Source organism: Methylobacterium sp. J-077, from assembly GCF_022829365.1.
GTDB lineage: Bacteria > Pseudomonadota > Alphaproteobacteria > Rhizobiales > Beijerinckiaceae > Methylobacterium.
Genome location: NZ_JAKSYJ010000052.1, coordinates 1 through 55,003, shown reverse-complemented (window position 1 = coordinate 55,003; position 55,003 = coordinate 1). Strand labels below are relative to the sequence as shown.

At 69.8% G+C, this 55,003-nt stretch carries 57 protein-coding genes and 1 tRNA gene (1 of these 58 cut by a window edge); 29 read left to right on the top strand and 29 right to left on the bottom strand.

Annotated elements, in window-relative coordinates; all coding sequences use genetic code 11:
- From MKL11_RS03160 to greA, 4 genes are all read left to right on the top strand, one after another.
- A protein-coding gene (locus MKL11_RS03160) for a cell wall hydrolase (RefSeq protein WP_243940233.1) crosses the window boundary here: on the top strand, window positions 1-1,096 show its 3' portion. It extends 5 nt beyond the left edge of the window; the window shows 1,096 of its 1,101 coding nt (coding positions 6-1,101); its start codon lies off the left edge, out of view; it ends in the stop codon at window positions 1,094-1,096.
- Between the two features lie 426 nt (window positions 1,097-1,522).
- A complete protein-coding gene (locus tag MKL11_RS03155) occupies window positions 1,523-2,110 on the top strand; it encodes a hypothetical protein (protein WP_243940209.1) in 588 nt (195 codons plus the stop codon).
- Between the two features lie 62 nt (window positions 2,111-2,172).
- A complete protein-coding gene (locus MKL11_RS03150; protein WP_243940207.1) occupies window positions 2,173-3,159 on the top strand; it encodes an MDR family oxidoreductase in 987 nt (328 codons plus the stop codon).
- Window positions 3,160-3,205: 46 nt separating this feature from the next.
- On the top strand, window positions 3,206-3,682 hold the full coding sequence (gene greA / locus MKL11_RS03145; protein WP_243940205.1) for a transcription elongation factor GreA: 477 nt from the start codon (window positions 3,206-3,208) through the stop codon (window positions 3,680-3,682).
- A 6-nt stretch (window positions 3,683-3,688) separates the two neighbouring features.
- Here greA and MKL11_RS03140 read toward each other — a convergent pair whose 3' ends face one another.
- A complete protein-coding gene (locus MKL11_RS03140) occupies window positions 3,689-4,558 on the bottom strand; it encodes a LysR family transcriptional regulator (RefSeq protein WP_313900727.1) in 870 nt (289 codons plus the stop codon).
- A 142-nt stretch (window positions 4,559-4,700) separates the two neighbouring features.
- Here MKL11_RS03140 and wrbA point away from each other — a divergent pair, with 142 nt between their 5' ends.
- Window positions 4,701-5,297, top strand: a complete 597-nt coding sequence (wrbA, locus tag MKL11_RS03135) for an NAD(P)H:quinone oxidoreductase (protein ID WP_243940231.1) — start codon at window positions 4,701-4,703, stop codon at window positions 5,295-5,297.
- A 140-nt stretch (window positions 5,298-5,437) separates the two neighbouring features.
- On the opposite strand, the gene MKL11_RS03130 is transcribed toward wrbA, so the two are convergent.
- Window positions 5,438-6,436 carry an L-threonylcarbamoyladenylate synthase gene (locus tag MKL11_RS03130; protein WP_243940201.1) on the bottom strand — a complete coding sequence of 333 codons (999 nt, stop codon included), beginning with the start codon at window positions 6,434-6,436 and terminating at the stop codon, window positions 5,438-5,440.
- A 138-nt stretch (window positions 6,437-6,574) separates the two neighbouring features.
- On the opposite strand from MKL11_RS03130, the gene MKL11_RS03125 reads away from it, so the two are divergent.
- The 6 genes from MKL11_RS03125 (at window position 6,575) to MKL11_RS03100 (ending at window position 12,695) form a co-directional block, all read left to right on the top strand.
- Window positions 6,575-8,314, top strand: a complete 1,740-nt coding sequence (locus tag MKL11_RS03125; protein WP_243940199.1) for an acyl-CoA dehydrogenase — start codon at window positions 6,575-6,577, stop codon at window positions 8,312-8,314.
- 54 nt (window positions 8,315-8,368) lie between these two features.
- Window positions 8,369-8,893, top strand: coding sequence for a hypothetical protein (locus MKL11_RS03120; protein WP_243940197.1), 525 nt, complete (start codon window positions 8,369-8,371; stop codon window positions 8,891-8,893).
- Window positions 8,890-9,246: a hypothetical protein gene (locus MKL11_RS03115; RefSeq protein ID WP_243940195.1), complete on the top strand. Its 357-nt coding sequence runs from the start codon at window positions 8,890-8,892 to the stop codon at window positions 9,244-9,246. Before MKL11_RS03120 ends, MKL11_RS03115 begins: the two co-directional genes overlap by 4 nt.
- 21 nt (window positions 9,247-9,267) lie before the next feature.
- Window positions 9,268-10,032, top strand: a complete 765-nt coding sequence (locus MKL11_RS03110) for an enoyl-CoA hydratase-related protein (RefSeq protein ID WP_243940193.1) — start codon at window positions 9,268-9,270, stop codon at window positions 10,030-10,032.
- Window positions 10,033-10,064: 32 nt separating this feature from the next.
- Window positions 10,065-10,871 (top strand): SDR family NAD(P)-dependent oxidoreductase, encoded by an 807-nt coding sequence (locus tag MKL11_RS03105; RefSeq protein WP_243940229.1) that lies wholly within the window; start codon window positions 10,065-10,067, stop codon window positions 10,869-10,871.
- 135 nt (window positions 10,872-11,006) lie between these two features.
- Window positions 11,007-12,695: a B12-binding domain-containing radical SAM protein gene (locus MKL11_RS03100; RefSeq protein WP_243940191.1), complete on the top strand. Its 1,689-nt coding sequence runs from the start codon at window positions 11,007-11,009 to the stop codon at window positions 12,693-12,695.
- Window positions 12,696-12,707: 12 nt separating this feature from the next.
- Here MKL11_RS03100 and MKL11_RS03095 read toward each other — a convergent pair whose 3' ends face one another.
- The 5 genes from MKL11_RS03095 to MKL11_RS03075 all read right to left on the bottom strand — a co-directional run bounded on the left by MKL11_RS03095 (window position 12,708) and on the right by MKL11_RS03075 (window position 18,014).
- Window positions 12,708-14,393, bottom strand: a complete 1,686-nt coding sequence (locus MKL11_RS03095; RefSeq protein ID WP_243940189.1) for a methyl-accepting chemotaxis protein — start codon at window positions 14,391-14,393, stop codon at window positions 12,708-12,710.
- A 95-nt stretch (window positions 14,394-14,488) separates the two neighbouring features.
- Entirely contained in the window at window positions 14,489-15,493 is a 1,005-nt protein-coding gene (locus tag MKL11_RS03090; protein WP_243940188.1) for a magnesium transporter CorA family protein, read from the bottom strand.
- A gap of 164 nt (window positions 15,494-15,657) precedes the next feature.
- Window positions 15,658-15,930 carry a hypothetical protein gene (locus tag MKL11_RS03085; protein ID WP_243940186.1) on the bottom strand — a complete coding sequence of 91 codons (273 nt, stop codon included), beginning with the start codon at window positions 15,928-15,930 and terminating at the stop codon, window positions 15,658-15,660.
- A 66-nt stretch (window positions 15,931-15,996) separates the two neighbouring features.
- A complete protein-coding gene (locus MKL11_RS03080) occupies window positions 15,997-17,235 on the bottom strand; it encodes a class I SAM-dependent RNA methyltransferase (RefSeq protein WP_243940183.1) in 1,239 nt (412 codons plus the stop codon).
- Entirely contained in the window at window positions 17,232-18,014 is a 783-nt protein-coding gene (locus MKL11_RS03075; RefSeq protein WP_243940181.1) for a TlyA family RNA methyltransferase, read from the bottom strand. The genes MKL11_RS03080 and MKL11_RS03075 overlap by 4 nt, the downstream gene beginning before the upstream one ends.
- A gap of 110 nt (window positions 18,015-18,124) precedes the next feature.
- Here MKL11_RS03075 and MKL11_RS03070 point away from each other — a divergent pair, with 110 nt between their 5' ends.
- Complete coding sequence (locus MKL11_RS03070; protein ID WP_243940179.1) at window positions 18,125-18,658, top strand: superoxide dismutase family protein; 534 nt, start codon at window positions 18,125-18,127, stop codon at window positions 18,656-18,658.
- Between the two features lie 6 nt (window positions 18,659-18,664).
- Here MKL11_RS03070 and MKL11_RS03065 read toward each other — a convergent pair whose 3' ends face one another.
- The 7 genes from MKL11_RS03065 to MKL11_RS03040 all read right to left on the bottom strand — a co-directional run bounded on the left by MKL11_RS03065 (window position 18,665) and on the right by MKL11_RS03040 (window position 24,100).
- Entirely contained in the window at window positions 18,665-19,117 is a 453-nt protein-coding gene (locus MKL11_RS03065) for an acyl-CoA thioesterase (protein ID WP_409565801.1), read from the bottom strand.
- A 28-nt stretch (window positions 19,118-19,145) separates the two neighbouring features.
- On the bottom strand, window positions 19,146-19,283 hold the full coding sequence (locus MKL11_RS03060) for a hypothetical protein (RefSeq protein ID WP_243940177.1): 138 nt from the start codon (window positions 19,281-19,283) through the stop codon (window positions 19,146-19,148).
- A 149-nt stretch (window positions 19,284-19,432) separates the two neighbouring features.
- A complete protein-coding gene (locus MKL11_RS03055) occupies window positions 19,433-19,702 on the bottom strand; it encodes a hypothetical protein (protein WP_243940175.1) in 270 nt (89 codons plus the stop codon).
- A 241-nt stretch (window positions 19,703-19,943) separates the two neighbouring features.
- Window positions 19,944-20,129, bottom strand: coding sequence for a YegP family protein (locus tag MKL11_RS03050; RefSeq protein ID WP_026605317.1), 186 nt, complete (start codon window positions 20,127-20,129; stop codon window positions 19,944-19,946).
- Between the two features lie 104 nt (window positions 20,130-20,233).
- Complete coding sequence (locus tag MKL11_RS03045; RefSeq protein WP_243940173.1) at window positions 20,234-21,781, bottom strand: DEAD/DEAH box helicase; 1,548 nt, start codon at window positions 21,779-21,781, stop codon at window positions 20,234-20,236.
- 372 nt (window positions 21,782-22,153) lie between these two features.
- Window positions 22,154-22,285: a hypothetical protein gene (locus tag MKL11_RS32995; RefSeq protein ID WP_279600224.1), complete on the bottom strand. Its 132-nt coding sequence runs from the start codon at window positions 22,283-22,285 to the stop codon at window positions 22,154-22,156.
- Window positions 22,286-22,312: 27 nt separating this feature from the next.
- A complete protein-coding gene (locus MKL11_RS03040) occupies window positions 22,313-24,100 on the bottom strand; it encodes an OPT family oligopeptide transporter (protein WP_243940171.1) in 1,788 nt (595 codons plus the stop codon).
- A 277-nt stretch (window positions 24,101-24,377) separates the two neighbouring features.
- Between MKL11_RS03040 and MKL11_RS03035 the strand changes: the two genes are divergently transcribed.
- Complete coding sequence (locus tag MKL11_RS03035; protein WP_243940169.1) at window positions 24,378-24,608, top strand: DUF6429 family protein; 231 nt, start codon at window positions 24,378-24,380, stop codon at window positions 24,606-24,608.
- A gap of 143 nt (window positions 24,609-24,751) precedes the next feature.
- On the opposite strand, the gene MKL11_RS03030 is transcribed toward MKL11_RS03035, so the two are convergent.
- Together MKL11_RS03030 and MKL11_RS03025 are read right to left on the bottom strand one after the other, a co-directional pair.
- Window positions 24,752-24,836: transfer RNA gene (locus MKL11_RS03030), tRNA-Leu, on the bottom strand.
- A 122-nt stretch (window positions 24,837-24,958) separates the two neighbouring features.
- Window positions 24,959-25,264, bottom strand: a complete 306-nt coding sequence (locus MKL11_RS03025) for a FliM/FliN family flagellar motor switch protein (protein WP_243940167.1) — start codon at window positions 25,262-25,264, stop codon at window positions 24,959-24,961.
- 103 nt (window positions 25,265-25,367) lie between these two features.
- Here MKL11_RS03025 and lipB point away from each other — a divergent pair, with 103 nt between their 5' ends.
- Window positions 25,368-26,099, top strand: coding sequence for a lipoyl(octanoyl) transferase LipB (gene lipB / locus MKL11_RS03020; RefSeq protein ID WP_243940165.1), 732 nt, complete (start codon window positions 25,368-25,370; stop codon window positions 26,097-26,099).
- 175 nt (window positions 26,100-26,274) lie between these two features.
- Here the strand turns inward: lipB and MKL11_RS03015 are convergent, their stop codons facing one another.
- The gene (locus MKL11_RS03015) at window positions 26,275-28,398 is read right to left on the bottom strand and encodes a carbohydrate porin (protein WP_243940163.1); all 2,124 of its coding nucleotides are present in this window, start codon (window positions 28,396-28,398) and stop codon (window positions 26,275-26,277) included.
- 350 nt (window positions 28,399-28,748) lie between these two features.
- Between MKL11_RS03015 and MKL11_RS03010 the strand changes: the two genes are divergently transcribed.
- From MKL11_RS03010 to MKL11_RS02995, 4 genes are read left to right on the top strand one after another with little or no spacing between them, the layout of a single operon-like run.
- Window positions 28,749-29,312: an iron transporter gene (locus tag MKL11_RS03010; protein WP_243940225.1), complete on the top strand. Its 564-nt coding sequence runs from the start codon at window positions 28,749-28,751 to the stop codon at window positions 29,310-29,312.
- Between the two features lie 15 nt (window positions 29,313-29,327).
- Entirely contained in the window at window positions 29,328-29,675 is a 348-nt protein-coding gene (locus tag MKL11_RS03005) for a cupredoxin domain-containing protein (protein ID WP_243940161.1), read from the top strand.
- A 13-nt stretch (window positions 29,676-29,688) separates the two neighbouring features.
- Window positions 29,689-31,104 carry a 4Fe-4S binding protein gene (locus MKL11_RS03000; protein ID WP_243940160.1) on the top strand — a complete coding sequence of 472 codons (1,416 nt, stop codon included), beginning with the start codon at window positions 29,689-29,691 and terminating at the stop codon, window positions 31,102-31,104.
- Between the two features lie 29 nt (window positions 31,105-31,133).
- The gene (locus MKL11_RS02995; protein WP_243940158.1) at window positions 31,134-31,958 is read left to right on the top strand and encodes an FTR1 family protein; all 825 of its coding nucleotides are present in this window, start codon (window positions 31,134-31,136) and stop codon (window positions 31,956-31,958) included.
- Window positions 31,959-32,023: 65 nt separating this feature from the next.
- Here MKL11_RS02995 and sseA read toward each other — a convergent pair whose 3' ends face one another.
- Window positions 32,024-32,869, bottom strand: a complete 846-nt coding sequence (sseA, locus tag MKL11_RS02990) for a 3-mercaptopyruvate sulfurtransferase (protein ID WP_243940156.1) — start codon at window positions 32,867-32,869, stop codon at window positions 32,024-32,026.
- Between the two features lie 418 nt (window positions 32,870-33,287).
- On the opposite strand from sseA, the gene MKL11_RS02985 reads away from it, so the two are divergent.
- Window positions 33,288-33,521, top strand: coding sequence for a GcrA family cell cycle regulator (locus tag MKL11_RS02985; RefSeq protein WP_147856381.1), 234 nt, complete (start codon window positions 33,288-33,290; stop codon window positions 33,519-33,521).
- A 27-nt stretch (window positions 33,522-33,548) separates the two neighbouring features.
- Here the strand turns inward: MKL11_RS02985 and MKL11_RS02980 are convergent, their stop codons facing one another.
- From MKL11_RS02980 to cpaB, 7 genes are all read right to left on the bottom strand, one after another.
- A complete protein-coding gene (locus MKL11_RS02980) occupies window positions 33,549-34,529 on the bottom strand; it encodes a type II secretion system F family protein (RefSeq protein WP_243940154.1) in 981 nt (326 codons plus the stop codon).
- A gap of 26 nt (window positions 34,530-34,555) precedes the next feature.
- A complete protein-coding gene (locus MKL11_RS02975) occupies window positions 34,556-35,533 on the bottom strand; it encodes a type II secretion system F family protein (RefSeq protein WP_243940153.1) in 978 nt (325 codons plus the stop codon).
- A gap of 2 nt (window positions 35,534-35,535) precedes the next feature.
- Window positions 35,536-36,978 carry a CpaF family protein gene (locus MKL11_RS02970; protein WP_243940151.1) on the bottom strand — a complete coding sequence of 481 codons (1,443 nt, stop codon included), beginning with the start codon at window positions 36,976-36,978 and terminating at the stop codon, window positions 35,536-35,538.
- Window positions 36,979-37,032: 54 nt separating this feature from the next.
- Window positions 37,033-38,277, bottom strand: a complete 1,245-nt coding sequence (locus MKL11_RS02965; RefSeq protein ID WP_243940149.1) for a CpaE family protein — start codon at window positions 38,275-38,277, stop codon at window positions 37,033-37,035.
- Between the two features lie 68 nt (window positions 38,278-38,345).
- Window positions 38,346-39,077 (bottom strand): CpaD family pilus assembly protein, encoded by a 732-nt coding sequence (locus tag MKL11_RS02960; protein ID WP_243940147.1) that lies wholly within the window; start codon window positions 39,075-39,077, stop codon window positions 38,346-38,348.
- 24 nt (window positions 39,078-39,101) lie between these two features.
- Complete coding sequence (locus tag MKL11_RS02955; RefSeq protein ID WP_243940145.1) at window positions 39,102-40,646, bottom strand: type II and III secretion system protein family protein; 1,545 nt, start codon at window positions 40,644-40,646, stop codon at window positions 39,102-39,104.
- 5 nt (window positions 40,647-40,651) lie between these two features.
- Complete coding sequence (gene cpaB / locus MKL11_RS02950) at window positions 40,652-41,467, bottom strand: Flp pilus assembly protein CpaB (RefSeq protein WP_243940143.1); 816 nt, start codon at window positions 41,465-41,467, stop codon at window positions 40,652-40,654.
- 296 nt (window positions 41,468-41,763) lie between these two features.
- Between cpaB and MKL11_RS02945 the strand changes: the two genes are divergently transcribed.
- A complete protein-coding gene (locus tag MKL11_RS02945) occupies window positions 41,764-42,978 on the top strand; it encodes an ABC transporter substrate-binding protein (protein WP_409565802.1) in 1,215 nt (404 codons plus the stop codon).
- Between the two features lie 207 nt (window positions 42,979-43,185).
- On the opposite strand, the gene MKL11_RS02940 is transcribed toward MKL11_RS02945, so the two are convergent.
- The 4 genes from MKL11_RS02940 to MKL11_RS02925 form a co-directional block, all read right to left on the bottom strand.
- Window positions 43,186-43,467, bottom strand: a complete 282-nt coding sequence (locus tag MKL11_RS02940; RefSeq protein ID WP_243940139.1) for a type II toxin-antitoxin system YafQ family toxin — start codon at window positions 43,465-43,467, stop codon at window positions 43,186-43,188.
- Window positions 43,454-43,717 carry a type II toxin-antitoxin system RelB/DinJ family antitoxin gene (locus MKL11_RS02935; protein WP_243940137.1) on the bottom strand — a complete coding sequence of 88 codons (264 nt, stop codon included), beginning with the start codon at window positions 43,715-43,717 and terminating at the stop codon, window positions 43,454-43,456. Before MKL11_RS02935 ends, MKL11_RS02940 begins: the two co-directional genes overlap by 14 nt.
- Before the next feature lie 85 nt (window positions 43,718-43,802).
- Window positions 43,803-44,966 carry an iron-containing alcohol dehydrogenase gene (locus tag MKL11_RS02930; RefSeq protein ID WP_243940135.1) on the bottom strand — a complete coding sequence of 388 codons (1,164 nt, stop codon included), beginning with the start codon at window positions 44,964-44,966 and terminating at the stop codon, window positions 43,803-43,805.
- Between the two features lie 87 nt (window positions 44,967-45,053).
- Window positions 45,054-45,965 (bottom strand): LysR family transcriptional regulator, encoded by a 912-nt coding sequence (locus MKL11_RS02925; RefSeq protein ID WP_243940133.1) that lies wholly within the window; start codon window positions 45,963-45,965, stop codon window positions 45,054-45,056.
- Window positions 45,966-46,084: 119 nt separating this feature from the next.
- Between MKL11_RS02925 and MKL11_RS02920 the strand changes: the two genes are divergently transcribed.
- The 9 genes from MKL11_RS02920 to MKL11_RS02880 form a co-directional block, all read left to right on the top strand.
- The gene (locus MKL11_RS02920; RefSeq protein ID WP_243940131.1) at window positions 46,085-47,581 is read left to right on the top strand and encodes a CoA-acylating methylmalonate-semialdehyde dehydrogenase; all 1,497 of its coding nucleotides are present in this window, start codon (window positions 46,085-46,087) and stop codon (window positions 47,579-47,581) included.
- A 227-nt stretch (window positions 47,582-47,808) separates the two neighbouring features.
- Complete coding sequence (locus MKL11_RS02915; protein WP_243940129.1) at window positions 47,809-48,951, top strand: isobutyryl-CoA dehydrogenase; 1,143 nt, start codon at window positions 47,809-47,811, stop codon at window positions 48,949-48,951.
- Complete coding sequence (locus MKL11_RS02910; RefSeq protein ID WP_243940127.1) at window positions 48,951-50,012, top strand: enoyl-CoA hydratase/isomerase family protein; 1,062 nt, start codon at window positions 48,951-48,953, stop codon at window positions 50,010-50,012. Before MKL11_RS02915 ends, MKL11_RS02910 begins: the two co-directional genes overlap by 1 nt.
- A 237-nt stretch (window positions 50,013-50,249) precedes the next feature.
- The gene (gene mmsB / locus MKL11_RS02905; protein WP_243940125.1) at window positions 50,250-51,143 is read left to right on the top strand and encodes a 3-hydroxyisobutyrate dehydrogenase; all 894 of its coding nucleotides are present in this window, start codon (window positions 50,250-50,252) and stop codon (window positions 51,141-51,143) included.
- Window positions 51,143-51,919, top strand: a complete 777-nt coding sequence (locus tag MKL11_RS02900; protein ID WP_243940123.1) for an enoyl-CoA hydratase — start codon at window positions 51,143-51,145, stop codon at window positions 51,917-51,919. The genes mmsB and MKL11_RS02900 overlap by 1 nt, the downstream gene beginning before the upstream one ends.
- Window positions 51,920-51,934: 15 nt before the next feature.
- Window positions 51,935-52,372, top strand: a complete 438-nt coding sequence (locus MKL11_RS02895) for a hypothetical protein (RefSeq protein WP_243940121.1) — start codon at window positions 51,935-51,937, stop codon at window positions 52,370-52,372.
- 53 nt (window positions 52,373-52,425) lie between these two features.
- A complete protein-coding gene (locus tag MKL11_RS02890; RefSeq protein WP_243940119.1) occupies window positions 52,426-54,159 on the top strand; it encodes an AMP-binding protein in 1,734 nt (577 codons plus the stop codon).
- Window positions 54,160-54,285: 126 nt separating this feature from the next.
- The gene (locus MKL11_RS02885) at window positions 54,286-54,522 is read left to right on the top strand and encodes a hypothetical protein (protein ID WP_243940117.1); all 237 of its coding nucleotides are present in this window, start codon (window positions 54,286-54,288) and stop codon (window positions 54,520-54,522) included.
- Window positions 54,523-54,709: 187 nt separating this feature from the next.
- The coding region (locus MKL11_RS02880; RefSeq protein WP_243940115.1) for a transglutaminase-like cysteine peptidase at window positions 54,710-55,003 on the top strand (294 nt) is incomplete at its 3' end.

Below are 55,003 nucleotides of genomic sequence, written 5' to 3'. Positions count from 1 at the left end.
GGGGCTCGGCTTGCTGGTCTCGTTCACGGCCGATGCCGGGACCGAGAATGCGATCGGCTCGAGCCGGCTCGGGGCGATCGACGCCTTCACGGTCCCGGCCCTGCCGCCCGGCACGGCGCTGATCGGATCCGCCCAGCGGCGCAGCGCCGACGATCCGCTCCAGGCGGTGTTCAAGACCGGCGCGCACGTGTTCCCGGTGGTGCAGCGCCAGGCCAAGGGTGACCCGTCCCAGCCGCCGGCCGCGAGCTACGCGCGCCGGGCCGCCGCCCTGCGCGAGACCGGGGCCGCCCTGGTGTTCGGCGACGTCACCGGCAGCGTCAGCGGCGTGCTGAGCGCGGGCTCGGCGGTCTGGGATCCCGAGGCCGAGCCGGAGGCCGGCTTCGTGCCGGTGCCCGATCTCGGCCTGACCACCGGTTCCGGGAGCGCCGCCTCCACGGGGGAGGGCCGCGCCGACCTGACCGAGGATGGCGAAACCGAGCGCCGCTACGACGGCTCGACCCCGCCCGTGCCTCGGGCCGTGGCCCTGTCCTCGACCACGCCCGCCCCCGCCGACGCGATCCCGATCGAGGTGGCGGCCGCGAGCCTGGCGCTGCCCGATTTCGCGATCCGTCCCGATCGCTCGGAGGCCCTTCAATCGGTTCCGGAGGATGCGAGCCGGCGCTACGCCGACCTGATCGACCCCGAATCCCTCGACAAGGAGCAGCGCTGCCTGTCGGAGGCGGTCTATTTCGAGGCCCGCAGCGAATCCGAGGCGGGGCGGGCCGCCGTGGCCCAGGTGGTGCTCAACCGCGTGAAGAGCGGCCTCTATCCGAGCAGCGTCTGCGGCGTCGTCTACCAGAACCGGCACCATTACATGGGCTGCCAGTTCTCCTTCGCCTGCGAGGGCAAGTCCCTGCGCATCACCGATGCTGGCGCCTGGGAATCCGCGACCCGGATCGCCCGCTCGGTGATCGAGGGCCGGACCTACCTGGCCGAGGTCGGGGCCGCCACCCACTACCACGCCGATTACGTGCGGCCGGGCTGGGCAAGGCGCCTGCGCAAGATGGATGTCATCGGGCGGCATATTTTTTATCAGCTCAAGCCCGGGCAGACCTGAGCGGCCTGTTAGACCGATCTTTCCCATTCTCGCCCTCATCCTGAGGTGCCGAAGCGCAGCGGAGGCCTCGAAGGAGCCCTCCCGGGATTGCGGTGACCTCAGGAGGGCTCCTTCGAGGCCCGGCGATCTTCGATCCCCGGGCACCTCAGGATGAGGGGGGTGGGTTGGAGGGGGGCCGATCAGGACCCTCCGAGCGCCTGTCGGGCACCGAAGCGCCGCCTTCAAAAATGGCGCTAAGGAACGGTAACGCTCTTCGATAGAATCTTACCTAGGTAGTGGAGCGCTAAGCAGTCCAAACCGAGGGTTAATTTTACCTTCATTTTGAACTTTGCTTGCGAACCGCGCAACGACTCTGGACTGTAGTGCGTCGAGACGTGCGCCGCCTTTGCGCAGCATCTCGCCCGTACCGCGTACCAGAGGACTTCCATGACCGCGCCGGTCGCACGCTCAACCCTTCTCGCCGCCGCCTTCGGCGGCCTGCTGTTCACCGCCCCCGCGCAGGCGGGCGGCTGCTACGGCTCCGAATGCTACCGCCACGTCACGACGCCGCCGGTCTACGACACCGTGCAGGAGAACGTCCTTGTGCGGCCGCCGCGCACGGTCTACCGCACCACGCCGCCGGTCTACGACACGGTGTCCGAGCGCGTGATGGTCTCGCCCGGTGGCCGTTTCTGGCAGACGAGCCGCGGTCCCGGCGGCGAGCTGATCGGCTGCTGGGTGACCGCGCCGCCGCGCTTCGCCCTGCGCACCCGGACCGTGCTGGTGCGGGCCGCCCAGTCGATCCCCGAGACGATCCCGCCGGAATACACCACGGTCAGCCGCCGCGTCCTCGTGGCGCCGGCCCGCTCCGGCTGGGTGCCGCTCGGCGGCTATGGTGGCGGTTATCGCGCCGCCTCCTATGGCGGTCCGCTGGTCGGCTCGATCCCGGACGCCGTGGGCATCACCGGCGCCAGCTCGGCCGATGTCGGCGTCGGCCTCGGCTTCTCCACGGGCAGCCTTTACGACGGCTACTGATCCAGCCGTCTTGATTCCGGACGTCCCGGCGACACCTCTCCGCGGAAGCATGGGAGGCGGCGATGGGGACGTTCAAGGCCTGGGTGGTCGACAAGGGTGAGGCCGGGCAGAGCCTCGCCTACCGGGATTTCGACGAGGCCGACCTGATGGACGGCGACGTCACCGTCCGGGTCACGCACTCGACCCTGAACTACAAGGACGGGCTCGCGCTCACCGGCACGTCGCCGGTGGTGCGCCGCTTCCCGATGATCCCCGGCATCGATTTCTCCGGGATCGTCGAGACTTCGGACCACCCCGAATACAAGCCGGGCGATGCCGTCGTGCTCACCGGCTGGGGCGTCGGCGAGACGCATCTCGGCGCCTATGCCGAGCGAGCCCGGGTCAAGGGCGACTGGCTGGTGCCGCTGCCCCAGGGGCTCACGTCCGAGCAGGCCATGGCGATCGGCACCGCCGGCTACACCGCGATGCTGTGCCGGATAGCCCTCGACGCGCACGGGCTGACCCCGGATCATGGACCCGTGATCGTCACCGGCGCATCGGGCGGCGTCGGCTCGGTGGCGGTGGCGCTGCTGGCCCGGTCCGGCTGGCACGTGATCGCCTCCACGGGCCGGGACGGCGAGGCCGACTATCTCAAGGGCCTCGGCGCCGCCGAGATTCTGGACCGGGCTGAGCTGTCCAAGCCCGGCAAGCCGCTCGGCAAGGAGCGTTGGGCGGCGGGCGTCGACGCGGTCGGCTCGACCACCCTGGCCAACGTGCTGGCGCAGACCCGAGCCGACGGGGCGGTGGCCGCCTGCGGTCTCGCCCAGGGCATGGACCTACCGACCTCCGTGGCGCCGTTCATCCTGCGCGGCGTTTCCCTGCTCGGGATCAACAGCGTCACCACCCCGCAGACCAAGCGCCGCGAGGCCTGGGCGCGCCTCGCCCGGGAACTCGATCTCGAGAAGCTCGCCGCCATGACGACCCGAGTCCGGCTGGAGGAGGTCGGGCGGCTCGGCGCAGAGATCCTGGCCGGCCGGATCCGCGGCCGGACTGTGGTGGAGGTCGGCTGATGCATCGGGCCGGAACCGTTGCCGTTCCGGCCGCATTGCATCCCTTATGAGTGTCGCATTCGTCAAAGAGCCCGAAGGCGGGGAAGCCTTCGAGAACCTACCCGACCGCCCCATCTCGCCCCATACGAACTTCGTTACCCCCGAGGGGCTGGCGCAGATCGAGGGAGAGGTCGCGCGTCTGGAGCGGGAATTGTCCACCCTGGACCACGCCGACAAGGCGGAGGATTCCCGGATCGGGCGGGACCTGCGCTACTGGCTCGCGCGCAAGAACACCGCGCAGGTGGTCGAGCCGATCGATGGGCAGACGGTTCATTTCGGTGCCACCGTCACGATCCTGCGCGAGGATGAATCCGGCAAGGAGACCCGGCAGACCTTCCGCATCGTCGGTGAGGACGAGGCCGACCCGCACAAGGGCTCGATCTCCTACGTGGCTCCGCTGGCCCATGCGATCACCGGCAAGAGCGTCGGCGACGTGGTCGAGGTCAACGGTCATGAGGTCGAGGTGGTCGAGATTCGCGCCTGAATGTGGCTATCTGCCCTCGAAGCGCGGCCGCAGGGGCAGGATCGCCTCAGCGAAATGCTCCATGAAGACCCGGACCCGTGCGGCATGCCGCAGATCGGGATGGGTCAGCATCCAGAGGTCGGCCCCGATCTCCGAGTGGGGGCCTGAAAGCCGGCGCAGGGTCGGATCGGCATCGGCCTCGAAGCAGGGCAGCGGGCCGATGCCGAGCCCGGCCGCCACGGCGGCGGTCAAACCCGTTACCGTGTTGATCCGCAGCTTGACCTGCTCGGACGGAACCCGTGCCTCGAAGAAGGCCGTGAACAGGCCGGCCGCCACGGCCGAACCCGGGATGACCCAGTCCTCCGCTGCGAGATCGCCGTAATCCCGGTCGGCCCGCCCGTAGATCGCCCAGGCGAGTCCGGTCAGGCGTCGCCCGACCAGGGTCTCGCTTGGATTTCGGCTCGCGCGGATCGCTACGTCGGCGTCCCGGCGCGACAGGTTCAGGGCCTCCTCGGCCAGGATCAGGTCGAGGCGAATCTGCGGATAGCGCGCGCAGAACGTCGCCAGGATCGGCATGAGAAGCCCGGTTGCGATATTCACCGGGGCGGTCACGCGCAATTCGCCCGCGGGCGTTTGCCCTTGGCCGGCGACCGTCCGGGCGAATCCGGTCACGTCGGTCTCGATCCGGGCGGCGGCTTCGATCATCGCCAAGCCGGCCGGGGTCGGCACGTAGCCGGTGCGCAGACGCTCGAACAGGCGCATTTCGAGCCGCATCTCGATCGATCCGAGACGCCGGAACGCGGTGGAATGGTTGATTCCGAGCTGCGCCGCAGCCGCGGTCAGGCCGCCGCGTTCAGCCACCGTCTTCACGAAACGGAACTCGTCCCAATCGAGCAAGACGCCGGCCTCCTTGCATGGCTGCAAGCCCATTCTTGCGCGCAGGGGCATTTTTGCAAAACGCGAAACGCGCGATGGAGACGCCATCGTGCCGTCGGATGAGGCCGGCGGCATGCCGCAAACCGAGACGGGAGATCGCGCGATGGCCAAGGTTCTGGTGCTGTACTACTCGACCTACGGACATGTGGAGCAGATGGCCTACGCCGTCGCCGAGGGCGCCCGGGAGGCCGGGGCCGAGGTCGTGATCAAGCGCGTGCCGGAACTGGTGCCGGAGGAGGTCGCCCGGCAGAGCCATTTCAAGCTCGATCAGGCCGCGCCGATCGCCACCGTCGACGAACTCGCCGAATACGACGCGATCATCTTCGGCACGCCGACCCGCTACGGCAACATGGCCGCGCAGATGAAGCAGTTCATCGACCAGACCGGCGGCCTGTGGATGAAGGGCGCTCTGGTCGGCAAGGTCGGCTCGGTCTTCACATCCACTGCCTCCCAGCACGGCGGCCAGGAGACGACGCTGACGAGCTTCCACACGGTGCTGTTCCACCACGGCATGGTGGTGGTCGGCCTGCCCTATTCGTTCCCGGGTCAGGCGGGCGTCGAGGCGGTGAAGGGCAACACGCCCTACGGCGCCAGCACCATCGCGGATAACGATGGCTCGCGCCAGCCGAGCCCGGTCGAGCTGGACGGGGCCCGGTTCCAGGGCCGGCACGTCGCCGGAATCGCGGCCAAGCTGGCCTGAATCGACAAGACAAGAAAAAAGGCTCGGATTGCTCCGAGCCTTGAAGGAAAAAGGCCATTTGGGGGCTGAGAAGGCCTTCGTGATCAATGAACGGTCGACGGTCCGGTCTGTTCCGGGCCGTCGAGAAAATTACTTTCCCGTCAGCGGGGTGCGGCGGCCCGGGCCAGCCGGTCCCGGATCGCCTCGCCCAGTCCCTCCGCGGGGATCGGCGCGACCGCGATGGTGGCGGCTCCCGAGGCGTCGAGGTTGCGCAACGCCCCGAACAGCCGGGAGGCCGCTTCCGCCAGGTCCCCCGCCGGGCTCAGGTTCAGCACGGCGCGTGCCTGATCATGGCCTTCGGGGCGTTCGGCGCCGAACAGCAGTAGGGCCTCGCCCGGCTCCACCGATGCCGCGTTGAGGCGCACGCGCGCGCGGGGCGCGTAATGCGAGGCAAGCATGCCGGGGCCGGTCGGCCGGTCGGCATCCGCTGCCTCAGGGTCGGCCGGGTCGAAGCCCAGCACGGCGCGGAGCGCATCCCGGGTGATCCCGCCCGGCCGCAAGAGGCGCGGCTGGCCACCGAGGCAGGCGACAACCGTCGATTCGACCCCCACCGGCGTGTCCCCACCGTCGAGCAAGGCGGCGATCCGCGCGGCGAGGTCGTCGAGGACGTGGTCGGCCCGGGTCGGGCTGACGCGGCCCGAGCGGTTGGCCGAGGGCGCGGCCACCGGCCGGCCGACGGCCTCCAGAAGCGCACGGGCGATGGGGTGACCGGGCACCCGCAGGGCGACGCTGGACAAGCCGGCCCGGGCGAGGTCGCAGACGCGGGTGCCGGCATGGGCCGGCACGACCAGGGTCAGCGGCCCCGGCCAGAACGCTTCGGCCAGCCGCCTTGCCGACTCGTCGAAGCGGCCCTCGGCCAGGGCGGCATCCCTGTCGGCCAGGTGGGCGATCAGCGGGTTGAAGCGCGGCCGCTCCTTGGCGGCGAAGATCCGCGCCACGGCGGCGGGGTCGGTGGCGTCGGCGCCGAGCCCGTAGACCGTCTCGGTGGGGAAAGCCACGAGTTCGCCCGCGCACAGCAGCGCGGCGGCCTGCGCGAGGCCGGTCGCATCGGGATCGAGCCGCAGGGTCGCGGCCGGGACCGTTGACCCGGGATCGTTCATGCGGGAAGCCGTCATGCGAAGTGATGGCGGCACGCCCGTCGCGCGCCTATCCTGGGGCCGCCGTAGCCCCGGTGCCCGGGCGCGGTCAAACCCGCCCCGGGTATATCAAGCGGGCGGGCCGAGAGGAGCGACGACCCGATGAGCTACCGCGCCCCCGTTCCCGAGATGCTGTTCACCCTCCGGCACGTGACCGGGCTCGACGGGGTCGATCCGGAGGACGCCGAGGCGATCCTGACCGAGGCCGGGCGGATCGCCGGCCAGGTCATCGCGCCGCTGAACCGGGTTGGCGACCGGCACGGCAGCCCGTTCGCGGATGGGCGCGTCACCACGCCGCCCGGCTGGCGCGAGGCCTACCGCACCTTCACGGAAGGGGGCTGGAACGGCCTCTCCGCCGAGGCCGACCATGGCGGCCAGGGCCTGCCGAAGCTGGTCGAGGCCGCCTGCACCGAGATGTGGAACGGCGCCAACCTCGCCTTCGGCCTCTGCCCGCTGCTGACCCAGGGCGGCATCGAGGCGCTGGCGGCCCACGGCTCCGACGAACTGAAGGCGCGCTACCTCGAGAAACTCGTCACGGGCGAATGGCCCGCGACCATGAACCTGACCGAGCCGCAGGCGGGCTCTGACCTCGCGCTGCTGCGCACCCGCGCCGAGCGCGCCGGCGACGGCACCTACCGGATCACCGGATCCAAGATCTACATCACCTACGGCGAGCACGATCTTTCGGACAACATCGTCCACCTCGTGCTAGCGCGCCTGCCCGACGCACCGGCCGGCACCCGCGGCATCTCGTTGTTCCTGGTCCCGAAGGTGCTGCCAGACGGGGCCGCCAACGACCTGCGCTGCTCCGGCGTCGAGCACAAGCTCGGCATCCATGCCTCGCCGACCTGCTCGATGGCCTTCGGCGACAACGGCGGCGCGATCGGCTGGCTGATCGGGCAGGAGAACAAGGGCCTGGCCTGCATGTTCACGATGATGAACGCGGCCCGGCTCAATGTCGGCCTCCAGGGCGTCGGCGTCGCCGAGGCGGCGACCCAGCGGGCGCTCGCCTACGCCCAGGAACGCCGGCAGGGCCGGGCAATCGGAGCCGCCGAATCCACCAGCCCGATCGTCGCACATCCGGACGTGCAGCGCATGCTGCTGACCATGAAGGCCTATACGGCGGCCGCGCGCGGCATCTGCTACCTCACGGCCGCCGCCCTCGACGCGTCGCAGGGCCCGGAAGGGCAGGGCGCCCTCGACCGCGCCTCTCTTCTGACCCCGGTGGCCAAGGCGTTCTCCACCGATCTCGCCAACGAGGTGACCTCGCTCGGCGTGCAGGTCCATGGCGGCATGGGCTTCGTCGAGGAGACCGGCGCCGCCCAGCTGATGCGCGATGCCCGCATCCTCGGGATCTACGAGGGCACCAACGGCATCCAGGCCATCGACCTCACCGCCCGCAAGCTGCCGCTGAACGGCGGCGCCACCGCCCGCTCGCAGATCGCCTGGATGCGCCGGGCCGCGGAGGGCCTGCTAAAGGCATCCGACCCCGCCTTCGGCCACATGGCGGCGCGGCTGCGCGACGGGATCGGCAGCCTCGACCGGGCGACCAGCCATCAGCTCGCGGCGCTGACCTCCAACCGCCCGAACGCGGCCTTGGCCGGCGCGGCGCCGTATCTGCGCCTGTTCGGCTTGACGCTCGGCGGCGCCTGCCTGGCCCGCTCTGCGCTCGCGGCCTCGGCAGCCCTGAAGGCCGGCGAGACCGACCCGGCCCACGCCGCCCGGATCGCGCTGGCCCGGTTCTACGCGGAAAACCTGCTGCCGGCTGCAGGTGGCCTGGAGCAGGCGGTGGTGGAGGGCGGCGCATTCACGAACGATGCCGCGCTGGCGCTGGCGGTTTGAAGCGGCACCGAAGCCTGCTCCAATGTGACCACGATTCGCCTTCGGCTATGGACGATGTGGTCGACCTTCCTCCTGTGGCTGCGGGACAATCAGATCGGAGATCTGACCGGAGTCGTTGGGCTTGTCCTCTCTCTGTTCGGGTTCGCGGCAACGCTAATCGGTGTGTCCCGGTCGAAAACGGCAGCCGAGCGCGCGGAGCAGGCTGCACGCTCCACGCGAGAGAGCATCCGGCATTTCGAAACCGTCGTCGACTTCAGCGGGGTTATCGCGATGCTGGAGGACATCAAGCGCGGCCACCGACAGGAGCAGTGGCCGCAGCTTTTGGATCGATATGCCGCCATCCGGAAGGTGCTGGTCACGCTCAAGGCGACGAACGTTGATCTCAGCGCAGAACAGCAGAGCGTGATACAATTGGCCTTGACGAACATATCGGCCATCGAGTGTGACGTCGAAGCCGGACTGAAGGATCCTGAGAATCTCCGATCCGCGCAATTCAACCAGATTGTGTCTCAGGACATCGACCGGCTTCTGACTGTTCTCGTGCAGATAAAGAGCGCACAATCGGGAGAGCGGCTATGAATTACGAGAGGCAGAAGCGCCTCGTCGAGCGGTTGCTGGATAGGACGCGTGCAGGCGAGCTGTCTTGGCAAGAAAGTATCCGTCCAGACACCTTCCAGGTCGCCTTTCCGAACAATAGCGTTCTGATAAGATCAATCGATGATGGTCGGTTTACGGATTTTCACGTGTCCATAGCCGATTCCACTGGGCGCGTTGTCGATGGTTTCGGGAAGGACCAGCTCGACCGGGATGGCCCTCCCGGATCGGGATCGGGATCTTGGTCGCGGGTCTTGGGTGAACTGCATGCGTTGGCGCGGAGAAGTGCTCTGAGGGCTGACGAAGCGATCGACAACATCCTCGTTGAAATCGATTAGGGATCGGGGCCAAGCGCCGTCATGCAGAATGTAGCAATCACCGATCTCGAAGGCGGCGTCCGCCTCATCACCCTGAACCGTCCCGAGAAGAAGAACGCGCTCACCGGGGCGATGTACGACGCGATGCGCGCGGCCCTGGCGGAGGCCGATGCGTCCCAAAAGATCGGCGCCGTGGTGTTCGCCGGGCAGCCCGGGATGTTCAGCGCCGGCAACGACCTCGCCGATTTCATGGGGGGCGCCGCGGGCGGTTTCAGTGCCTCGCCGGCCCTGGCCTTCATCCGCCAGCTCGCCCGGACCCGCACCCCGATGGTGGCGGCGATCGACGGGATCGCGGTGGGCATCGGCGCGACGCTGAGCCTGCATTGCGACCTCGTCTATGCCAGCCCGGCGGCGCGGCTGCGCATGCCGTTCGTGGAGCTCGGCCTCGTGCCGGAGGCGGCCTCGAGCTACCTGCTGCCCCTGCGGGTCGGGCGGCTCAAGGCGACGGAGCTGCTGCTGCTGTCCCGCCCGCTCGAGGCCGACGAGGCGCTGGCGCTCGGCCTCGTCAACGCCGTGCTGCCGGCCGACATGCTGCTGGAGCAGGCCATCGCCCAGGCGGTCAAGCTCGCCGCCCTGCCGCAAGGCGCGCTGGCGGCGTCCCGCGCCCTGATCCGCGGCGACCAGGCCCAGGTCGAGGCGGCCCTGGAGGCGGAGGCGCGGGCGTTCGACGCGCAGCTGCGCTCGCCCGAGTCGCAGGAGCGTTTGGCCGCCTTCCTGTCGCGCGCCAAGCCCGCCTCAACGGCGTGAGCACGCCCGACCTGTCCCAAAAGATCTGCCTCGTGGCCGGCGCCTCCCGGGGCGTCGGGCGGGGTCTCGCCCGGGCGCTCGGCGAGGCCGGGGCGACCGTGATCGTCACCGCCCGCTCCAGCGAGACCGGTCCGCGCACCGAGATGCGGCCGGAATCGATCGAGGACACCGCCCGGCTGGTCGACGCGGCCGGCGGGCGCGGCCACCATTACCTGTGCGATCACCGCTCCGAGCGGGCCACGGACACGCTGGTGCATTGGGTGCTGCGCCGGTTCGGGCGGATCGATGTCGCCGCCTGCAGCGTCTGGGGCGGCAACGAGGGCTATGACGGGGAGCGCTACCCGGACGGGGCCGGCTGGGGCACGCCGTTCTGGCGCCGCTCGGCCGAGCCCTATCTCGGTTTCCTCCAGGCCGGGCCGCTGCCGGCGCTGCTGCTCGCCCGCGCGGTCGCCCCGTCCATGGTGGCAGCACGGAGCGGCTTGATCGCGCTGGTCTCGTTCGGGACCGAGGATTACCTCGGCGACGTGTTCTACGATTCGGCCAAGGCCGCCACCAACCGGCTGGCGCTGGCCTTCGGGCAGGACTTGGCGCCGTACGGCGTGACCGCGCTCGGCCTCTCGCCGGGCTTCGTCGCCACCGAGCGGGCGCGGGATCTCGGTCAGGACGCGCGCGCCACCGAAGGACCGCTCTACGCCGGCCGGGCGCTCGCCGCGCTGGCGGCCGATCCGGACATCGCCGCCCGGGCCGGTGCGGTGCTGCACGCGGGCGATCTCGCTCGGATCTACGGCTTCACCGATGCCGATGGCACCCAGCCGGAGCGCTTCCGCGTCGGGCCGTGACCGGGCGTCGAAACCGATCCGCCGCCGCGCGGCGGCGAAAAACGGCCTTAATTCTCCCGCACGTTAGACCGTAATCATGGGCGTGGCTCTGCGGTGTTTGAGCTGGCTCACTTCGGTGCGACGAGGACAACAAGCATGTCGGATGCGAATAGGGCCCCGCGCGTGCTGATGGTATTTCCGAAGTTCTACGAAAACTCGATGTGGAACTTCAAGGAGGCCATGGAGCTGCAGGGCGCCCGCGCACCCGCGCCGCCGCTGGGCCTGATCACCCTGGCCGCGATGCTGCCGCCGGCCTGGCAGGTGACTCTGGTCAACCGCAACTGCGAAGACCTCAGCGACGCGCAGATCCTCGCGGCCGACCTGGTGATGACCGGCGGCATGTTGCCCCAGGAGCCGGACTGCCTCGTCGTCATCGACAAGTGTGCGGCGCTCGGTGTCCCGGTCTGCGTCGGCGGCCCGGCGCCGACCTCGACCCCGGAGATCTACACTAAGGCCGACTTTTTGGTGCTGGGCGAGGCCGAGGGTATCTTGGCCACCTTCGTGGAGGCCTGGGAATCCGGTGCGCGAAGCGGCCGGTTCACGGCGGAAAAATTCAAGGCGGACGTCACGACCAGCCCGATCCCGCGCTTCGACCTCCTGACCTTCAGCCACTACCTGTATATCGGCGTCCAGTTCTCGCGCGGGTGCCCGTTCACGTGCGAGTTCTGCGACATCATCGAGCTCTACGGTCGCTCGCCGCGCACCAAGACCACGCCGCAGATGCTGGCCGAGCTCGACCGGCTCTACAGCCTCGGCCATCGCGGCCATGTCGATTTCGTGGACGATAACCTGATCGGCAACAAGAAGGCGATCAAGCTGTTCCTGCCGCACCTGATCAAGTGGCAGGAGGCGCACGGATACCCGTTCAAGTTCTCGACCGAGGCATCGCTGAATCTCGCCGACGACGACGAGCTGCTCGGGATGATGCGGGACGCGAACTTCTTCGCGCTGTTTACCGGGATCGAGACGCCCGACGAGGCGACGCTGATCCAGACCCAGAAGAAGCAGAACACCAAGCGCTCGATCGCCGACAGCGTGCACAAGCTCTACGAGCACGGCATGTTCGTCACCGCCGGGTTCATCGTCGGCTTCGACACCGAGAAGGACAGCATAGCCAAGGCGATGTCCCTGTGCATCAGCCAGACCGGCATCCCGATCGCGATGGTCGGCCTGCTCTACGCGATGCCGAACACGCAGCTCTCGCGTCGCCTGCGCAAGGAAGGCCGCCTGTTCGAGAACTTCGCCTACACCACCGCCGAGCAGGGTGACCATTGCACGCAAGGGCTCAACTTCGTGACCCTGCGCCCGCAGCAGGACGTGCTGGCCGATTACCGGGACGTGCTGGCGGAGATCTACGACCCGCCGAACTTCTTCGAACGCGTCCGGGAGATCTCCCGCCGGGTGAAGCGGCCCAAATTCGCCGCCCACAAGCTCGATTGGCGCCACGTCGCCCGTGATCTGGGGTCGCTGCTCCGGATCTGCTGGCGGATGACCGTGCGGCGGCCGGAGCTGGCCAAGCATTTCTGGAGCGTGTTCCTGCAGACCGCCCGCCATAACCCGGCGGCCCTGGAGGCGGTTGTCACCAACATGGTGATCTACCTGCACGTCTACCCGTTCTCGCGCTACGTGATCCGCGAGATCAACGGCCGGATCGCCGAGCTCGAGGCCGGCCGCTGGGTGTCGCCCCCGATCCTGGCCCCTGAGAAAGACAACGGCGGCAAGGCCGCGCCGGTCGGCAAGGTGGTCGCCCGCGCCGAGGTCAAGCACCTCGCCGCGGTGGCCTGACCGGCCTCGGGGTCAGGCAGCGCGGACCGTCTGCAGGAAATCGCCGATCTGTCGGCGCAGGGCCTCGGACTGCGCCGAGAGGCTCTCCGCCGAGGCGAGCATCTGGGTGGCGGCGGTGCCGGTCTCGTCGGCGGCCCGGGCAACTGCGTCGATCGTGCCGGTGACAGAACCGGTCCCGGCGGCCGCATCGGCGACGTTGCGGGCGATCTCCTGGGTCGCCGCGCCCTGCTGCTCGACGGCGGCCGCGATGGTGGCCGCCACTCCGTCGATCTCGCGGATCCGGCCAGTGATGCCGTCGATGGCGCCCACCGTCTGACCGGTCGCGCCCTGGATGCGGCCGACTTGGCCGGTGATCTCGTCGGTGGCCTTGGCAGTCTGCGCGGCGAGCGCCTTGACCTCGGAGGCCACCACGGCGAAGCCGCGGCCGGCCTCGCCGGCGCGGGCGGCCTCGATGGTGGCGTTGAGCGCCAGCAGGTTGGTCTGGCCGGCGATGTCGGAGATCAGCCGCACCACGTCGCCGATCCGGCCCGCGGCCTCGCTCAGCTCCTGAACCAGCCCCGCGGTCTGCCCGGCCTGGGCGACCGCGCCCCGGGCGAGGTCGGCGGAGCCGTCGACCTGACGGCCGATCTCCTGGACCGAGGCGCCGAGTTCCTCGGCCGCCACCGCCACCGTGCCGACATGGGCGGCGGCCTCCTGCGCGGCGCTCGCCACCGCGGCCGAGCGCTCGGCCGTGCGCGTCGCCGTGTTGGTCATGGCCTCGGCATTGGCCCGGAGGTCGAGGGCCGCCTCCGTCACCGCCGCCAGCACGCCGCCGATCGCGGCCTCGAATCCATCCGCCATCTCTTGGACGGCGCGCCGCCTCTGCGCCTCTGCGCCGGCCCGGGCCAGCGCCGTCTCCTGCTCCAGCGCGCGGGTGCGGATGAGGTTGTCCTTGAACACCTGCACGGCCGCCGCCATCGCGCCGATCTCGTCGCGGCGGCCGGTCCCGGGGATTTCCACGGTCGCGTCGCCCTCGGCCAGGCGACCCATGGCGCCGGTCATCCGCTGGATCGGGCGGGCGATGCCGAACAGCGCGAACAGCATCGCCGCTGCGGCGACCAGCAGGCCGAAGGCGGTGGCGACCAGGGCGGTGCGCTTGGCTGAGTTCGCGTTGTCGGCGGTGGCCGCGACGTTGGCGTCGGTCTGCGACCGGGCCAGCGCGATCGCCTCGGTGAGGCTGCCGACCGCCGCCTCGCTCTGGGCGCCGGTCTCCGGATCGAGGACCAGCTTGAGGGCGCCGATCGTGTCGCCCGCGATCATCAGCTCGACCACTTGAAGCTGGATGTTCTGGTAGGCGTTCCAGGCGCCGGTGAAGCGCTCGTAGGTCTCGCGCTCCCGGGGCGTCGACAGGCGGTCCTGATAGGCTTGGCGCAACTCGGAGAGCGCGCTGAGGCCGTCGGTGAGCGCCGTCTGGTTCTTGTCGAGGGTGGCGAAGTCCGGCGATCCCACGACCAGCTTGTAGAGCTTCAGCCGCACGTCGCGCACCGCCATGCCGATGGCCTCGGCCTGGTTCTGGGCGGGCAGCGAGACCTGCGAGACTTCCTTGGCGTCCTGCTCGATCTCGGACAGCCGGACGACGCTGACGACACCCTGGCCGGCGGCAGCGAGGGCGAGCAGGCCGATGGCGCCGCACAGGACCATCTTCAGGGAGAATCGCATCGGAGCTTCCGTCGTCGCGGCCGGGCGGCGCTTCAACCTCGATGATCTCTATGATATTTCTTAACAGTCTGCTGCGCGTAGACAGCTATTCGTGACTAGAGCCACTTCTTCCAGCGGAAGAAAACGTAGGGCAGGACCGCGGCGACGACCATCATGACTACCGCCATCGGGTAGCCGAACGAGAGTTCTAGTTCCGGCATGGACTTAAAATTCATGCCGTAGATCGACGCAATCAGCGTCGGCGGCATGAAGACGACGGCCATGACCGAGAACAGCTTGATGATGTTGTTCTGTTCCAGGTTAACCAAGCCGAGTGTCGCGTCGAGCAGAAATTGAATTTTTGTGGAGAGGAAGGTCGCGTGCTCTTCCAGCGATTGAAGATCGCGCAGGGTCGAGCGGACATCCTCTCGCAGGTCGCGGGGCGCCTTGTTGGTCCGATAGGTCGCCGACAGCGACAACAGAATTCGCTCCATCGAGACCAGGCTCTCGCGCTGTTTCGAGATCAGGTCGCCGAGTCGTCCGAGCGCGCGCAACGTATCCTGGAGCGCTGTGTTACGCGCCGAGGGATCGGCCTGCACTTCGAAGATCTTGCCCGACAGGCGATCGATGCGCTCGCCCTGGAGCTGGAGCACGTCGGCAGCCCGATCGATCACCGCCTCGATCAGCCCCGCCAGGATGGTCTCGCCGGAGAGCGCGGAGGTGTTGCCGTTGCCCATCGTGCGGCCGGCGCGCTGGGTATACATCCGGAAGGCCTGCGGCTCCTCGTAGCGCACGGTGACGAGGCGGCTGCCGCGCAGGATGAAGGTGATGCCGGCAAGCCCCGGCTCCTCGGAATCGCTCACCTTCGAAAGCACGCGCCCGGTCATGTAGCGGGCGCCCTCCTCGACATAGAGAAGCTCGGACGGCTCGATGTCCTTCATCTCCTCGCGGGTCGGAACCTCGATGCCGGCGAAGGCCTCGACCTTGAGCTCCTCCTCGCGGCTCGGGCGGATCAGGTCGAGCCAGACGGTGTCCTCGGGGATCGTGTCCTGAAGGTCGACGATTCGGCGCTCGAGCAGCGAGGATCCGGCGCCGATTGCGGGCTGGTGGATGAAAATCACGAATGGGTCTCGGGTGCGAAACGGTCACAGGTCGGCGCTAGGTCCGGTCCGCATCCGGCACGGCGGCTCCAAGCGCAAGCTGTGCCGCGGGTGTGGCGTTGTTTTCTGACGCTTCCGTGACATCGCGGGCCGCCGCTGCGGTTCCGCCCGGCCGGCTTCGAGGGTCAGTTGCAGCCTTCGCAGACGCTGTTGTCGATCTTGTCGGTCAGCGCGCGTTCGCGCCGTTCCTCCTGGCGCGACGGCACTTCACCGGGGCCCATCGACGTGCCCGGCGGCTTGGTCACACCCAAACGATTGGTGTTCGGCGCGGTGATCGTCGAGGTCGGGCCGCCGCCGGTGCCGGTCTGATCGGGCGCGCGGGGCTGCGCTGCCAGTGTCGTGGGCAGGGCGACGCTCAGCACGGCGAGGGCGAGCAGGCGGATCGAGGCTGCAGTCATGACACCTCCAGTCATCTGAAGAAGGTCAGATTCCACAGAAAGTTGCAAGCGTCCGAGCTTTAAGCCTCAGCGCCGGCGTGGGACCTCGCGCCGGAACACACCGACCATTTCGACATGGTCCGAATGCCGGAACTGGTCGACCGGCGTTACCGATTCGAGCCGGAACCCGCCTTCCGTCAGCGTCGCCGCATCCCGGGCGAAGGTGCCGGTATCGCAGGCCACGCCGATCGCCAGGGGCACCCGCGAGGCGGCGATCTGCCGGGCCTGGGCTTCGGCGCCGGCCCGGGGCGGGTCGAACACCACCGCGTCGAGACCGTCGAGTTCCGTGGGCAGCAGCGGCCGGCGGAACAGGTCCCGGCGCTCGGTGGTGACCTGGCGCAGGCCCGTGGCGGACCGGGCCGACCGGTCGAGCCCGGCGAGCGCGGCCGCATCCGCCTCGACGGCATGGACCGCGGCATTCCGGGCCATCGCCAGGGCGAGGGGGCCGCAGCCCGAGAACAGGTCGGCGACGCGCCGTGCGCGGCTTCCCAGGGCTGCGACGGTGAGATCCGTGAGCGTTGCCTGCCCGGCCCCGGTCGCCTGCAGGAACCCCCCGGGGGCCGGGTAGAGCCGGCTCTCGCTGTCCGTGACCGAGACGGGCTCGGCCTCCATCAGGCGCTCGCCGTGGAGCGACAGCCGGGCGAGGCCGAGTTCGCCCGCGATCCGCACCAGAGCGGAGGCGACGCCGCCGCTCACCGGCCCGTGGCCGCGCAGGTCGATGTCGAGGCCCTGGTCGGTAGCTGTCACGGCAACGTCGAGGGGCTTGCGGCCGTGCCCCAGCGGCGCCGCGAGGCGGCGCGCCACCGCGGGGGCCGGGTGCAAAGCCGGCACGGTGATCGGGCAATGGTCGATCGGCACCAGCGCGTGGCTGCGCGCCGCCATCAGCCCGGCCTCGCCCTGTCCGTCGATCTCCCGGACATGCAGGGTGATGCGGCGGCGCCCGGCCCCGTGCGCGTCGATGGCGGCCTCCGGCTCGATATCGAGCCGGGCCTGCGACAGCGCCTGCGCGACGAGGCCGCGCTTCCAGGACAACTCTGCCGCCGGCGCGAGGTGCTGCGTCCGGCAGCCGCCGCAACGCATGTAGTAGGGGCAGAAGGGTTCGATCCGGTCGGGCGAGGGCTGCTCGATGCCGAGTAGTTCGGCCCGCTTTCCCTCCCGGCGGATCGTCACGCGCTCCCCGGGCAGCGTGTAGGGCACGAGGATGCCGTCCTCCGCGATGCCGTCGCCGCGGGCGCCGAGCTCCCGAATCGTGACCGTTTCGCTCATGGTAAGGTTGCGCCGATCAAGAATTCGGAATTGCCGTCGCCACCCGGCACGGGCGAATCGATCAGGCCCAGGATCGTCGCGCCGAGCCCCTCCAGCACGCCGCGGACGGCCGCGCAGACCTCGGCGTGGACGGCCGGATCGCGCACGAGGCCGCCGCGCCCGACGCGCGCGCGCCCGGCCTCGAATTGCGGCTTGATCAGCGCGACGATCGCGGCACCCGGCGCCAACAAGGCCGGCAGGGCCGGGAGCACCAGACGCAGGCCGATGAAGCTGACATCGACGCTGGCCAGTGCAGGCCGCGGCACGAGCTGCGCCGGGTCGAGATTGCGGATGTCCGTCCCCTCCAGGCTGGTGACGCGGGGATCCTGGGCCAGCCGCGGATGCAACTGCCCCCGGCCGACATCGACCGCGTGGACATGGGCCGCACCCCGGGCGAGCAGCACGTCCGTGAAGCCGCCGGTCGAGGCGCCGACATCGAGGCAGGGCAGGCCCGCTGGGTCCATCCGGAACGCGTCGAGCGCCGCCGCGAGCTTGAGGCCGCCCCGGGAGGCGTAAGGGTGCTCGGGCGCGGCCTCGATCCGCGCCCCCGGCGGGATCGGCTCCGAGGCCCGCGCCAGGGGTCGGCCGTCGACCCGCACCAGCCCGGCCCGGATCGCGGCCTGCGCCCGCGCCCGGCTCTCGAAATGGCCGTGCTCCACCAGGAACAGGTCGGCCCGTTTCGGCGACGGATCAGGGCGCGCGGGCGCCGTGCGATCCGGTATGGGCCGATCTCCGGTCATCAAGGCTTTATGGGCTGGCCGCAGGGATACGGCGAAGGTTTCGGGGGCCGGCCCTGTCGAACGGGCGGCGCGTATCCTAACTAGACCGGGCTTGAGAGGAGAGCCACCGTATGACACGCATCCTGCCGCTGCTCGCGTTGCTGGGTCCCTTCGCGGCGAGCGGCGCCCTCGCACAGGAGCCGGCCGCCGCCAAGCCCACCGAGACATTCCAGGCGCCCGTGAAGAACGCCAAGGGCGATGCCATCGGCACGATCGCGATCCGCGACGGCGCCAACAGCCTGGTGCTGCGCGTCGCGATTCAGCCCGGCGGCCTCCCGCCCGGCTGGCACGGCATGCACTTCCACGCGGTGGGCGACTGTTCGGATCCGAAATTCCTGAATTCCAAGGCTCACGTGAACCACGATCAGAGCAAGCACGGCCTGCTCAACCCGGACGGGCCCGACGAGGGCGACCTGCCGAACCTCTACGTGGTTCCGGACGGCTCGGCCAATGCCGAGGTGACCAGCGAGACGCCGCTGACCGGCGAGGGCGGCCTCAAGGACGGCGACGGCTCGGCGCTGATCATCCACGCCAACGAGGACGACCACACCACCCAGCCGATCGGCGGTGCGGGCGACCGGGTCGCCTGCGCAGTGATCAAGTAGGGCGCGTCAGACCGCGTTGGGCGAGGGCACCAGGGGCGGGATCGGGCGCGGGCGCCCGGCCTCGTCGATGGCCACGAAGGTGAGGGTGGCCTGCGTCACCCGCTCGCGGACCTGGGTGCAGAACCGGCGCGCCCAGGCCTCGACCTCGATCTTCATCGAGGTCCGGCCGACATGCGAGACCCGGGTGTAGACGCACAGCACGTCGCCGACCCGGACCGGGCGGATGAAGGTCATCGCGTCGAGGGCCACGGTAACGACGCGGCCCTGCGCCCGGTCGACCCCCGCGATGCCGCCGGCCTGGTCCATCTGCGTGAGCACCCAGCCGCCGAAGATGTCGCCGTTGGCGTTGGTATCGGCCGGCATCGCGATGGTCCGGACCGTCAGGTCGCCGCGCGGCAGGTCCGTTTCCGGGGCCGGCATTGCCGCGCTCTCGCTCGCCGCGCGTTCGACGTGCCGCATGCCGTCCATCCGCCTGTCCCGCGCGCCGTCAGAGAAGGATGCCGGCGAGCTTCAGCCCGGCCGCCAGCAGAATGGCGGCTGCACCCAGGATGCATTCGAGCGGGATCGATTGCCAGAGGTCCGGCGTCGCGGCCGCAGGCTCGGCGCGCTGTGCGATATCGTTCATCGGGTTTCCTCCAGGACGGCCCGATCTGTCGCCGGCACGTCCGTTTCCTGCACTATACGGCATGGGGCCGCGGTGCGCATCCCGAATCACGGCATGAAAAAGCCCGGCGGCTCGTGTGAGCCGCCGGGCCGGTCAGGTCGGCGATCCGCTTAGTAGTAGAACCGGCGACGGTAATACGGACGACGGTAGAACGGGCGCGGGCCGTAATAGAACCGGCGGCGGTAGTAGGGACGGCGGTAGAACGGCCGCGGGCCGTAGAACCGACGGCGGTAGTAGTACTGGGCCTTCTGGGCCATGGCCGGCGCGGCGTCGGCCGGCAGGGCGATGCCCGGGCCGACCGGCGCAGCCGACGCGCCCTGGGGCGCAGCAGCCGCGAAGCCCAGCACCAGCAGGGCCGCGAGCAGGAATTTCCTCAGCACGGTCTCGACTCCCTTCGCGTGATTGCGTCTTCGACGACGAACCGCGCGAGGCACGAGAACCCTCCCGACGGTCCGAAACGCTGCAACGCACGGGTGAGGAGAAGCGTTGCAGCGTAACCGCTACGGAGAGTCGGACAGGGTTTATTTTTGACCGCCGCCGCTCGGATCGGTGACGGCACGTGTCAAATGAGCCGGTCGCACCCACACGTTCGGGATCCGGTCGCGTGGGTGCGGCCCGTGCTCAAGCGATCTTGGTGGTCATATCCTCAATGCGGGCTTCGGCGCTTTGACGGACCAGGGCGATGCCGTGCTCGCAATCCTCGCGGCGGACATAGCCCTCGCCGGAATCGGCGATCACCTCACCGTTGCGCGCGCGCAGGCGCCAGCGCCACTCGCCCTTCGCATCCCGATACAGTTCGAACCGCATGGTGCAGGCCCCTGATTCAACCATCCGATGAGATGGGACGCACCGCGCATAAAAAAAGCCGCCCCGGGGGCTTCCCCGGGGCGGCTTCGTGCTTGGATCGACGATCAGGAGCGGGGCGACCGCTCCAGCCAGCCGATGGTGCGGCCCTCGCCGCCGCCACCGGCGCTGCGCGGCCGGGCATCGGCCCGCTGAGGCCGGCTGTCCCGCGCCGGGCGCGCCTGCTGCTGGTTCGGGCGCTCGCCCTGCGGACGGGCGGGACGGTCCGACCGGGCGTCGCGTCCCTGCGGCGCGGAGCCGCGACCTTCGCCCCGACCCTCCTGCGGACGGCCCTGGCGGGGCGCGCCCTGGCCCTGACCGCCGCCGAAGCCGCGGCCACCTTCCGGGCGTCCCTGCTGGGGACGGCCCTGCTGCGGCCGGGACCGCTGGCCCGGACGGCCACCGGCCGGACGCTGCTGCTGGCGCTCGGGACGGCGCTCCTCCTCGCGGGCGATGTCGGCCGCCTCCTGACGAGACGGGGGCGTAAAGCCCTCGGGGAAGCCCGCCACCGGCACGCTCTGGCGGGTCAGCCGCTCGATGTCGCGCAGGTAGGCCCGCTCCTCGTCGTTGCAGAACGAGATCGCCAGACCGGTCGCCCCGGCGCGCGCGGTGCGGCCGATGCGGTGGACGTAGCTCTCCGGGACGTTCGGCAGGTCGAAATTGATCACGTGGCTGACGCCGTCGACATCGATGCCGCGGGCGGCGATGTCGGTGGCCACCAGCACCCGGCAATCGCCGTCGCGGAAGGCCTGGAGCGCCCGCTCGCGCTGGGGCTGGCTCTTGTTGCCGTGGATCGCGGCGCCGGCGATGCCGGCCTTGTCGAGGCCGCGCACCACCCGGTCCGCGCCATGCTTGGTGCGGGTGAAGACCAGGACGCGGTCGATGGCTGGGTCGCGCAGGATATGGGCGAGCAGGGCCTGCTTGGCGCCGGTATGGGCGAAGATGACCGTCTGCTCGACGCGCTCGGCCGTGGTCGCCACCGGGGTCACGGCGACCTGCACGGGATCCTTCAGGTACTGGCTGGCGAGGCCGGCGATGTTCTTCGGCATGGTCGCCGAGAAGAACAGGCTCTGGCGCTGGGCCGGCAGCATCTTCACGATGCGCTTGAGGGCGTGGATGAAGCCGAGGTCGAGCATCTGGTCGGCCTCGTCGAGGACCAGAATCTCGACGCCTTCGAGGGTCAGCGAGCGGCGCTCGATCAGGTCGATCAGCCGGCCCGGGGTGGCGACCAGGACGTCGACGCCGGGCGCCAGCGCCCGCTCTTGGCGGCTGATGGTGACGCCGCCGAACACCACCGTGGTGGTGTAGGACAAGTGGCGGCCGTAATCCGCGAAGGATTCGGCGATCTGGTTGGCGAGCTCGCGGGTTGGCGAGAGCACCAGCACCCGGCAGCCGCGGCGCGGGGCCCGGCGATCCGAAAGCGAGAGGCGATGCAGGATCGGCAGCGCGAAGGCCGCGGTCTTGCCGGTGCCGGTCTGGGCGATGCCGCAGAGGTCGCGGCCCTCCATGGCCGGCGGGATCGCCTGGGCCTGGATCGGGGTCGGCGTGACGTAGCCAGCCTCGCCGAGCGCCCGCAGAACGGGCTGGGCAAGGCCGAAATCGGTGAATTGGGTCAAAGAGATATCCGATGCAGCAGGGCCGGCCGGGCGCTTCGCGTCATAGGCGAGCAGCGCAGAATTCAGGTCGGTCCGTTGGCAGGGGGCAGCCCGCGTGATGGGGCGGCCCGGGTGCATGCACGTTATGAAGAGGGGGGCCGGATCACGCCGGGAGGCGCCCGATCCGTCACGCAGCCCCCTCAAGCGGACCATGACGGCCGCTGACGCTGCACCGCCGATATGCGGGTGTGCGGCTGCGAAGTCAATGCAAAGCTGTGCGCCGCACGACATGGCACCGATCGCGTGGGTGCACATCTCGGCACGGTATCGCGTACCGATACGGGCGCGATCGACCACCCAACTGCTCGTCCCGTCGGCTCGGATCGGCCCACGTCAGACTGCGGCCCGCCGCGTCTGGCGATAGAGGCCCGCCGCCAAGCCCACGAACAGCACCAGTCCGCCGATCAGCGCCGGGCCGCCGAAGCCGTCGCCCACCAGCGCCAGAGCGGCGTCGTTGCCGGACACGTAGACGATCAGCGCGAAGGCGACGCCTCAGAGGCTCTCGCCGACGATCAGGCCCGTCGCCGTCAGCGTGCCCAGCCGGACCGCCCGCTCCGGATCGGCCTGGCGGCGCGCCCACCGTTCGTACACCGCGCCGATCACCGCGCCGGCCACCAGGACCACGATCAGCTTCATGGGCAGGTAGATCCCGAGCGCGGTCGCCAGCGGCGGGAGGCGCAGGCGCTGCAGCCGGCCGAGAATCTCGTCCAGCACGATCAGCCCCATGCCGGTGGCCGCGCCCCAGCCCAGCATGCGCCAGTTGCCCGCGCCCGACAGCACGCCCTTGGCCAGGGTCGCGATCAGGCCGGCCTGGGGCGCGGCCAGCGCGTTCGGCCCGGCCCCGGGTGTTCCCACGAAACCGAAGCTCGTCGCCAGCACGTTGAGCACCGGCGGGATGATCACCGACCCGAACACCACGCCGACCACGAGGGCCGCTTGCTGCTTCCACGGCGTCGCGCCGACGAGCTGGCCGGTCTTGAGGTCCTGCAGGTTGTCGTTCGCGATCGTGCAGATGCTGAACACGATGCCGGTGGCGGTCAGCACGTAGGCGACGAGCGCCCCGCCACTCTCCGCGTCCGCATCGCGGCCGAGCAGGCCCAGCAGCATCGCCGCGCTGGCCAGCGCCGCCAGGATGCCGATCCCCGAAACCGGCGAGTTGGAGGCGCCGATCAGCCCGGCCATGTAGCCGGTCACGGCGGCGACCACGAGGCCGATCACCAGTACGAACAGCAGGCCGCCCGCAACCAGCAGCAGGCCGTGGCGTTCCAGGCTTGTGCCGGCGAGGACGTCCCACAGCAGCCAGCCGATCGGCAGGAGCAGGCTCAGCGAGACCAGGAGGACGACCGCGATCGGCAGGTCGCGCTCCTCGATCGCCAGCGCCGCGCCGGCCTGACGCGCCCGGCCGGCCGCGAAGGCCGAGCGGATGCCGCCCAGCACCGGGCGGGCGATGCGGATCAGGGTCCAGACCGCCGCGACGCCCATCACGCCGGCGCCGAAGAACCGCACCTCCTGCCGGAACAATGCGCCGACCCAAGCCTCGACGCTCGCGTCCGGCATTGGCTGCTGCGCGGTCAGGAGCGGGAGCAGCCCGGCCCAGGCGATCACCAGGCCGAGGGCCATCGCGGCCCCCACCGACAGGCCGACGAGATGGCCGACGCCGAGCAGCGCGAAGGACAGGTTAGCGGCGATTCCGCTCGCGCCGGCGCCGACGCGGAACCAGAGCCCGGCGTTGTCGAGTACCAGCCGGGTCTGCGCCAGGGCCGCGAACCCGGCCGAGGCCAGGCTGTTCCAGACGAGGATGCGCAGGCCCTGCGCGCTGTCGGCTGCCCCGGCGGCGCCCTGGGTGCCGAGCGCCAGCACCTCTGCGGCGGCGCGCCCCTCCGGGTAGGGCAGGTCCGAATCGACCACGAGGGCGCGGCGCAGGGGCACCGAGAACATCACGCCCAGGATCCCGCCGGTCGCGGTGATCCCCGCGGTGGTGAGCCAGGGGAAGCCGTGCCACCAGCCGATCATGACCAGGCCCGGCAGCACGAAGATGATCGCCGAGAGGGTGCCCGCCGCCGAGGCGACGGTCTGGACGATGTTGTTCTCCAGCACCGTGGCGCCGGGCAGCTGGCGCAGCACGGCCATGGAGATCACCGCGGCCGGGATCGATGTCGCGAAGGTGAGCCCGACCTTGAGGCCGAGATAGACGTTGGCCGCGGTGAACAGCAGCGTCAGCACGCCGCCGAGCAGGATGCCGCGCCAAGTCAGTTCGGCTGGATTGGCGCCACTGGGCATGCGAATCGGGCTCCGAGACCTAAGACCTCGAGTTTATCTTTAGGCGGCTGCAGAAGACAACAGGCTCGAACGCCACGTTTATCCTGCTGATAAAGCCTCTAGTCGATGTAAGTGTTCATATATTTGTCGATCTCGTGCTGTAAATATGAGCCTATATATTATATCAGAAATAGTATCGCTAAAAATTGTGGATCTCCCAGGTCGCCAGACCTGCATGCGTCTCCGTTCCCAGACGTGGCCGATGGGCTGCACGGGGTCGGTGTGCTAATCTCGGGGCATGCAGATCGACGAAGAGCGCATTGACGAGGCGGTGCTCGCCCTTCTGTGGCTGACGCTCCACAATGAATGTCGGGCCTGGAAAGGGTTCGACTGGGCGAGCCTCGGCCGCCTGCACGCGAAGGGGCTGATCGACGATCCGGTCGGGCGGGCCAAGTCCGTGGTGTTGACCGAGGAGGGCTTGCGCCAATCCGAGGCGCTGTTCGAAGCCCTGTTCACCCGCAAGGATTGAGCGTCCCAGCCATGCGACTGCGCAGAGGCATTCGCCGCCCTGGTCGCGCCCTTGCGAGCAACGGAAGATCGGGGACCGATGCGGCGGACCCGGCCTCTCGCCGAACGATCCGCCTTCGAAAGAAAAGCACCACATCAAACGTGTGGTGCGGCCAAGAGGACTCGAACCTCCACCCCTCGCGGGACTAGCACCTCAAGCTAGCGCGTCTACCAATTCCGCCATGGCCGCATCGGACGCGAAGATCCGCCCGTTCGCCCGAACGCTGCGACCTCCGGGAAACCCCTCGGGTCGCCGTCATCTCGGGCGGCGCAGCGGATAACAGATCGATCCGCCGCCGACAAGCGCCACGCTCAACCGGGCGCGTAGCTATCGTCCAGGAACGGCGTCGCGCTGTCGCCGATGGTGGTGCCGGGCTCGACGATCGCCGCCGCCTTGCGGATCAGTTCCGTGACCTCGACGGAGATGCGGTCGCCGGTCACCACGATCTGGCCGCGGGCGATCGGGTGGTCGTTGGCCAGGATCTCGACCATGTCGCTGTCACTGGCTTCCAGCTCGATCACGGCGCCGCGGCCCATGCGCAGCAGCATGTGCAGCGGCATCCGGGCCCGGCCCAGCACCACCGTCAGATCGACCTTCAGGGTCTCGAAGACCGCCACCGCCTGCCCATCCCGTCTCGCCGCCGACCCGGAGCATCAAAACCTTGCCACCGCCGGCCGCGGATGTTGAAGGCTTCGACCATCGACGCAGGATGGTGAACCCTTGGTAAACGCGCCCCGCCTCACGGTCTCGCCCCACGCCTTCCCGAAGCGGCCCGGCTCGGATCCGGTCGCCGGTCCGGTGTCCTGGCGCGTGAGCGACGCGCCGGTGGACTACGCGGAGGCGATCGCCTGGATGGAGGCGCGGGTCGAGGGGATCGCGCGCGGTGCGGCGCCGGAATGCGTCTGGCTGCTCGAGCACCCGCCGCTCTACACGGCCGGCACCTCGGCGCGGCCCGAGGACCTCGTGGTGCCCGATCGCTTCCCGGTCCACGCCACGGGGCGGGGCGGCCAGTACACCTATCACGGCCCGGGCCAGCGGGTCGCCTACGTGATGCTCGACCTCGACCGGCGCAGCCGCGACCTGCGCGCCTACGTGGCGAGCCTGGAGGGCTGGCTGATCGAGACGCTCGCGGCCTTCAACGTCCGGGCCGAGCGCCGGGAGGACCGAGTCGGCGTCTGGGTGCGCCGCCCGGAGAAGGGGCCCGGGGTGGAGGACAAGATCGCGGCCATCGGCATCCGGGTGCGCCGCTGGGTCAGCTTCCACGGGATCAGCCTGAACGTCGAGCCGGACCTGTCGCACTTTACCGGAATCGTGCCCTGCGGCGTGCGCGAGCACGGGGTGACGAGCCTGGTCGATCTCGGCCTGCCGGTGAGCTTGGCCGAAGTCGACATGCAGCTGCGGGCCGCCTTCGAGGATATTTTCGGCGCGACGGCGATCGAGGGGATGGACTGATACAGCGGCCGATTGCGGCATTCGGTTCAGGCGGGCCATCCGTCGTCACGCGCGTAGGAAGTGACCCAGGGCCGCATGACGCCGGCGATCGTGGCGCCGCCTGGATCGCTTCGCTCCGCTCGCGAGGACGGTTGGGCCACCGGTCCTTCCGCCGAAGACCGTATCACCGGCCCGCTCAGAAATCCGCGTGCAACCGCGAGGCGAAGAAGTGGGCCGGCCCGCGGTCGCGGTTGTAGCCGGGGTTGTCCACAAACTGGTAGTCGAAGGTCAGGGTCACGAACTTCGTGAGGTTCAGGGCGTAGTAGGTCTCCAGCGCCCGCTCGCTGCCGTAGTTGAGCCGCCCGTCACCGATCAGCAGCCCGTAGAAGCCGGCCGCGAAGGCGGCGCGGTGCGACGGCGAGAGCCGGTTCATCGCGGTGCCGATGCCGATCGTGTCGTCGGGCCGGTCCCAGGCCTTGCCCTTCAGCGACAGGCCGCCGGAGAAGCTCTGGTCGATATCGGTGAAGGAGATGTTCTCCGTGCGCCCGTCGTTCAGGCTGGCCCGGGCGAACAGCCCGAGTTCGGGGGTCAGCGCCTGCTCGAGGTTGACGTAGCCGCCGGTCTTGCGGCGGGGGCGCCGGGTCGCCGCCACGGCGTCGTTGATATCGTCGAACTGGCCGAGCTGCGTGAGGGTGACGACCTCGCGGTTGTTGGCCGAGACGCCGACATTCGAGAACAGCCCGATGCGGACCTTGCCGGGCTGCTCCAGCCACGGGAGCACGTGGCGCTCCTCAAACTCGGCGTTCAGCCCCGCGCGCCGGAACACCCGCGGGTCGAGCACGTCGCTCGACGGCTCCTTGGGCACCTGCGTGTAGGCGGCGCGGATCGCGAATTCCGGCCGGTTGTATTCGGCGTAGAGCCCTTGCGTGAAGCCCGGCAGGTTGGCCGGGAAGTCCCAGGCCGAGGCGCCCCAGAGCGACCAGTTGAAGAAGTCGACCCGCGGGTCGTGCGCGTAGACGTTGCCGTCGAAGAAGTCGCCCAGCGCGAACTTGCCGGCGATCAGGGTGATCCGCTCCGCGTCGTACCGGGTGGCGACCTGGTTCGGCCCGTCCGGCACCTCCACGGTCTCGCCGCCGAGCCCGATCGTCTGCTTCACGTAGTAGCGGTTCGAGCGCAGCTTCGGGAACGGGGCGCCGGCCTTCTGCGCCTCGCCGTTGACGAAGCCGGCGACGCCGAGCGTCCGCGAGAGGCCGAAGCCCTGGCTGAATTCGGGGTTGTAGTACAGCTCGGTGCTGTCGGTGACCTTGAACCCGAGGAAGATCGTGGCCGTGGTGGTCTGGCGCGCCTGGTGCGGGATCAGGCTCTGCGCGCCCTCGTAGGGCGAGCGGAAGCCCGGCACGCCCTGGGCGATCAGCGTCGTCTGCCCGTGCAGCGAGAAGCGCCCGGTATCACCGTTGTCGGGATCGTGCGGGGCGGTCTCGTCCGGATCGGCCGGGACTTTCAGTCCGCCCGGAAACCACATCAGCCGCGCGAACAGCTGGTTCGAGGTGAAGCTCGCCCGCGACGTGACCGGGCCGCCGTCGTCACCCGGGACGCTGCCCAGGGAGAAGCGCCGGCTGCCGCCGAGATCGACGTAGCGGTAGTCGATCCCGAGCGCGAGATTGTCGGTGATGGCGTACTGGACGCCCGCGCCGAGGGTGAAGCCGAGATAGCCGAGCTCGCGCCGCGCCGTGGTCTGGCCGCCCGCGTCGAGATCCGGATAGTTTGCCAGGAAGCGCGCATCGGCGCCGGCGAGCCCGAAGGTCCCGTAGACCAGGTAGCGGTCGAAGCTGTACCCGAGCCGGGCCCGGAGGGTGCCGTACAGGTCGGTCTTGGCGCGCACGATATTGAAGGTCGGGTCGGCATCCGCGTAGCCGAAGCCCGCGATGGTCGATGGCACCGGCCGCTTCAGGTTCGCCGCGTCGAGGGAGGCCTCGATCCCGTAGACCCAGGGACCCGCCTGCCAGTTCCAGCCGCCGAACACGCCCCCGACCGCCGTGGTGGCGTCGCGGCCCTGGTCGCTGCGGCCGGTGGAATCGCCGCTCTTGAACGCCGGAACCGCCCGGCCGCCGATCGTCGTCGGCCCGAAATTATACGCGCCGTAGGATCCGCCCGCGCTGCCCTGGAGGCCGACATAGCCGCCCGACCAATCCGTGTAGACCGGGAGGTCGGCCGCGGGGGCGCGCGCGGCCGGGTCGGCCGCGACCGCCGGGACCGATACGATCAGGGGCGCTGCCAGCACGAGAGCGGCATGGAAGAGGGGTGCGGAGCGGGACGGCATCGGACTCACGGAAAAATATAGCACTTGCTATAATGCGGTTTGCGGTGGCGCAAGCCGCTTCGGATCGTCTCGAACACAGGTCACACCGTTTTCTCGTCCCGCGTCGCATTGTCGAGGCCGCGGATGGCAACGGCATGACGATCCCCACATCTCTCCGCCGGTCAAGATACCCGCGGCCACAGCGGGCGGAATAACTTTGACGCTTACGCCATGACTCGCCACTTCTCCAGGTAAAGGCCAAGAACTGTCATTCCCGGGCCCTGTAATGGCATCAGATTAGAATTATTATGATTTGATTTGCGTCGGTTTGCCTCTTTGAAACTTTTGCCGAGAGCGTTATGTCCCAGGGCATGCGCGCATCAACTCCTCTCCCGATTCTCCGCGGCCTGGCTGCTTGTGCCCTCGTCGCGACCGCCGGAGCCGCTTTGGCCAAGGAGGTGCCGATCGGTCCGCACGTGACGCAGAACGGCCTCGAGGTCGCCGCCGTGTACCTGCAGCCGATCGAGATGGACCCGCCCGGCATGATGCGCGCCGCCGCGCAGTCGGACCTGCATCTCGAGACGGATATCCGCGCTGCCAAGGACAACCGGAACGGCTTCGCGGAAGGCGATTGGGTGCCCGCCCTGGACGTCCGGTTCGAGGCGGTGAAGCTCGACGGCGACAAGCCCACGGACCAGAAGGTCTCTGGCGCCCTCATGCCGATGGTCGCCAATGACGGTCCGCATTACGGCGATAACGTCAAGCTGTTCGGCCCCGGCCGCTACCGCCTGAAGGTCACGGTCGCGCCGCCCGGCAAGGACAGTCATTTCGGCCGCCACGTCGACAAGGAGACCGGGGTCGGCCCGTGGTTCGAGCCCTTCGACGTGACCCAGGACTTCACCTTCGCCGGAATCGGCAAGAAGGGCGCCTACTGAACCGCAGGGATTTTCGTGCCACGCTCGTCGCGTTCCATCCATCTCACCGCCGCCGTGCTCCTCGCCGCTTCCTGTGCGGCGGTGTCCGCGCGCGCGGACGATATGCCGGTGATCAAGGTCGAGATGCGGGACGGCGTGATCCTGCCGGCGACCATCGAGGTGCCGGCCAACATGCGGTTCAAGCTGGAAATCTCGAATACCGGCCAGTCGCCGGTGGAGTTCGAGAGCACGGAACTCAAGCGCGAGAAGGCGCTGGCCGCTGGCTCCACCTCGGCGATCGTGTTCCGGACCCTCGATCCCGGCACCTATCAGGTGTTCGACGATTTCCATCCCGAGGCGAAGGCCACCCTGGTGGCCAAATGAGCGCGTCCTGACGGTGGCGGCCCGAGCCTTCCTCGCCGACGCACCCGCGCGTCGGGACAGGATCGACGAGCGGCTCGCCCGCTTCGGCGACTGGCTGCGGCTGCACGCCTGGATGATCCGGTCCGTGCAGTGGGTGATCGTCGCGGTCTACGGCGTGCTGGTGATCGTGCCGGCGCTGCTGCCGCTGCCCGACAACACCGCGCATATCTGGACCAATCTGACCCTGGCCGCGCAATTCGCGTTCTGGGGCATCTGGTGGCCGTTCGTGCTCCTGAGCATGGTGCTGGTCGGACGGGCCTGGTGCGGCGTGCTCTGCCCCGAGGGGGCGCTGAGCGAGTTCGCCAGCCGCTGGAGCCGCGGCTACGCCGTGCCGCGCTGGATCACCTGGCAGGGCTGGCCGTTCCTGGCGTTTGCCGGCACCACCGTCTACGGGCAGATGACCAGCGTCTACGGCTATCCGAAGCCGGTGCTCGCCGTGCTCGGCGGCTCGACCGTCGCGGCGATCGTCGTCGGCCTGCTCTACGGGCGCAACAAGCGGGTCTGGTGCCGCTATCTCTGCCCGGTCAACGGCGTGTTCGCGGTGCTGTCGAAGCTCGCCCCGCTAAGTTTTCAGGTCGACCGTGCCGCCTGGGCCGCCTCGCCCAAGCCCGTGCGGGGCACGGAAAGCTTCAATTGCGCGCCCCTGGTGCCGGTCAAGGCGATGCGCGGCTCGGGAAGCTGCCACATGTGCGGGCGCTGCAGCGGCCATCGCGGTGCGGTGCGCCTGGCCCTGCGCTCGCCCAACCACGAGATCGTCCACGTCGCCGGGAACGAGCCGAGCCTCGAGCAGACCGTGCTGATCCTGTTCGGCATGCTGGCCCTGGCGGTCGGCGCGTTCCAGTGGTCGGCGAGCCCCTGGTTCGTGGAGGCCAAGCAGGGGGCGGCCACCTGGCTGATCGAGCACGGGACGACATGGCCGCTGGAGATGTCCGCGCCCTGGTTCATCCTCACGAATTATCCCGACCACAGCGACGTGATGACCCTGCTCGACGGCGGGTTGCTGCTGGCCTACATCGGCGCCGCGACCCTCGTTCTCGGGCTGGCCCTGTCGGGAATCGTGGCGCTCGCGACCCTGGCGCTCGGCGGCTGGTCGCGCGAGCGCTTCCACCACCTGACGCAGACGCTGATCCCGGTGGCGGGCTGCGGCGTCTTCCTGGGCCTCTCGGCGCTGACCGTCACGTTCCTGCGCGGCGACGGCATCGTCATCCCGTACGTGTCGGAAATCCGCGCCGCCATGCTGGCCGGCTCCGGCCTGTGGAGCGTGTGGCTCGCCTGGCGGGTCGCCGGCCTCGGGATGGGTGGTCTCCGGCGGGCCGGGGCCACTGCCTGCATCGCCTCCGCGGTGACCCTCTCGGTCGCCAACTGGGTACTCCTGTTCTGGATCTGGTAGCGCGATCCGCGTTCAACCGAGGAAACGCCATGATCGGCGCCTTCATCATCGCCTTCCGCGAAGTCATCGAGGCGGGCTTGATCATCTCGATCGTGCTCGCGGCCACCCGGGGCATCCCGGGCCGGATGCGCTGGGTGCTGCTCGGCGTGGCCGGGGGGCTCGCCGGGGCCGGCCTCGTGGCGCTGTTCGCCGAAAAAATCTCCGATGCGTTCGAGGGCAGCGGGCAGGACATCCTGAACGCTGCGGTGCTGATCGTCGCGGTGCTGCTGCTGATCTGGCACAACACCTGGATGAGCAAGCACGGCAAGGAACTCGCGGGCGAGTTGCGGGCGGCCGGCGCGGCGGTGCGCTCGGGCGAACGCGAGGCCGCCGCGCTCTCGATCGTGGTCGGCGCCGCGATCCTGCGCGAGGGGGCCGAGCTGGTGCTGTTCCTCTACGGTCTCGTCGCCTCCGGCACCTCGGGCGCGGACATCCAGTTCGGCGCCTTCGCGGGCATCGGCGCCGGCATGCTGCTCTCCGCGGTGACCTATCTCGGCCTGGCCGCGATCCCGAGCCGCTACGTGTTCTCGATCACCAGCGTGCTGATCATCTTCCTCGCCGCGGGACTCGCCTCGCAGGCGGCCCAGTTCCTGGCCAATGCAGGCGTCGTCGATGCCCTCGGCCAGACCCTGTGGAACAGCTCCGGAGTGATCGCGGAGAACTCCTGGCCGGGCCGGGTGCTGCACGCGCTCGTCGGCTACACCGACCGGCCGACCGCTCTGCAAGGCCTGGTCTATGTCGGCACCATCGCCGTGATGGTCGGGCTGATGCAGTGGAGTGCCGCCGACAAGCGCCGGTCGGTGCGCACCGCCTGAGTCAGGGGGTTCCAAAGGGCTGCGCCCTTTGGCGGGTCGTCAGGGCAGAGCCCTGACATTCGCGCTCAAGCGCCCGTCGCGACCGGGCGCGCCGTATCCGCGCCCCATTCGGACCAAGACCCGTCGTAGAGGCCGCGGGCCGGCCGGCCCATGGTCTCCAGCGCCAGGGCGATGATTGCCGCGGTCACGCCGGAGCCGCAGGTGGTCACGATCGGGCGGTCGGGATCGATGCCGGTCTCCGCGAACAGGCTCTCCAATTCCTCCGGGCTCTTCAGCCGGCCGTCGCGCTGAAGCGACGCGTAGTGCAGGTTGTGCGCTCCGGGCATGTGGCCCGGCCGCACGCCCGGCCGCGGCTCCGGCTCCTCGCCGCGGAAGCGGGTGGCGGAGCGGGCGTCGACCACCTGGGCCGAGCCGGTCTCCAGGGCCCGGGCGACGTCGTTGGAATCCGCCACGGCGCCGTGGTCGAGCCGGGCGGTGAAGTGGCGCCGCTCGCGAGGGGCCGGGTCGCCGTCCTCGGTGGCGTAGCCCGCCGCGATCCAGGCGGGCAGGCCGCCGTCGAGCACCAGCGCGTCGCGCACCCCGAAGGTCTTGAGCATCCACCAGACCCGCGGGGCCGCGAACAGGCCCTGGCCGTCATAGACGACGATCTGCATGCCGTCGCCGATGCCCAGCGCCCGCATCCGGGAGGCGAAGACGTCGGAGCGCGGCAGCATGTGCGGCAGGCTCGACTCGGTGTCGCTCATGGCGTCGAGGTCGAAGCGCAGCGCCCCGGGGATATGCGCCGCCTGGAACTCGGCCGCGGCGTCGCGGCCGGCGGCCGGCAGGTACCACGAGGCGTCGAGCACCACGATGTCGGGGGCATCGAGGCGGTCGTGCAGCCATTCGGGGGTCACGAGGGGCGGGTGGGCCATAATCCGCAATCCGGCTCTGTTCGCGAGAACGCCCACCAAATCACAGCCCGCGGCCGGTTGCACGCCCGGTCCCGGCCTCAAGGCTTCGCGGTCGGGCGGTTTCGTCAGGAGCCGAAGCCGGCCGTGGCGGAGCCGCAACCCTGCGGACAGCTACGCACCCCGCACCGTGGTCCGATGCAGTGAGCGCACGTTGGTCTTGTTTTCAATCGTTGTAACCCCAGTTACGACAACACGATGACGCTCACCGCGCCAGCCGTCGAGGCCGGCTCGGGCGGGTCGTTCCCGATGCCGTTCCGCGAGACGTCAAGTCCCGGACACGCGAGACGGGGCCGCCGCCTGAAGGAGGAGCGTTTGATCCTCCCTTCTGCCGAGGCGCCCGCGCCGACCGTGCAGCCTGCTTATTGAGCCGATCACCGCCATGAATCAACTCGTCCGCATGTCTCAGATCGGCGATGCCGAGGGCGTCCAGGAGCCGTCGGCCGATCTGCGCGTGCCCTTCGCGCAGTCCGGGGCCTTCGTGTGCAAGTACATCATCGGCGAGCCGAACGACCGCGCGGTCTGCTGCGGCGCGCCGGTCTCCGATGGCAAGAGCTGGTGTGCGTTCCACCGCCGCATCGTGTTCGAGCCGACCCGCCCCGGCCGCATCCGCTGAGCGTTTCCCGGATCGGACGCCGGGCCTTCACTGCGTCCGCATGATCTGGATGACGGCCGGCGTGATGATCACGACGAACAGCACCGGCAGGAAGAACAGGATCATCGGGACGGTGAGCTTGGGCGGCAGGCTGGCCGCCTTCTTCTCTGCCTCGTTCATGCGCTGGTCACGGCTCTCCTGGCTCAGCACCCGGAGTGCCTGACCCACCGGCGTGCCGTAGCGCTCGGCCTGGATCAGCGCGGTCGCCACCGACTTCACCGGCTCCAGCCCGGTCCGCAGCGCCAAGTTCTCGTAGGCTTGTCGCCGGTCGGGCAGGAACGACATCTCGGCCGTCATCAAGGCTAGTTCCTCGGCCAGCACCACCGAGGACGTGGCGATCTCGGTGCTCACCTTCCGGAAGGCGTTCTCGATCGCCATGCCGGATTCGACGCAGATCAGCGTCAGGTCGAGGGCGTCCGGCCACGCCCTGCGGATCTCGGCCTGCCGCTTCTTGGCGGTGTTGACCAGGAACAGCTCCGGCGCCTTGATGCCCGCATAGGCCGTGCCGATCACCATCCCGATCCGCATCAGGTACGAGGTGTCGACCGCCTCCAGCACGAACAGATAGAATACTGCCGTGATCACGGCCGCCATCGGGACGATCAGGCGGAAGAACAGGAACGTGGTCTCCGCGCCCTGGCCGCGATAGCCCGCCATCATCAGCTTGCGCTTGGCCGTGTCGGTGCCGAGCCAGCGGTTCAGCTGATACCGGTCGACGATGGACTTCATGTAGGCCTTGGGCGCCACGCGCAGCGTCGCGCGGTCGTTCGGCCGGGTCCGGTCCGCCTGGCGCTCCCGCCGCCGGATGAGTTCGCGCTCGTCGCTGACGAGCTTCATCCGCTTGCCGAGCTTGTCGGACTCGAAGAAGGGCTGCGCGACCGCGAAGGCGGTCGCGGCCACCGCGACGGCGGTCAGCAGCGTGCCCATGAACCGGGGATCGAACAGCTTCTCCGCGATGGCGTCGATCATGGAACGGGACCCGGATCCGACAGGGCTCAGAAATCGAAGGCAATCATCTTCTTGATCGTGAACACGCCGAGCGACATCCAGATCGCTGCCCCGACCAAGGCGATCTTGCCGACATCCGTCGTCCAGAGCAGCGAGATGTAGTCCGGGCTCGTCAGCGTGGTGATGCCCGCCACCCCGAAGGGCAGGCACGCGATGATCGAGGCCGAGGCCTTGGCCTCCATGCTCATCGCCTGGACCTTGCCGCGCATCTTGGCGCGGTCGCGCAGCACCACCGAGAGGTTGTTCAGCGCCTCCGACAGGTTGCCGCCCGATTGCTGCTGGATGTTGATCACGATCGCGAAGAAGTTGACCTCGGCGGTCGGCACCCGCTCGAACAGGCGCGAGACCGCCTCGCCCAGCGAGAGGCCCATCGCCTGGGTCTCGATCACCGTCCGGAACTCGCTGCGCACCGGCTCCTCGGCCTCGCGCGAGACCATGCGGAAGCAGTCGCCGACCGGGATGCCGGTGCGGATGCCGCGCACCACCACGTCGACGGCGTTGGGCAATTCCTTGTTGAACTTCGCAATGCGCCGGAGCCGCAGGCGGCGCAGCATCAGGGCGGGCAGGCCGAAGCCGCCCGCGAAGGCGGCGCCCGCCGCGGCCATCGGACTGTCGGTGATGATGAACAGCAACAGGGCGAGGACGGTGCCGCAGCCGGCCGAGACCGTGTAGTAGGTCCGCTTCGTCCAGCTCAGGCCGGCGCGGGCGAGCTTCAGCTCCAGCGTCGCCTTGTTGGCGTTCTTCGCCTTCGCCTCGATCTCGCTCAGCGTCTTGGCGACCTGCTCGCGCCGGTTGACCGCGACGCCGCGCACCGCCGCCCCGGAGGCCGTGACGCCGATCGCTTTCAGGCGCCGGTTCGCCCGGCGCTGGCCGCCGAGCAGCGGCAGCACCGCGACGTAGGCGACAGCCGCCACGGCGACGCCGATCAGGCCGGCGGCGAGCGGGAGCTGGGACGAATCCGCCATGGTCACGCCCCGTCGACGATCTCTGCGGCGTCGAGCGCCGCGCCGAGCCGGCGGTCGAGACCGTAATAGCGGGCGCGCTCCCAGAATTTCGGCCGGCCGACGCCGGTGGAGCGATGGCGCCCGATCAGCTTGCCGTTCGCGTCCTCGCCGATGACGTCGTAGAGGAAGATGTCCTGCGTGGTGACGACCTCGCCTTCCATTCCGAGAACCTCGGTGATGTGGGTGATGCGCCGGGAGCCGTCGCGCAGGCGCATCGCCTGGATCACCACGTCGATCGAGCCGCAGATCATCTCGCGCAGGGTCTTGGACGGCAGCGTGAAGCCGCCCATCGAGATCATCGACTCGATGCGCGACAGGCACTCGCGCGGGCTGTTCGCGTGGAGCGTGCCCATCGAGCCGTCGTGACCGGTGTTCATCGCCTGGAGCAGGTCGAACGCCTCGGGTCCGCGGACCTCGCCGACGATGATCCGCTCGGGCCGCATGCGCAGGCAGTTCTTGACGAGGTCGCGCATGGTGACCTGGCCCTGGCCCTCCATGTTCGGCGGGCGCGTCTCCAGGCGCACGACATGGGGCTGCTGGAGTTGCAGCTCGGCCGCGTCCTCGCAGGTGATGACCCGCTCGTCGTGCTCGATGAAGGCGGTCAGGCAGTTGAGCAGCGTGGTCTTGCCCGAGCCCGTGCCGCCCGAGATGACGACGTTGCAGCGCGACTGGCCGATGATCTTCAGGACCTCGGCGCCCTCCGGGGAGATCGCCCCGAAGCGCACCAGCTGCTCCAGGGTGAGCTTGTCCTTCTTGAATTTGCGGATCGTGAGCGCCGGGCCGTCGATGGCCAGCGGCGGCGCGATCACGTTGACGCGGGACCCGTCCGGCAGGCGCGCGTCGCAGATCGGCGAGGCGTCGTCGACGCGCCGCCCGACCTGGCTGACGATCCGCTGGCAGATGTTCATCAGCTGCTGGTTGTCGCGGAAGCGGACATTGGTCATCTGGATCTTGCCGTCGACCTCGATGAAGGTCCGGTTGGCGCCGTTGACCATGATGTCGGCGATGTCGTCGCGGGCGAGCAGCGGCTCCAGCGGGCCGTAGCCCAGCACGTCGTTGCAGATGTCGTCGAGCAGCTCTTCCTGCTCGGCGATCGACAGGACGATGTTCTTGAGCCCGATGATCTCCGTGACGATGTCGCGGATCTCCTCGCGGGCGGTCTCGGCGTCGAGGCGCGAGAGCTGCGTGAGGTCGATCGCCTCGATCAGGGCGCCGAAGATCAGGCTCTTGGTCCGGTAGTAGTCTTCGGAGCGCGGGTTCTCGACCACCACGGGGGCGACCGGTTTGGGCGGCTTGGGCGCCGGCGCGGCGTCGCGCAGCACCGGCGCAGCCGGCGATGCGGCCCGCACCTGCGTGACCGGCGCGGGCGCGGTCGGGGCGGCTCCGGTCTGTCGCCTACCGAACATGGGTCAGATCCAAGGCGCTCGCATGAGGCATCGTCCCGGCGAAGGTGCTGCGCATCACGAGGCCTTGCGGCCGGCGAGCTTGGCCAGCAGCGGCTCCAGCAGGCTCGACTTGCTGCGCCGGGTCTCCGGACGCCCGAGGGTGACCGCCGCCAGGTCGTTGAACAGCTCCGCCACCTTCGACCCGGCCTGGATCTCGGCGATCATCTGGCCATTGTTGGCGGCGGTGCCGAACAGGGTCGGCTCGAACGGGATCGTGGCGGCGATCGGCGCGTCCAGCGCCTTGGCGAACTCGGCGGCGCCGATCTCCGGCCGCTTGGCCATGCCGACGCCGTTGAGCAGGATCCGGGGCGGCTGGTCGTTCGGGCGCCCGTGCTTGAGCGCCCCGAGCAGGTTCTTGGCGTTGCGCAGGCAGGCGAGGTCAGGACCGGCGACGATCAGGATCTCGTCGGCCGCCGTCAGCACGCGCTTCGACCACGCGCTCCACTGATGCGGGATGTCGAGGACCACGCAGGGCACGCTCGCGCGCAGGTACTCGATCAGCGAATCGAAGGCCGGCTCCGACAGGTCGATGGTCCGGTCGAGGCTCGCCGGGGCCGAGAGCAGGCTCAGGTTGTCGCAGCATTTCGACAGCAGCCGCTCGACCAGGGCCGAATCCAGGCGCTCGGGGGCGAACACCGCCTCGGCGATACCCTGCGGCGGGTCCTGGTTGAAGTTAAGCGAGGCGGTCCCGAAGGCGATGTCGAGGTCGGCGATCACCGTCTGGACGCCCTGGTTGCGGGCGACCGACCAGGCGAAGTTGTGCGCCACCGTCGAGGCGCCGATGCCGCCCTTGACCCCGTAGACCGCCACCGTGCGGCCCACCGGCTTGACACCGGGCGCCGTGAACAGGTCGGAGATCGCCGCGATCAGGGTCAGCGGCTCGACCGGCGCCATCAGGTAATCGGACACGCCGCGCTGGATCAGCTGGCGGTACAGAGTCACGTCGTTGACGTGGCCGATCACCAGGACGCGGGTGCCCTCGTCGCAGACCTCGGCCAGGGCATCCAGGCACTCGACCGGCTTCGAGCGCACGCCCTGCGTCTCGATGACGATGACGTTGGGGGTCGGCGCATGCCGGTAGGCCTCGATCGCCGCGGCACCACCCCCCATCCGGACCTTGACCTGTGCCTTCTGCATGCGCCGGTCGAGGGCCGCGCCCTCGATCATCGCGGCGGTCTCGCCGGTCTCGCAGAACGCCTGGATCGTGATCCGGGGCACCGGGGCGATCGTGCGCTCGGATGTCTCGGACGAATCCGCCATGACGGGACTTTCGGGTTCGTGGTCGAGTCGCGGCTTCGATGACGGCGTGGGAGGTTGCACCGTCCGTCCTAGTTGCTGACCTGGGACTTGACGGCGTTCGTCCCATCTTGCCGCCATGTGGTTGACGGATCCTTGCCGTCCCGCAACTGGCCGATGTCCCGCACCCGCTTGACCGTGTCGATCCGGCCTTCGGGCCGTCCGCGCACCAGGTCGATCGGGTCGGCCACCTGGGCGGCCACGTTCGCCTGGGTGGCGCAGCCGAGATTCCAGCTCGGGCGGTTGCCGTAATCGGACGCGAAGTTCGAGGTGCCGAGATCCTGGGGCCACAGCCCGCACTGATCGGCGACCTTGGCCTGCATGCGCTGGAAACTCAGCCGGATCGGCGCGGCCAGACCCGGCGCCGCGACCGGGTAGGGCGACTGGAAGATCTCCCGGGCGCCGACGCCGTCCTCGGTGCCGCGCCGCAGCAGGGCGGACGCCGTGCGCGCGACGGAATCGGCCTGGGCCGGCGGCAGGCCCTGGGGCACCTCCACCAGGATGCCGCCGCGGCCGTAGCGGCGGTATTCCAGCATGAACGCGTCGATGTCGCCGGCTTGCCTCGGATCGAGATGGCCGGGCCCGGTGGCGAACACGTCGAGGCTTCGGGTGCCGTCTGCCAGGACGATCGGATGCCGCGCGCGGTAATCCGACAGGTCGATTCCCCCGGTGGTGGCGGGCTCGCCCTTGCAGGAGGCAACGAGCAGGCCGAGCGCGCAGGCGGCCAGGAGGCGGGACGGGGCGGGCGGGTAACGTCGGGTCATGGATCCGATCCTGGAAGCGGGGCGCTACTCGACGATGAAGCCGACGCGGCCGCGATAGCTGCGCCCGAGCGGGGCGGCGCCGACCTTGCCGTAGATGCGGTTGACCTGCCCGAGCAGCACCGCCTGCCCGTCGGTGGCGTCGACGAAGTTGTCGTCGGGCCGGGTCACCTGCTTGGGCTCCATCGCCCGGGCGATGTAGGGGGTGCACATGATCATCAGCTCGGTTTCCATGCGCTGGTAGTCCCGGGACCGGAACAGCGCGCCGAGGATCGGCAGGTTGATCAGGCCGGGCAGGCCGGAGATCGCCTGCTTGTTCACCTGCTGGATCAGGCCGGCGGTCATCATCACGCCGCCGGAGGGCAGCTCGACGGTGGTCTCGGAGCGGCGCACGCGGGTGCCTGGCACGGCCACCGTGTTGTTGCCGACCGTGTAGTTGAAGCTCTGCTGCGGATCGATCTCGGTCACGTCCGTGGCCACGCGGATCGAGATCCGGTTGTCGGCCAGAACCACGGGCGTGAAGGAGAGCGAGACGCCGTAGGGCTTGAAGGTGATGCCGGGCGTGCAGATGCCACCGACCACGCAGGAGGCCGAGGACGGAACCGGGAATTCACCGCCGGCCAGGAACTTCGCGGCCTCCCCGGAGATCGCGGTCAGCGTCGGCTCGGCCAGGATGCGCGACACGCCCGCCTGTTCGAAGGCCTTCAGCGTCGCCTGCAGCGAGAAGCCGGCTCCCTTGATTGAGGCCTGGAGCTGGTTGCCCGAGGGCGTGCTGCCGCCGGTGATCGGGAAGGGCAGGGTGTTGTTGAGCGCCGGCGAAGTCACGAGTCCGGTGACCGCGTCTGTCGCCGTGCTGACCGGATTCAACGCCGACCAGTTGCCGGTCATGTTGATCCCGAACTGCTTCAGGACGTTGCGGGACACCTCGACCACGGTGACGCGGAGCATCACCTGATCCTTGTTGCGGATCGTGAGGTTGTTGATCACCGCGCCCCGCGCCCCGGATGAGACGCCGCCGCTCGGGGCGCCCGTGGCGGCCGCGCCGCCGCCCAGGCCGACGAAGGCGTTGGCGATGTCGATCGCCTGCTGGGCGTCGGAGGATGAATTCACCGAGCCCGAGAGCAGCACCGAGGCACCCGACGAGCGCACGTCGAAGCGGCCGCCCGGGATGCTCTGGCCGAGCAATTCGCGCAGCGTCCCAAGGTTGAGGTCCCGGGCCACGGTCACGTCGAGGGCGGCGATCTGGCGGCCCTCGGCATCCATGATGAAGATCGAGGTGGCGCCGTCGGCCATGCCGATCACGAACACTTTTCGGGTCGAGCGGACCACCGCGTTGGCCACCGCCGGGTTGGCGACGAACACCTCCTTGGCGTCCCGCGGCAGGTCGACGATCACCGAGCGGCCCGCGGTCAATTCGACCCGGCGGGACGAGGCGGCCTCCGCAGAGCCCACCGTGAGCACGGGCGCGGGGCCGAGGGTCGAGCGCTCCTGTGCGAAGGCGGGTCCCCCGGCCACCAGGGCGAGCAGCGCGAGGATGCGCGCCGGGCGGAGGAGGATCGGCAGGTCGGTCATGGGGATCACGGCGTCTGCTGCCGCGCGACGCCGAAGCGCACGACGGTCAATCCGGGTTCGGGCGTCTGCGCCATCGCGGCATCGGCGGGCTGGGCCTCGACCGGCCGGCCCGCATCCGCGAGGCTGCGCAGCGCGAGCGACAGCGAGCCGACCTTCTGGGCGAGCGTCAGGGTCTCCGCCTGAGCGGGGGTGACGGCCAGAGTCGCGGTCTCGCCGGTGACGACGTTGGTGCCGTTCTTCTCCTGGATCAGCTGACCGATCGCGAGGACGCGGATGTCGGTCAGGATGGTCTGGGAGAGCTGCACGTCGCTATTGTTGGCGCGCGAGTTGGCGTCGTCGCGAAAGGTGCGGATCACGTCGACGCGGTCGTTGGGCAGGATGAAGCCGCCGGCCGAGTTGGTGCCGCGGCTGTCGGTGACGATGGCGACCGCGCGCATCCCGGCGGGCAGGATCGCGGCCATGAATCCGCTCTCGGGCCGGACCAGCTTCTGCGCCCGGATCGGTTCGCCGGCCAGGAAGCCCGAGCGCACGGAGGCGCCGACCGTCTCGTCCAGCGCCTTCGCGTTGTCCTTGCGGCTGATGTAGCCCGCCGTCATGGCGCCGTCCGGCCAGGGCTGCCAGCGCAGGTCCGCGGCCCGCAGAACCTGGCCCATCGGCATGTCGGCGGCGGCCACCAGCACCTCGGTCATCGGCGGCGGCGGCGGCATCTCGGCCTTCGGGGCCGGCGGCGGCGGGGGCGGGTCGCCGCCGCTCATCAGGAACGCCGCCCCGCTGCCCGCTGCGAGGGCGATGCCGAGGACGGCGAGACGGGCTGGATTCATCGCATCGCCACGCGCCGGAGACGGCCGAATTGCCGTCCATGACCGGACCCTGCGCGGCCATTCGTGTAATTATGGTTAAGGTATTATAACCTCGCCGGTCAGTACCGGTCCGGGAACGGGGCGAATGCCGGGGCGTCACAACGCCCGCGATCCCTCAATTCCCGGCCGATCTCGGCCGTGGCGCGGCCTGCACCCGTGCAATATTCTGCATTCAGCCCGCGTCAGAATCGGGTGGCTCGGATAATCCGGGGTCGACCATGCCGGGGAGTGACATGATCAGGACATTTGGCGGTGCGGTGCTGGCCGCCGCGCTGGCGGGCGCGGCCCTGGGCTCGAGCCCGGTCGCGGCCCAGGGCGCCGGAGCCGGCGCCTTCTCGGGCAATGCGGTGCGCATCGGCGTGCTCAACGACCAGTCCGGCCTCTATGCCGAGTTCGGCGGCCAGGGCTCCATCGAAGCCGCCCGGATGGCGGTGGAGGATATCGGCGGCAAGATCGACGGCGTGCCGATCGAGATCCTGTCCGCCGACCACCAGAACAAGCCCGACATTGCCTCGGGGATCGCCCGGCAATGGTACGACCGCGACGGCGTCGACGCGATCATGGAGCTGACCACCTCGTCGGTGGCGCTGGCGGTCCAGGGCCTGTCCCGCGAGAAGAAGAAGATCACGATCACCACCGGGGCGGCGTCGAGCGACCTCACCGGCAAGGCCTGCACGTCCTACGGCTACCATTGGGCCTACGACACGCGGGCGCTGGCGGTCGGCACCGGCGGCGCGCTGACCCGGGCCGGCGGCGATACGTGGTTCTTCCTCACCGCCGATTACGCCTTCGGCTCGGCTCTGGAGGCCGACACGAGCCGCGTCGTTCTCGCCAATGGCGGCAAGGTGCTGGGCAGCGTCCGCCACCCGCTCTCGAACCAGGATTTCTCCTCGTTCCTGCTCCAGGCCCAGGGCTCGAAGGCCAAGGTGATCGGGCTCGCCAATGCCGGCCTCGACACCTCCAACTCGATCAAGCAGGCGGCCGAGTACGGCATCGTCGAGGGCGGCCAGAAGCTCGCGGCCCTGCTGTTCACGCTGTCGGAGGTGCACGGGCTCGGCCTCAAGGTGGCGCAGGGCCTGACGCTCACCGAGGGCTGGTACTGGGACACCAACGACGAGACCCGCGCGTTCGGGCAGCGATTCATGAAGCGCACGGGCCGGATGCCGAACATGATCCAGGCCGGCACCTACTCGGCGGTCCTGTCCTACCTGAGGGCCGTGAAGGCGGCGGGCACCGACGAGACCGAGGCGGTCAACGCCAAGCTGAAGACACTGCCGGTGGACGACGTGTTCGCCCATGGCGGCATCGTCCAGCCGAACGGCCGCATGGTGCACGACATGTACCTGTTCGAGGTCAAGAAGCCGGCCGAATCGAAGGGCGAGTGGGACCTCTACCGGCAACTCGCGACCATCCCGGGCAGGGAAGCCTACGCCACGCCCGCCGAGAGCGGCTGCCCGCTGACGGCGAAGTAGGGGCCTGCCCGGGTGCCCCGAGCTTCCGGGCACCCGGGCCGAAGGTGTGCCAATTTGTGAGAGGGACTGCCTCGATTGGCCTCGCTTGCAATTCTAGGAAGCTGTTCGACCAACCTTTCCCATCCTCGACCTTAGGATGAGCGAAAGATTTGGATACCTGTTAGTTTTTAACGTCGTTCGACTGAGATCGCACAGTCGAAACAATCCTTACCCGAACACTTCGCTGTGCGACCCGAGCCGGGCCAAACGCAGCGTGTCCGCGTCGGGCTTTCGATAGATCAGCACGAGATCCGGCTTGACGTGACAGTCGCGATAGCCGGCCCAGGTGCCGCTCAGGGCGTGATCCCGATGGCGCGCTTCCAGCGGATGGTCGCCGGCGAGGGCTCGGAGGATCGGGATTGGATCCCGATCGAGGGTGGCAGCGTGGCGCCCCTTCGCTTCGCGCTTGTAGTCCCGCTTGAACTGCGCGGAACGCTCAATCGTCCGCATGCAGGTCGGCCATCAGCGCGTCGATATCGGCGAACCGCTCGCCCTGGCCGGCCTCCAGTTCGGCGATGGCCGCCTGGGTTGCCGCATTCGGGACCTTCACGGCGAACGGCAGGCGTTGCTCGTCCGCGATCCGCACCATCAGGAGCCGGATCGCATCCGAGACCGAAAGCCCCATCGCGTCCAACGCCTTCGTCGCACGCTCCTTCGTGGCGAGGTCGATACGCGCGCGAACGACCGTATTGGCGGGCATGATCTTCGACTCCTGGTGTAGCCTAAACGTAGCTACGCCGCGCGTGGATTGCCAGCCTGTCGCCGCCGCCGGGTCCCGGTCGGCCTCACGCCGCCCACACCCGCCGATACAGCGCCTGGATCTCCTCCGCGCTCGGCTCGATCGGGTTGTTGGCCGGGGAGCCGGAGGCCAGGGCCTGGGCGGCCATGGTCGGGAGCAGCGCCTCCCAGCGGGCCGGGTCGATCCCGTATTCCCGGGGGCCGGGCACGTCGAGGTCGTCGTTGAGGGCTTCGAGCTCGGCCACCAGGGCGTTCACGGCGGCCCGGTCGTCGCCGTCCAGGCCGGGGATGCCCATGGCCCGGGCGCAGGCGGCGTAGCGCGCCACGGCGGCGGGGGCCGAGAAGGCGGTGACCACCGGCAGCAGCATCGCGTTCGAGAGCCCGTGGGCCACGTGGAAATGCGCGCCGATCGGCCGGCTCATGCCGTGGACCAGCGCCACCGACGCGTTCGAGAACGCGATGCCGGCCTGGGTCGCACCCAGCATCATCGCCTCGCGCGCCGCCCGGTCGCCGGGGTCGGTCCAGACCCGGCGCAGGTTCGGGGCGATCAGGTGCATCGCCTGGAGGGCGAGCCCGTCCGAGAACAGGTTGGACTTGCGCGAGACGTAGGCCTCGATCGCATGGGTCAGCGCGTCGATGCCGGTATCGGCGGTGAGACGCTTGGGCTTGGTCAGCGTCAGCTCGTAATCCACGAGCGCCGCCACCGGCAGGTAGGCCAGCCCGATGCAGAGCATCTTCTCGTCCGAGGTCTCGTCGGTGACGATGGTGAAGCGGGTCGCCTCCGAGCCGGTGCCCGCGGTGGTCGGGATCGCCACGATCGGCAGGCCGGGCTCGTCCTGCAGGTGGGGCGCCTTGTAGTCGCGCATGTGGCCGCCGTGGCGGGCGAGCACGGCCACGGCCTTGGCGGTGTCCATCGGGCTGCCGCCGCCGAAGCCGACCACGCAGTCGAAGTCGCCGGCCTGGAGCGCGGCGAGCGCCGCCTCCACGGAGGCCACGGTCGGATCCGGCACGGTCTCGGAGAAGATCTTTGCCCGGGCGCCGGCGCTGTTGAGCCGTTCGAGCAGCATCTCGGTGCGGCCGCTGCTGACCAGATACGGGTCGGTGACCACGAAGGGGCGCGACAGGCCGAGCTGGCCCAGGATCTCCAGCAGCAGCCGCGAGGCGCCGGCGCCGATGCGCATCAGCCGGGGCAGGGCGATCGAGGCGACCATTCTTTTGATCCTTGACTCAGTGCCAATGCTGGCCTGCCGGAACCGTCGATCTTACGACTTGGGGCCCCGCCGCGAAACCGCCGCCGCTTACACCGCCGGCCCGGCGAACAGCGCGCCGGCCGCCTCGACCTCCCCGGCGATGAAGCCCGCCACCGCCCGGATATGGGCGGCCTTCCGGTGGTCCTCGTGGATGTGCATGTGGAACGAGCGCGTCAGCGACACGGCGCCCGGCAGGACCGGCGCCAGCCCGGGATGGGCCGCCGCGATGAAGGCCGGCAGGATGCACAGGCCGGCGCCGTTCAGGGTCGCGTGGACCTGGGCCAGCAGGTTGGTCGAGCGCAGCCGCGCGGTCACGGCGGGCTCCAGGGCGCCGAGATAGTTCAGCTCGCGCGCGAACAGCATGTCCTCGATATAGCCGACGAAGGGATGCGCGGTCAGGTCCGAGACGCCCGTGATCGGCGGCGCCGCGGCGAGGTAGGCTTCGGCCCCGTAGACGAACAGCCGGTAATCGGTGAGCCGGCGCGCCACAACCCGGGCCTGCTGCGGGGTCGACAGGCCGATGACGATGTCGGCCTCGCGCTTCGACAGGCTGAAGATCCGGGCGGTCGCCATGATCTCGACCTCCAGCCCCGGATGGCGCTCGGTCAGGCGGTGCATCCGCGAGGCCAGGAACACGCTGCCGAACCCGTCCGGGGCGCCGATCCGCACCGTGCCGGAGACGGCCTGGGCGCCCGCCTCGGTGGCGGTCTTGGCCGACAGGAACGCGCTCTCCATGGTCTCGGCCACACTCAGCAGGTGGGCGCCGTCCTCGGTGAGCGCGTAGCCGAGGTTGCTGCGGTGGAACAGGCGGGCGCCGAGCCCCTCTTCCAGGGCGCGGATCCGGCGCCCGACCGTGGTGTGCTCGGTGCCGGTGCGCGCCGCGGCGGCGCTCAGGGTACCGGTGCGCGCCACCGCCAGGAAGAACCGCAGGTCGTCCCAGTTGCGCCCCGCCCGGCTCATGCCCGCAAACCCGCTGTGCATCGATGCACGACGGCTGTAAGCGCATCCGGCTTTATCGTTCAAGCGATCCTGTTAGGCTGCACCAAACCAAATCGAAAAACGACAGCAGGGAGGCGCTCATGCGCACGATCGGGCACTATATCGGCGGCCGTCTCGTCGGCGGCGAGAGCGGGCGGTTCGCCGACGTGTTCCACCCCTCGACCGGCGAGGTCCAGGCGAAGGTGGCGCTCGCCAGCAAGGCCGAGATGCGCGCCGCGGTGGAGAACGCCGCCGCGGCCCAGCCGGCCTGGGCCGCCACCAACCCGCAGAAGCGCGCCCGGGTGATGATGCGCTTCCTCGAGCTGATCCGCGGCGAGATGGACAGCCTGGCCGAGCTGCTCGCCTCCGAGCACGGAAAGACCGTGCCGGACGCCAAGGGCGACATTCAGCGCGGCGTCGAGGTGGTCGAGTTCGCCTGCGGCATCCCGCACCTGCTCAAGGGCGAGTACACCGAGGGCGCCGGCCCCGGCATCGACGTCTACTCCCTGCGCCAGCCGCTCGGCGTGGTCGCCGGCATCACGCCGTTCAACTTCCCGGCCATGATCCCGCTGTGGAAATGCGCCCCAGCCATCGCCTGCGGCAACGCCTTCATCCTGAAGCCGTCCGAGCGCGACCCGAGCGTGCCCCTGCGCATCGCCGAGATCTTTCTGGAGGCCGGCCTGCCGCCGGGCATCCTGAACGTCGTCAACGGCGACAAGGAAGCCGTCGACGCGATCCTCGACGACGAGGACATCAAGGCGGTCGGCTTCGTCGGCTCCTCGCAGATCGCCGAGTACATCTACGTGCGCTCCGCCCAGACGGGCAAGCGCGCCCAGTGCTTCGGCGGCGCCAAGAACCACATGATCATCATGCCCGACGCCGATCTGGGCCAGGCGGTCGATGCGCTGATCGGCGCCGGCTACGGCTCGGCCGGCGAGCGCTGCATGGCGATCTCCGTGGCGGTGCCGGTGGGCGAGGCCACCGCCGACCGCCTGATGGAGAAGCTGATCCCGCGGGTCGAGTCGCTCAAGATCGGCCCGTCGCATGACGCCTCGGCCGATTACGGCCCGATGGTCACGGCGGAAGCGGTCCGGAAGGTGGCGGGCTATATCGACCAGGGCGTCGCCGAGGGCGCGCATCTGGCCGTCGACGGCCGCGGCTTCAAGCTCCAGGGCTACGAGAACGGCTTCTACATGGGCGGCTCGCTGTTCGACCGCGTGACCCCCGACATGACCATCTACAAGGAGGAGATCTTCGGGCCGGTCCTCTCGGTGGTGCGGGCCCGGAACTACGAGGAGGCCCTGGCGCTGCCCTCGACCCACCAGTACGGCAACGGCGTCGCGATCTTCACCCAGGACGGCGACGCGGCCCGCGACTTCACCGCCCGGGTCAATGTCGGCATGGTCGGCGTCAACGTGCCGATCCCGGTCCCGATCGCTTACCACACCTTCGGCGGCTGGAAGCGCTCGGGCTTCGGCGACCTGAACCAGCACGGGCCGGACTCGATCCGCTTCTACACCAAGACCAAGACGGTGACGCAGCGCTGGCCGTCCGGCATCAAGAGCGGGGCGGAGTTCTCCATCCCGACGATGCGGTAGGGACGCCTTACCCTCCCCCCTCTGCGGGGGAGGGTGCCCTGCGGATGCAGGGCGGGCGAGGGGCAGCGCGACGGTTCAGGATCGAACGACCGGCGCGACCTATCCGGCACCGTCGCTCCCCTCTTGCGGGACTTCGTCCCGACCCGACCCCTGCTGACGCAGGGGCCACCCTCCCCCCGCAGAGGGGGGAGGGAACGCGCCAGTTCTGACCTATTGGAGTGACGCCCATGAGTTTCGGGCTCGATGAGGACCGGACCGCGATCCGCGAGATGGCGCTCGGCTTCGCGGCCGAGCATATCGCGCCGCACGCCCTCGACTGGGACCGGGACAAGACCTTCCCGGTCGAGACCCTGCGGGCGGCCGCGGCGCTCGGCATGGCCGGCATCTATGTGCGCGAGGATGTCGGCGGATCGGGCCTGTCGCGGCTCGACGCCGCCCTGATCTTCGAGGCGCTGAGCACCGGCTGCCCGACCGTGGCGGCGTTCCTGTCGATCCACAACATGTGCGCCTGGATGATCGACGCCTACGGCGACGCCGACCAGCGCCAGCGCTGGATCCCGGCCCTGATGGGCATGAAGACGATCGCCAGCTACTGCCTGACCGAGCCGGGCTCGGGCTCCGACGCGGCGGCGCTCCGCACCCGCGCCGAGCGCGACGGCGACAATTACGTGCTCACCGGCGAGAAGCAGTTCATCTCCGGCGCCGGTGTCAGCGATCTCTACGTCTGCATGGTCCGCACCGGCGAGGCGGGACCGAAGGGCATCTCGGCGATCGTGGTCGAGAAGGGGACGCCCGGCCTCTCCTTCGGCGCGGAAGAGCGCAAGATGGGCTGGAACGCCCAGCCGACCCGGGCCGTGCGGTTCGACGGCTGCCGCGTGCCGGTGGCCAACCGCCTGGGCGCGGACGGCCAGGGCTTCCGCATCGCCATGAGCGGCCTCGACGGCGGCCGGCTCAACATCGCCGCCTGCGCTCTGGGCGGCGCCCAGTCGGCCCTCGACAAGACCCTGGCCTATATGGGCGACCGGCGCGCCTTCGGGTCCCGGCTCAGCGACTTCCAGGCGCTCCAGTTCCGGCTGGCCGACATGGCGACCGCCCTGGAGGTGTCGCGCACCTTCCTGCGCCACGCCGCCGCCGCCTTGGACGCCAAGGATCCGGCAGCCACGACGCTCTGTGCCATGGCCAAGCGCCACGTGACGGATGCCGCCTTCGAGGTCGCCAACCAGGCCCTGCAACTCCATGGCGGCTACGGCTATCTCGCCGAGTATGGGGTGGAAAAAATCGTCCGCGACCTGCGGGTGCACCAGATCCTCGAGGGCACCAACGAGATCATGCGGGTGATCATCGCCCGCGCGCTGACCGGGGGACGCTGATGAGCGATGTGATCGTCGAGCGCGTCGGCGCGCTGGGCCGCCTGCGCCTCGACCGGCCGAAGGCCCTGAACGCCCTGACCCACGGCATGGTCCGGGCGATCGACGCCGCCCTGAACCAGTTCTCGGCCGATCCCGGCCTCGCCGCTGTGCTGCTCACCGGCGAGGGCGAGCGCGGCCTCTGCGCCGGCGGCGACCTGCGGGGCCTGTACGAGAACCCCGGTACCGCCTTCGCGGAAGCCTTCTGGCGGGACGAATACAGGCTCGATTCCCGGATTGCGGCTTACGAAAAGCCGTTCGTGGCGGTGATGGACGGCATCACCATGGGCGGCGGCGTCGGCCTCGCCGGGCATGCCGCCCACCGGGTCGTCACCGAGCGCTCCCGCGTCGCCATGCCGGAGACCGGCATCGGCTACCTGCCGGATGTCGGCGGCACCTGGCTGCTGCCCCGGGCGCCCGGCCAGATCGGCACCTATCTCGGCCTGACCGGCGAGCCGGTCGCCGCCGCCGACGCGATGTTTTGCGGGCTCGCCGATCTGCTGGTGCCCACGCAGGCGCTCCCCGACCTGATCGACGCGCTGTCGGCCCTGCCGCCCGATGCCGGCGACGCGGGCGTGCGCGACGCGCTCGGCCGGCTGGCGCGCGATCCCGGCGAACCGCCCCTGGCGCAGCATCGCGAGACCATCGATCGCTGCTTCAGCTTCGACATGGTCGACGAGATCCTGTCGGCCCTGGAGGCGGACGGCTCCGACTTCGCGGCAGCGACCCGCAAGACCCTGCTGACCAAGTCCCCGTCGAGCCTGGTGCTGACGCTCTGCCTGCTGCGCCTCGGCCGGCGCTCCCCCAACCTCGAAGCCTGCCTGGAGCGCGAGTTCCACGCCTCGCTGGCACTGCTGGAGGAGGGCGATTTCCGCGAGGGCATCCGGGCCGCGGTGATCGACAAGGACAAGAGCCCGCGCTGGAACCCGCCGCGCCTCGACGCGGTCGACCCGGCCCGGATCGCAAGCTGGCTCGAGCCACGGGCGGAGCCGGTTTTTTCGCAGGGCCGCACGGGACCGGTGTGATGTGAGTTCGCCCCCTCTGCCCCGCCCAAGATCGGGATCGCGGGATCCGGGCTCGAGCGCGGATCCCCTCTCCCGTGCAGAAGAGGGGCAGGGTGAGGGACCCAATTTTTCCGGAGAGGGCGTATCCCTCACCCCAACCCTCTCCCGCACGGGAGAGGGAGCCCGTCATGCCCTATTCGGAACGGAGGGGATGCCGGTTGGGTGGGAGCGGCGCTGCGATAAGCAGGGAGGGGTATGATGGCACAGACCGTCGGGTTCATCGGTCTCGGCAACATGGGCGGCCCCATGGCGGCCAACCTCGTGAAGGCGGGGCACACCGTGCGCGGGTTCGACCTGGCGCCGGCCTCCCTGGAGGCGGCCCGGGCCGCGGGCGTCGCGGTCGCGGGTTCGGCCCTGGAGGCGGCCGAGGGGGCTGAGGTGGTGGTCACCATGCTGCCCGCCGGGCGGCACGTGGTCGAGGTCTGGATGCAGCTCGCCGACGCGCTGCCGACCGGGACGTTGCTGATCGATTCCTCGACGGTCGATGTCGAGAGCTCGCGCAAGGCCCACGGCCTCGCCGAGGCGCGGGGCTGCCTGTCGGTGGATGCGCCGGTCTCCGGCGGGACCGGCGGCGCCAAGGCCGGGACGCTGACCTTCATGGCCGGCGGCGCCGACGCGGCCTTCGCCAAGGCCGAGCCCCTGCTGAAGGCCATGGGCAAGAACGTGTTCCATTGCGGCGCGGCCGGCGCCGGGCAGGCGGCCAAGATCTGCAACAACATGATCCTCGGGATCTCGATGATCGGCGTCAGCGAGGCCTTCGCGCTGGGCGAAAAGCTGGGTCTGTCGCATCAGGCGCTCTACGACGTCGCCTCGGTTTCCTCGGGCCAGTGCTGGTCGCTGACCACCTATTGCCCGGTGCCGGGCCCGGTGCCGACCTCCCCGGCCAATGCCGGCTACAAGCCGGGCTTCGCCGCCGGGCTGATGCTCAAGGACCTCCGGCTGGCGCAGGCCGCCGCCCTCGCCTCGGGGGCGGCGACGCCGCTAGGGACCGAAGCCGCGCAGATCTATGGGCTGTTCGAAGGCCTCGGCCACGGGGGAGAGGACTTTTCCGCGATCATCCGTATGCTTCGCGGTCCAGGGAGTGAGTCGTGATGGACGCCTACGAGACGATCCTGACGGAGACGCGCGGGCGCGTCCTGCTGATCACCCTCAACCGCCCGAAGGCGCTCAACGCCATCAACGCCCAGCTCACCCGTGAGGTGATCCGGGCGGCGACCGAGGCGGATGCCGATCCGGGCATCGGCTGCATCGTCATCACCGGCTCGGCCAAGGCCTTCGCGGCCGGGGCCGACATCAAGGAGATGCAGCACGCGACCTACGCGGAGATGTATGCGCAAGACCGCTTCGCCGACTGGGAACGGTTCACGGGGGTGCGCACACCGATCATCGCCGCGGTGGCGGGCTACGCCCTCGGAGGCGGCTGCGAGCTCGCCATGATGTGCGACTTCATCCTGGCCGCCGACACGGCGCAGTTCGGCCAGCCCGAGATCAAGCTCGGCGTGATGCCGGGGATCGGCGGCAGCCAGCGGCTCACCCGCTTCGTCGGCAAGTCGAAGGCCATGGAGATGTGCCTCACCGGCCGGATGATGGATGCCGCCGAGGCCGAGCGCGCCGGCCTGGTCTCCCGGGTGGTCCCGGCGGACCAGCTCCTCGACGAGGCGCTGAAGGCGGCCGAGACCATCGCCTCCATGTCGCTGCCGATCGCCATGATGACCAAGGAGGCGGTCAACCGCTCCTACGAGACCACCCTCACCGAGGGCGTGCGCTTCGAGCGCCGGGTCTTCCACGCGATGTTCGCCACGAAGGACCAGAAGGAGGGCATGGCCGCCTTCGTGGAGAAGCGGCCGGCCCGGTTCGAGAACACATGAGCTGGGGCATGGGCGATGGACGTCCTGGACCGCGATAGCGAAGCCCGTTTCGAGATGGCCTTCCCGCGCGCGATCGTCGCCCAGGAGGCGCGCGGGCGGGAGGAGACCATCAACGAGCATCTCGTGAAGCTGCTGGCCTTCGACGTGGCCCCGGAGACGCGGGCGGTCTGGCGCAAGGAACTGCTCCGGCATTTCCGGTTCCTGGCGGCTTTGCGGGTCAAGCCCGGCGCGAGCCTGGTCCCGGCCCGGGACTGGTGGACCTGGCTCTATGCCGACCCGTTCGAGAACAACGAGACCGGCTACACTGCCGGCCTGATCGGGCTCAACGCCGACGACTTTCCCCGCAACAGCCGCGCGGTGGAGGCGATCGCCGACGAGATCCGCCATTTCCACACCGGCATGGTGCAGCGCCTTGCGCGCGGTGAGGCCGGCGAGGACCTGATTCCCGCCTGAGGGCGGGATGGGCCGGATCTGCCGGCCGAACAAGAACGACGGGGGGAACGACCATGCCCAGCTTCCGGGAGGCCCGCGATCTGCTGCTGGCCCATCGCATCGACTACGCAGCGGCCATTTCGGCCTTCGCATGGCCGGACCCGGTGCCGTTCAACTGGGCGCTCGACTGGTTCGACGCGGAGCTCGCCGGGCCCGAGAGCCGCGACCGCACCGCGCTCCACATCGTTGAGGCCGGCAGCGGCGCCGAGCAGAGCCTGACCTTCGGGCAGATGGCGCGCCGGTCCAACCAGGTCGCCAACCACCTGCGCGGGCTCGGGCTGGAGCGCGGCGACCATCTGCTCCTGTTGCTCGGCAACGTCCCGGCCCTGTGGGAGACGATGCTGGCGGCGATGAAGCTCGGGGCCGTGGTCATCCCGGCCACCACCCTGCTGACGGCGGACGAGCTCGCCGACCGCCTGGCCCGCGGCCGGCCCCGGGCGATCGTGGCCGGGCCGGAGCAACTCGGGCGCTTCTCAGGCCTGGAGACCGGCGGCGCGATCCGCATCGTCACCGGGGCGGCGACGGCGGGCTGGAGCGCCTACGACGATGCGTTCGGTGCTTCCGAGACCTTCACCCCCGACGGGCCGACCGCGGCCGACGATCCGCTGCTCCTGTACTTCACCTCCGGCACGACCGCGAAGCCGAAGCTGGTGCGCCACAGCCACCGCTCCTATCCGGTGGGGGCGCTCTCGACCATGTACTGGCTCGGGCTCCAGCCCGGAGACGTGCATTGCAACGTCTCCTCGCCCGGCTGGGCCAAGCATGCCTGGTCGTCGTTCTTCGCCCCCTGGAATGCCGGCGCGACCATCCTGGTGATCAACCAGGCGCCGTTCAACGCGGCGGCGCTGCTTGCGCAGCTGGAGCGCACCCGCGCCACCACGCTCTGCGCACCGCCGACCGTGTGGCGGATGATCATCCAGGAGGATCTCACCGGCCGGTCGCTGGCCCTGCGCGAGATCTGCGCCGCCGGCGAGCCCCTGAATCCCGAGGTGATCGAGCGCGTGAAGGACGCCTGGGGCGTCACGATCCGCGACGGCTACGGCCAGACCGAGACCACGGCCCTGATGGCCAACACCCCCGGCCAGCCGGTGGTGCCCGGCGCCCTCGGCCGGCCGCTGCCGGGCTATCGCGTGCGCGTCCTCGACGCCGACGGCGAGCCGGCCAGCGAGGGCGAGGTCTGCCTGGACCTCGGCGCGCATCGCCCCGCCGGCCTGATGCAGGGCTACGACGACGGCCGCGGCACCCTGTCGGGCGCGGACGGCCCGCTCTACCGCACCGGCGACGTCGCCTTCGTGGACGATCAGGGCTGCTACACCTTCGTCGGCCGCGCCGACGACGTGTTCAAGTCGTCGGGCTACCGGATCAGCCCGTTCGAGCTGGAGAGCGTGCTGATCGAGCATCCGGCCGTGGCGGAAGCCGCGGTGGTGCCGATCCCTGATCCGATGCGCCACACGATCCCGAAGGCCTATGTCTCGCTGGTGGCCGGCGCCTCGGCCGGACCCGAGACGGCGCTCGACATCTTCCGCTTCACCAACGCCCGGCTGGCGACGTTCAAGCGCCTGCGCGGGCTCGAATTCGTCACCGAGCTGCCCAAGACCATCTCGGGCAAGATCCGCCGGGTCCAGCTGCGCCGGCTGGAGCATGACGGCGTGACCGAGGACCCGCACCGCGGGCGGGCCTACACGCAGGCGGATTTCCCGGAGCTCAAGGGCGAGACGGAGCGCAAGCTCGACCAGACGGCCGGGTGAGGGAGGCCGTCGATCCGGCTTCCGCATAGCCGGATCGACGGTCGTCCCGGGCGGGTGCGAGCCCCTTGCCGTCGCGCCGGGGAGCCCTCAGGTTATCGCAACGGTAACGCCGAGGAATCAGGGCCGATGGCCGACACGTCCGCTCCCGACTCGCTCGATTTCGCCGAGCAGGTCACGCGGGTGCTGCACGCGATCGAAGAGTCGCAGAAATTCGTGGCCGAGCAGAAGAAGCTGATGGCCGAGGCGGCGAAGCTGGAACGCGACCGCGCGCTTGCCCCCTGGCAGATCGGCCTCGCCGGGATGGCGGCCGGTGCCGCGTTCTTCGGGGCCGGTGCCGCCTTCGTGAAGCTGCTCGGCCCCTGAAGAAACCCTCAAGGTTTCCGGTTTCCCAACCGGAAGCCGCGGATTTTCCGGGTTTCCCAAGGAGCCCGTCGACGGTGTCGCGCTACAGCCCGCCGCCGCGGGCGAATCGATAAAATTGCGCCGATCCGCTTCAGCGCCGCGGAGGCTCTGCGGCGCAATCCTGTCCTCAGCAGCGAGGACGGGTTCGATGGGCGCGGGGCTTCTCAAGACGGTTCGGGTGACGCTCGCCGGCGCGCTGGTGCTGTTCGGCCTCGCGGTCACCGCCGAGGCCCAGACCCTGGCGAGCCTGCCCGCGGAAGCCGGCGCCAAGGTGCTCGGCGATGCCCGCCCGATCGCGGCTTGGGTGACGTTCTGCCAGTCCTACGCGGCGGAATGTGCGGTGGACCGGAGCGAGCCGGCCCGCATCAGCCTCACCCCGGCGACCTGGGCGACGATCGTCTCGGTCAACCGCCGGGTGAACAAGTCGGTCGAGCCGATGACC

Excerpts from the sequence above, each read along its gene's own strand:
- MKL11_RS03155 (WP_243940209.1), top strand. The coding sequence starts at position 1,523 with ATGACCGCGCCGGTCGCACGCTCAACCCTTCTCGCCGCCGCCTTCGGC.
- MKL11_RS03150 (WP_243940207.1), top strand. The coding sequence starts at position 2,173 with ATGGGGACGTTCAAGGCCTGGGTGGTCGACAAGGGTGAGGCCGGGCAG.
- greA (WP_243940205.1), top strand. The coding sequence starts at position 3,206 with ATGAGTGTCGCATTCGTCAAAGAGCCCGAAGGCGGGGAAGCCTTCGAG.
- wrbA (WP_243940231.1), top strand. The coding sequence starts at position 4,701 with ATGGCCAAGGTTCTGGTGCTGTACTACTCGACCTACGGACATGTGGAG.
- MKL11_RS03130 (WP_243940201.1), bottom strand. The coding sequence starts at position 6,436 with ATGAACGATCCCGGGTCAACGGTCCCGGCCGCGACCCTGCGGCTCGAT.
- MKL11_RS03125 (WP_243940199.1), top strand. The coding sequence starts at position 6,575 with ATGAGCTACCGCGCCCCCGTTCCCGAGATGCTGTTCACCCTCCGGCAC.
- MKL11_RS03120 (WP_243940197.1), top strand. The coding sequence starts at position 8,369 with ATGTGGTCGACCTTCCTCCTGTGGCTGCGGGACAATCAGATCGGAGAT.
- MKL11_RS03115 (WP_243940195.1), top strand. The coding sequence starts at position 8,890 with ATGAATTACGAGAGGCAGAAGCGCCTCGTCGAGCGGTTGCTGGATAGG.
- MKL11_RS03110 (WP_243940193.1), top strand. The coding sequence starts at position 9,268 with ATGCAGAATGTAGCAATCACCGATCTCGAAGGCGGCGTCCGCCTCATC.
- MKL11_RS03100 (WP_243940191.1), top strand. The coding sequence starts at position 11,007 with ATGTCGGATGCGAATAGGGCCCCGCGCGTGCTGATGGTATTTCCGAAG.
- MKL11_RS03095 (WP_243940189.1), bottom strand. The coding sequence starts at position 14,393 with ATGCGATTCTCCCTGAAGATGGTCCTGTGCGGCGCCATCGGCCTGCTC.
- MKL11_RS03085 (WP_243940186.1), bottom strand. The coding sequence starts at position 15,930 with ATGACTGCAGCCTCGATCCGCCTGCTCGCCCTCGCCGTGCTGAGCGTC.
- MKL11_RS03080 (WP_243940183.1), bottom strand. The coding sequence starts at position 17,235 with ATGAGCGAAACGGTCACGATTCGGGAGCTCGGCGCCCGCGGCGACGGC.
- MKL11_RS03075 (WP_243940181.1), bottom strand. The coding sequence starts at position 18,014 with ATGACCGGAGATCGGCCCATACCGGATCGCACGGCGCCCGCGCGCCCT.
- MKL11_RS03070 (WP_243940179.1), top strand. The coding sequence starts at position 18,125 with ATGACACGCATCCTGCCGCTGCTCGCGTTGCTGGGTCCCTTCGCGGCG.
- MKL11_RS03065 (WP_409565801.1), bottom strand. The coding sequence starts at position 19,117 with ATGCGGCACGTCGAACGCGCGGCGAGCGAGAGCGCGGCAATGCCGGCC.
- MKL11_RS03060 (WP_243940177.1), bottom strand. The coding sequence starts at position 19,283 with ATGAACGATATCGCACAGCGCGCCGAGCCTGCGGCCGCGACGCCGGAC.
- MKL11_RS03050 (WP_026605317.1), bottom strand. The coding sequence starts at position 20,129 with ATGCGGTTCGAACTGTATCGGGATGCGAAGGGCGAGTGGCGCTGGCGC.
- MKL11_RS03040 (WP_243940171.1), bottom strand. The coding sequence starts at position 24,100 with ATGCCCAGTGGCGCCAATCCAGCCGAACTGACTTGGCGCGGCATCCTG.
- MKL11_RS03035 (WP_243940169.1), top strand. The coding sequence starts at position 24,378 with ATGCAGATCGACGAAGAGCGCATTGACGAGGCGGTGCTCGCCCTTCTG.
- MKL11_RS03015 (WP_243940163.1), bottom strand. The coding sequence starts at position 28,398 with ATGCCGTCCCGCTCCGCACCCCTCTTCCATGCCGCTCTCGTGCTGGCA.
- MKL11_RS03010 (WP_243940225.1), top strand. The coding sequence starts at position 28,749 with ATGCGCGCATCAACTCCTCTCCCGATTCTCCGCGGCCTGGCTGCTTGT.
- MKL11_RS02995 (WP_243940158.1), top strand. The coding sequence starts at position 31,134 with ATGATCGGCGCCTTCATCATCGCCTTCCGCGAAGTCATCGAGGCGGGC.
- sseA (WP_243940156.1), bottom strand. The coding sequence starts at position 32,869 with ATGGCCCACCCGCCCCTCGTGACCCCCGAATGGCTGCACGACCGCCTC.
- MKL11_RS02985 (WP_147856381.1), top strand. The coding sequence starts at position 33,288 with ATGAATCAACTCGTCCGCATGTCTCAGATCGGCGATGCCGAGGGCGTC.
- MKL11_RS02980 (WP_243940154.1), bottom strand. The coding sequence starts at position 34,529 with ATGATCGACGCCATCGCGGAGAAGCTGTTCGATCCCCGGTTCATGGGC.
- MKL11_RS02975 (WP_243940153.1), bottom strand. The coding sequence starts at position 35,533 with ATGGCGGATTCGTCCCAGCTCCCGCTCGCCGCCGGCCTGATCGGCGTC.
- MKL11_RS02970 (WP_243940151.1), bottom strand. The coding sequence starts at position 36,978 with ATGTTCGGTAGGCGACAGACCGGAGCCGCCCCGACCGCGCCCGCGCCG.
- MKL11_RS02965 (WP_243940149.1), bottom strand. The coding sequence starts at position 38,277 with ATGGCGGATTCGTCCGAGACATCCGAGCGCACGATCGCCCCGGTGCCC.
- MKL11_RS02960 (WP_243940147.1), bottom strand. The coding sequence starts at position 39,077 with ATGACCCGACGTTACCCGCCCGCCCCGTCCCGCCTCCTGGCCGCCTGC.
- MKL11_RS02955 (WP_243940145.1), bottom strand. The coding sequence starts at position 40,646 with ATGACCGACCTGCCGATCCTCCTCCGCCCGGCGCGCATCCTCGCGCTG.
- cpaB (WP_243940143.1), bottom strand. The coding sequence starts at position 41,467 with ATGAATCCAGCCCGTCTCGCCGTCCTCGGCATCGCCCTCGCAGCGGGC.
- MKL11_RS02940 (WP_243940139.1), bottom strand. The coding sequence starts at position 43,467 with ATGCGGACGATTGAGCGTTCCGCGCAGTTCAAGCGGGACTACAAGCGC.
- MKL11_RS02935 (WP_243940137.1), bottom strand. The coding sequence starts at position 43,717 with ATGCCCGCCAATACGGTCGTTCGCGCGCGTATCGACCTCGCCACGAAG.
- MKL11_RS02930 (WP_243940135.1), bottom strand. The coding sequence starts at position 44,966 with ATGGTCGCCTCGATCGCCCTGCCCCGGCTGATGCGCATCGGCGCCGGC.
- MKL11_RS02925 (WP_243940133.1), bottom strand. The coding sequence starts at position 45,965 with ATGAGCCGGGCGGGGCGCAACTGGGACGACCTGCGGTTCTTCCTGGCG.
- MKL11_RS02920 (WP_243940131.1), top strand. The coding sequence starts at position 46,085 with ATGCGCACGATCGGGCACTATATCGGCGGCCGTCTCGTCGGCGGCGAG.
- MKL11_RS02915 (WP_243940129.1), top strand. The coding sequence starts at position 47,809 with ATGAGTTTCGGGCTCGATGAGGACCGGACCGCGATCCGCGAGATGGCG.
- MKL11_RS02910 (WP_243940127.1), top strand. The coding sequence starts at position 48,951 with ATGAGCGATGTGATCGTCGAGCGCGTCGGCGCGCTGGGCCGCCTGCGC.
- mmsB (WP_243940125.1), top strand. The coding sequence starts at position 50,250 with ATGGCACAGACCGTCGGGTTCATCGGTCTCGGCAACATGGGCGGCCCC.
- MKL11_RS02900 (WP_243940123.1), top strand. The coding sequence starts at position 51,143 with ATGGACGCCTACGAGACGATCCTGACGGAGACGCGCGGGCGCGTCCTG.
- MKL11_RS02895 (WP_243940121.1), top strand. The coding sequence starts at position 51,935 with ATGGACGTCCTGGACCGCGATAGCGAAGCCCGTTTCGAGATGGCCTTC.
- MKL11_RS02890 (WP_243940119.1), top strand. The coding sequence starts at position 52,426 with ATGCCCAGCTTCCGGGAGGCCCGCGATCTGCTGCTGGCCCATCGCATC.
- MKL11_RS02885 (WP_243940117.1), top strand. The coding sequence starts at position 54,286 with ATGGCCGACACGTCCGCTCCCGACTCGCTCGATTTCGCCGAGCAGGTC.